The sequence below is a fragment of the Fusibacillus kribbianus genome (assembly GCF_030053595.1).
GTDB lineage: Bacteria > Bacillota > Clostridia > Lachnospirales > Lachnospiraceae > Lientehia > Lientehia kribbiana.
In genome coordinates, this window is sequence record NZ_JASGBQ010000004.1 from 113,974 (window position 1) to 162,791 (window position 48,818).

Annotated in this window: 48 protein-coding genes (1 of these 48 running past the window's edge); 6 read left to right on the forward strand and 42 right to left on the reverse strand. The window is 49.8% G+C overall.

Annotation, left to right across the window (positions count from 1 at the left end; all coding sequences use genetic code 11):
* From efp to coaBC, 7 genes are all read right to left on the reverse strand, one after another.
* Positions 1-73, reverse strand: the start of a protein-coding gene (efp, locus tag QJ036_RS04545) for an elongation factor P (RefSeq protein WP_283230261.1). 485 nt of this gene lie to the left of the window's left edge; 73 of the gene's 558 nt are visible here — the first part of the coding sequence; the start codon lies at positions 71-73; its stop codon lies beyond the left edge, outside the window.
* Positions 74-131: 58 nt separating this feature from the next.
* Positions 132-635: a YqeG family HAD IIIA-type phosphatase gene (locus QJ036_RS04550; protein WP_283230262.1), complete on the reverse strand. Its 504-nt coding sequence runs from the start codon at positions 633-635 to the stop codon at positions 132-134.
* A gap of 2 nt (positions 636-637) precedes the next feature.
* Positions 638-1,093: a transcriptional regulator NrdR gene (nrdR, locus tag QJ036_RS04555; protein ID WP_283230263.1), complete on the reverse strand. Its 456-nt coding sequence runs from the start codon at positions 1,091-1,093 to the stop codon at positions 638-640.
* A gap of 23 nt (positions 1,094-1,116) precedes the next feature.
* Positions 1,117-1,374, reverse strand: a complete 258-nt coding sequence (locus QJ036_RS04560) for a PRC-barrel domain-containing protein (protein ID WP_283230264.1) — start codon at positions 1,372-1,374, stop codon at positions 1,117-1,119.
* A gap of 98 nt (positions 1,375-1,472) precedes the next feature.
* A complete protein-coding gene (locus tag QJ036_RS04565; protein WP_283230308.1) occupies positions 1,473-3,056 on the reverse strand; it encodes a peptide chain release factor 3 in 1,584 nt (527 codons plus the stop codon).
* A 63-nt stretch (positions 3,057-3,119) separates the two neighbouring features.
* Positions 3,120-4,652 (reverse strand): cardiolipin synthase, encoded by a 1,533-nt coding sequence (gene cls, locus QJ036_RS04570; protein WP_283230265.1) that lies wholly within the window; start codon positions 4,650-4,652, stop codon positions 3,120-3,122.
* A 54-nt stretch (positions 4,653-4,706) separates the two neighbouring features.
* Positions 4,707-5,909: a bifunctional phosphopantothenoylcysteine decarboxylase/phosphopantothenate--cysteine ligase CoaBC gene (gene coaBC / locus QJ036_RS04575; RefSeq protein WP_283230266.1), complete on the reverse strand. Its 1,203-nt coding sequence runs from the start codon at positions 5,907-5,909 to the stop codon at positions 4,707-4,709.
* Between the two features lie 136 nt (positions 5,910-6,045).
* On the opposite strand from coaBC, the gene QJ036_RS04580 reads away from it, so the two are divergent.
* On the forward strand, positions 6,046-6,816 hold the full coding sequence (locus QJ036_RS04580; RefSeq protein WP_283230267.1) for a type III pantothenate kinase: 771 nt from the start codon (positions 6,046-6,048) through the stop codon (positions 6,814-6,816).
* A gap of 109 nt (positions 6,817-6,925) precedes the next feature.
* Here the strand turns inward: QJ036_RS04580 and QJ036_RS04585 are convergent, their stop codons facing one another.
* The 16 genes from QJ036_RS04585 to QJ036_RS04660 form a co-directional block, all read right to left on the reverse strand.
* Entirely contained in the window at positions 6,926-8,539 is a 1,614-nt protein-coding gene (locus tag QJ036_RS04585; protein WP_283230268.1) for a CHAP domain-containing protein, read from the reverse strand.
* An 87-nt stretch (positions 8,540-8,626) separates the two neighbouring features.
* Positions 8,627-9,250 carry an ECF transporter S component gene (locus QJ036_RS04590; RefSeq protein ID WP_283230269.1) on the reverse strand — a complete coding sequence of 208 codons (624 nt, stop codon included), beginning with the start codon at positions 9,248-9,250 and terminating at the stop codon, positions 8,627-8,629.
* A gap of 131 nt (positions 9,251-9,381) precedes the next feature.
* The gene (locus QJ036_RS04595; RefSeq protein ID WP_283230270.1) at positions 9,382-10,107 is read right to left on the reverse strand and encodes a peptidoglycan recognition protein family protein; all 726 of its coding nucleotides are present in this window, start codon (positions 10,105-10,107) and stop codon (positions 9,382-9,384) included.
* A gap of 40 nt (positions 10,108-10,147) precedes the next feature.
* Positions 10,148-10,990 carry a putative manganese transporter gene (locus QJ036_RS04600; RefSeq protein WP_283230271.1) on the reverse strand — a complete coding sequence of 281 codons (843 nt, stop codon included), beginning with the start codon at positions 10,988-10,990 and terminating at the stop codon, positions 10,148-10,150.
* A 12-nt stretch (positions 10,991-11,002) separates the two neighbouring features.
* On the reverse strand, positions 11,003-12,850 hold the full coding sequence (locus tag QJ036_RS04605; RefSeq protein WP_283230272.1) for an ATP-dependent helicase: 1,848 nt from the start codon (positions 12,848-12,850) through the stop codon (positions 11,003-11,005).
* Entirely contained in the window at positions 12,841-14,298 is a 1,458-nt protein-coding gene (gltX, locus tag QJ036_RS04610) for a glutamate--tRNA ligase (RefSeq protein ID WP_283230273.1), read from the reverse strand. The genes QJ036_RS04605 and gltX overlap by 10 nt, the downstream gene beginning before the upstream one ends.
* A 57-nt stretch (positions 14,299-14,355) precedes the next feature.
* Positions 14,356-15,099 carry a Sir2 family NAD-dependent protein deacetylase gene (locus QJ036_RS04615; RefSeq protein ID WP_283230274.1) on the reverse strand — a complete coding sequence of 248 codons (744 nt, stop codon included), beginning with the start codon at positions 15,097-15,099 and terminating at the stop codon, positions 14,356-14,358.
* A gap of 138 nt (positions 15,100-15,237) precedes the next feature.
* Entirely contained in the window at positions 15,238-16,668 is a 1,431-nt protein-coding gene (locus tag QJ036_RS04620) for a spore germination protein (protein WP_283230275.1), read from the reverse strand.
* A gap of 180 nt (positions 16,669-16,848) precedes the next feature.
* The gene (locus tag QJ036_RS04625; protein WP_283230276.1) at positions 16,849-17,751 is read right to left on the reverse strand and encodes a glycine betaine ABC transporter substrate-binding protein; all 903 of its coding nucleotides are present in this window, start codon (positions 17,749-17,751) and stop codon (positions 16,849-16,851) included.
* Positions 17,732-18,325 carry an ABC transporter permease gene (locus tag QJ036_RS04630; RefSeq protein ID WP_331487481.1) on the reverse strand — a complete coding sequence of 198 codons (594 nt, stop codon included), beginning with the start codon at positions 18,323-18,325 and terminating at the stop codon, positions 17,732-17,734. The genes QJ036_RS04625 and QJ036_RS04630 overlap by 20 nt, the downstream gene beginning before the upstream one ends.
* A 14-nt stretch (positions 18,326-18,339) precedes the next feature.
* Positions 18,340-18,972, reverse strand: coding sequence for an ABC transporter permease (locus QJ036_RS04635; RefSeq protein WP_283230278.1), 633 nt, complete (start codon positions 18,970-18,972; stop codon positions 18,340-18,342).
* Position 18,973: 1 nt separating this feature from the next.
* The gene (locus tag QJ036_RS04640; protein ID WP_283230279.1) at positions 18,974-19,924 is read right to left on the reverse strand and encodes an ABC transporter ATP-binding protein; all 951 of its coding nucleotides are present in this window, start codon (positions 19,922-19,924) and stop codon (positions 18,974-18,976) included.
* Positions 19,925-20,014: 90 nt separating this feature from the next.
* A complete protein-coding gene (locus tag QJ036_RS04645) occupies positions 20,015-21,415 on the reverse strand; it encodes a trimethylamine methyltransferase family protein (RefSeq protein WP_283230280.1) in 1,401 nt (466 codons plus the stop codon).
* A 27-nt stretch (positions 21,416-21,442) separates the two neighbouring features.
* A complete protein-coding gene (locus QJ036_RS04650; RefSeq protein WP_283230281.1) occupies positions 21,443-22,705 on the reverse strand; it encodes an MFS transporter in 1,263 nt (420 codons plus the stop codon).
* Between the two features lie 20 nt (positions 22,706-22,725).
* Positions 22,726-23,370 carry a cobalamin B12-binding domain-containing protein gene (locus tag QJ036_RS04655; protein ID WP_283230282.1) on the reverse strand — a complete coding sequence of 215 codons (645 nt, stop codon included), beginning with the start codon at positions 23,368-23,370 and terminating at the stop codon, positions 22,726-22,728.
* Positions 23,371-23,391: 21 nt separating this feature from the next.
* Complete coding sequence (locus QJ036_RS04660) at positions 23,392-24,204, reverse strand: dihydropteroate synthase (RefSeq protein WP_283230283.1); 813 nt, start codon at positions 24,202-24,204, stop codon at positions 23,392-23,394.
* Between the two features lie 263 nt (positions 24,205-24,467).
* Between QJ036_RS04660 and QJ036_RS04665 the strand changes: the two genes are divergently transcribed.
* Genes QJ036_RS04665 through QJ036_RS04680 form a run of 4 tightly spaced genes read left to right on the forward strand, consistent with a single transcriptional unit; the run spans position 24,468 to position 28,299 of the window.
* Positions 24,468-25,124, forward strand: coding sequence for a DUF1638 domain-containing protein (locus QJ036_RS04665; RefSeq protein ID WP_283230284.1), 657 nt, complete (start codon positions 24,468-24,470; stop codon positions 25,122-25,124).
* 21 nt (positions 25,125-25,145) lie between these two features.
* Entirely contained in the window at positions 25,146-25,799 is a 654-nt protein-coding gene (locus QJ036_RS04670; RefSeq protein ID WP_283230285.1) for a cobalamin B12-binding domain-containing protein, read from the forward strand.
* A complete protein-coding gene (locus tag QJ036_RS04675) occupies positions 25,796-26,515 on the forward strand; it encodes a GntR family transcriptional regulator (RefSeq protein WP_283230286.1) in 720 nt (239 codons plus the stop codon). Before QJ036_RS04670 ends, QJ036_RS04675 begins: the two co-directional genes overlap by 4 nt.
* Positions 26,516-26,529: 14 nt before the next feature.
* Positions 26,530-28,299 (forward strand): ASKHA domain-containing protein, encoded by a 1,770-nt coding sequence (locus QJ036_RS04680; protein ID WP_283230287.1) that lies wholly within the window; start codon positions 26,530-26,532, stop codon positions 28,297-28,299.
* 5 nt (positions 28,300-28,304) lie between these two features.
* On the opposite strand, the gene araD is transcribed toward QJ036_RS04680, so the two are convergent.
* From araD to guaB, 15 genes are all read right to left on the reverse strand, one after another.
* Positions 28,305-28,994 (reverse strand): L-ribulose-5-phosphate 4-epimerase, encoded by a 690-nt coding sequence (gene araD / locus QJ036_RS04685; RefSeq protein WP_283230288.1) that lies wholly within the window; start codon positions 28,992-28,994, stop codon positions 28,305-28,307.
* Positions 28,995-29,061: 67 nt separating this feature from the next.
* On the reverse strand, positions 29,062-29,364 hold the full coding sequence (locus QJ036_RS04690) for a Dabb family protein (protein WP_283230289.1): 303 nt from the start codon (positions 29,362-29,364) through the stop codon (positions 29,062-29,064).
* 31 nt (positions 29,365-29,395) lie between these two features.
* Positions 29,396-30,778: an NADPH-dependent glutamate synthase gene (gene gltA / locus QJ036_RS04695; protein ID WP_283230290.1), complete on the reverse strand. Its 1,383-nt coding sequence runs from the start codon at positions 30,776-30,778 to the stop codon at positions 29,396-29,398.
* Entirely contained in the window at positions 30,778-31,665 is an 888-nt protein-coding gene (locus tag QJ036_RS04700) for a sulfide/dihydroorotate dehydrogenase-like FAD/NAD-binding protein (protein ID WP_283230291.1), read from the reverse strand. The genes gltA and QJ036_RS04700 overlap by 1 nt, the downstream gene beginning before the upstream one ends.
* 153 nt (positions 31,666-31,818) lie before the next feature.
* The gene (locus QJ036_RS04705) at positions 31,819-32,973 is read right to left on the reverse strand and encodes a hypothetical protein (protein WP_283230292.1); all 1,155 of its coding nucleotides are present in this window, start codon (positions 32,971-32,973) and stop codon (positions 31,819-31,821) included.
* A gap of 199 nt (positions 32,974-33,172) precedes the next feature.
* Positions 33,173-34,621, reverse strand: a complete 1,449-nt coding sequence (locus tag QJ036_RS04710; protein WP_283230293.1) for a serine/threonine-protein kinase — start codon at positions 34,619-34,621, stop codon at positions 33,173-33,175.
* Positions 34,622-34,644: 23 nt separating this feature from the next.
* On the reverse strand, positions 34,645-35,640 hold the full coding sequence (locus QJ036_RS04715; protein ID WP_283230294.1) for a zinc ribbon domain-containing protein: 996 nt from the start codon (positions 35,638-35,640) through the stop codon (positions 34,645-34,647).
* 21 nt (positions 35,641-35,661) lie between these two features.
* Positions 35,662-36,672, reverse strand: coding sequence for an FHA domain-containing protein (locus tag QJ036_RS04720; RefSeq protein ID WP_283230295.1), 1,011 nt, complete (start codon positions 36,670-36,672; stop codon positions 35,662-35,664).
* A 24-nt stretch (positions 36,673-36,696) separates the two neighbouring features.
* Complete coding sequence (locus QJ036_RS04725; protein WP_283230296.1) at positions 36,697-37,707, reverse strand: P-loop NTPase family protein; 1,011 nt, start codon at positions 37,705-37,707, stop codon at positions 36,697-36,699.
* Between the two features lie 30 nt (positions 37,708-37,737).
* Positions 37,738-38,481, reverse strand: a complete 744-nt coding sequence (locus QJ036_RS04730; protein ID WP_283230297.1) for a YARHG domain-containing protein — start codon at positions 38,479-38,481, stop codon at positions 37,738-37,740.
* 88 nt (positions 38,482-38,569) lie between these two features.
* Positions 38,570-39,823: an AI-2E family transporter gene (locus tag QJ036_RS04735; RefSeq protein WP_283230298.1), complete on the reverse strand. Its 1,254-nt coding sequence runs from the start codon at positions 39,821-39,823 to the stop codon at positions 38,570-38,572.
* Positions 39,824-39,877: 54 nt separating this feature from the next.
* Entirely contained in the window at positions 39,878-40,615 is a 738-nt protein-coding gene (locus QJ036_RS04740) for an HAD family hydrolase (RefSeq protein ID WP_283230299.1), read from the reverse strand.
* The gene (locus tag QJ036_RS04745; RefSeq protein WP_283230300.1) at positions 40,603-41,877 is read right to left on the reverse strand and encodes a diaminopimelate decarboxylase; all 1,275 of its coding nucleotides are present in this window, start codon (positions 41,875-41,877) and stop codon (positions 40,603-40,605) included. The genes QJ036_RS04740 and QJ036_RS04745 overlap by 13 nt, the downstream gene beginning before the upstream one ends.
* Positions 41,878-41,980: 103 nt before the next feature.
* Positions 41,981-43,384: a DUF5050 domain-containing protein gene (locus QJ036_RS04750; RefSeq protein ID WP_283230301.1), complete on the reverse strand. Its 1,404-nt coding sequence runs from the start codon at positions 43,382-43,384 to the stop codon at positions 41,981-41,983.
* 69 nt (positions 43,385-43,453) lie between these two features.
* Positions 43,454-44,908, reverse strand: a complete 1,455-nt coding sequence (gene guaB, locus QJ036_RS04755) for an IMP dehydrogenase (protein WP_283230302.1) — start codon at positions 44,906-44,908, stop codon at positions 43,454-43,456.
* A 96-nt stretch (positions 44,909-45,004) separates the two neighbouring features.
* Here guaB and QJ036_RS04760 point away from each other — a divergent pair, with 96 nt between their 5' ends.
* A complete protein-coding gene (locus QJ036_RS04760) occupies positions 45,005-45,358 on the forward strand; it encodes a hypothetical protein (protein WP_283230303.1) in 354 nt (117 codons plus the stop codon).
* Positions 45,359-45,693: 335 nt separating this feature from the next.
* On the opposite strand, the gene QJ036_RS04765 is transcribed toward QJ036_RS04760, so the two are convergent.
* From QJ036_RS04765 to QJ036_RS04780, 4 genes are all read right to left on the reverse strand, one after another.
* The gene (locus QJ036_RS04765; protein ID WP_033120014.1) at positions 45,694-46,998 is read right to left on the reverse strand and encodes a tyrosine-type recombinase/integrase; all 1,305 of its coding nucleotides are present in this window, start codon (positions 46,996-46,998) and stop codon (positions 45,694-45,696) included.
* 3 nt (positions 46,999-47,001) lie between these two features.
* A complete protein-coding gene (locus QJ036_RS04770) occupies positions 47,002-47,238 on the reverse strand; it encodes a MerR family transcriptional regulator (protein WP_033120015.1) in 237 nt (78 codons plus the stop codon).
* A gap of 427 nt (positions 47,239-47,665) precedes the next feature.
* Complete coding sequence (locus QJ036_RS04775; RefSeq protein WP_033120016.1) at positions 47,666-47,923, reverse strand: helix-turn-helix domain-containing protein; 258 nt, start codon at positions 47,921-47,923, stop codon at positions 47,666-47,668.
* Positions 47,904-48,344: an RNA polymerase sigma factor gene (locus tag QJ036_RS04780; protein ID WP_033120017.1), complete on the reverse strand. Its 441-nt coding sequence runs from the start codon at positions 48,342-48,344 to the stop codon at positions 47,904-47,906. Before QJ036_RS04780 ends, QJ036_RS04775 begins: the two co-directional genes overlap by 20 nt.
* Positions 48,345-48,818: the final 474 nt, after the last annotated feature.

Consider the following 48,818-nt stretch of genomic DNA (forward strand, 5'->3'; position numbering starts at 1 on the left):
ATTCAATAATCTGAAATACGTTTCCTTCGATTTCCACAGTAATACCGTTTCTAAAATCGCCAGCTGATACCATCTCTGATACTCCTCCTTAAGTTCAACTTGTCCATCTGTTTAATTCTATACTATATCCGTTACTTTTTCAAGGATTTTTTGTAGAAATGCAGAACAATCCTTTCCAGATACCGTTTCAGTACGATCTGGATCTCCTCCTTTGGATGTATGGGCTTTACCAGTATGCTGTAAATCCCCGCCCGCCTGGCTCCCCACACATCGGTGAACAGCTGATCTCCGATAAATACGGTAGTCCCGGCATCTGTTCCCATAAGCTCCATAGCTTTTCCATAGTTTTTTCCGGAAGGCTTATGGGCGTTATAGATATATTTCGTCTTCATAGCATCGGCAAATGGCGTCACCCTGGGCTCCTGGTTGTTGGAGATGAGACAGGTCTCAAAGCCGATGGCATGGAGCCGTTCGAAAAGAAGGACCGCTTCCTCCGTTGCCGGCTTTCCGTGAGGCACCAGCGTATTGTCGATATCAAACAGAAGACCGCGGATCCCCATTTCCCAGAGAGCCGGAAAATCGATCCCATAGGTGGAATCCACATACTCGTCGGGATAAAACTGATCAAATAACATGATTATTTCCTGCCTTTGTAGAGCTTTTCCAGTTCCTTCAAAAAGGTATTCACATCCTTAAACTCCCGGTATACGGAAGAAAACCGGACATAGGCCACCTCATCCAGCTCCTTCAGCTTGTCCATGACGAGATTGCCGATCCTTGTGGTGCTCACCTCTTTCTCCGCATTGAACACTTCATTCTCCACCTCGTCCACCAGATGATTGATATCCTGGGTGGATACCGGCCGCTTATGGCAGGCCAGCAGCACTCCGGCCTCGATCTTGGAACGGTCGTAGGGTTCTCTGGTCTCATCCTTCTTTACCACCATGAGAGGAATGGTCTCGATCTTCTCATAGGTGGTGAATCTTCTGCCGCAGGCCTCGCACTGACGGCGCCTGCGGATGGCATTGTTGTCCTCCGCCGGTCTGGAATCAATGACTCTGATATTTTCATTATTGCAAAACGGACACTTCATAGTGAACCTCCTCTTCTGCATTTTCACTTATATTTCTTCAAACATTCCTCAGTCACTGCCTTTATGAGGACAAAATCCTCTCCGATCTGCTCCACACAGCCAAAGGGAATCACATATTCCGAATCCCGTCCCAAAAATCCGCAGATATGGGCAGGTCCCGGTATGATAAACTCCAGAATACAGCCTGTTTTACAGTCAAAGCACGCATCGGTGATAAAACCAAGCCTCTTGCCGTCACAGATATTGATAACCTCTTTCAGTCTCAGATCGCTCATTCTCATAGGCGTTTCCCGGCACGCTCTTCTTATTCTTATCCTATGCGCCGGGGCCCATCCCGGTTCCATTTTATCCTGTTACGGAAAAAACATCAAACGATCCATCAGTTCCTGGAAAATTCTTCCAGAACAAGGCCCGGATTCCTGTCAAGAACCATGCCGACACTCCAGCTGTTGACGAAGAGGAGCAGCGGATTTCCCTTGAGATCCTTGACTCTCTTCATGTCAGAGGTACCCTGGATCTTCTCCACATTGACCTCATCCTTGTTGGCGATCCAGCGGATATGCTCGTAGGGCAGCGGATCCAGCTTCACCTCCACGTTGTATTCATTATTCAGACGGAATAACAGCACATCAAACTGAAGGACACCCACCACGCCCACGATGATCTCCTCCATACCGGTATTGAATTCCTGAAAGATCTGAATGGCGCCCTCCTGGGCGATCTGATTGACCCCCTTTAAAAACTGCTTCCGCTTCATGGTATCCATCTGTCTGAGCCTTGCAAAGTGCTCCGGTGCAAAGGTGGGGATCCCCTCATAGGCAAACTTTTTGCCGGAGGCGGTAAAGGTATCACCGATCGAAAAGAGTCCGGGATCAAACACGCCGATGATATCGCCCGCATAGGCCTCGTCCACGATCTTTCTCTCCTGGGCCATCAGCTGCTGAGGCTGGGAAAGTTTTACCTTTCTTCCGCCCTGCACGTGATTGACCTCCATACCGGCCTCAAACTTTCCGGAACAGATTCGCATAAACGCGATCCTGTCCCGGTGGGCCTTATTCATATTGGCCTGGATCTTAAACACAAACGCCGAGAAATCCTCTGTCATGGGATCGACGATCCCCGTATCTGCCTTTCTGGGAAGAGGCGGCGTCGTCATCTTCAGGAAATGCTTTAAGAAGGTCTCCACACCGAAATTGGTAAGGGCGGAACCGAAAAACACCGGCGACAGCTTTCCCTGTCGTACCAGCTCCATATCCAGATCCTGTCCCGCACCGTCCAGAAGCTCGATATCCTCCAAAAGCTGACTGTGGAAACCTTCTCCGATGAGCCAGTTCACCTGAGGATCGTTTAAGGCTACCTCCCTGGCAGCAACCTCCTTCTGACCGTTCATGGCCGCCGTGAAGGTGGTGATGCACTGCCTGTCTCTTTCATATACGCCCTTGAACTCCTTACCGGAGCCGATGGGCCAGTTGACCGGGCAGGTGGCGATTCCCAGAACAGACTCGATCTCATCCATCAGTTCAAAGGGATCATTGGCCTCCCTGTCCATCTTATTGATGAAGGTAAAAATGGGGATCTGTCTCAACAGACAGACCTTGAACAGCTTGATGGTCTGGGCTTCCACACCCTTGCTGGCGTCGATGACCATAACGGCCGAGTCAGCCGCCATCAGCGTCCGATAGGTATCCTCCGAGAAATCCTGATGGCCGGGTGTGTCCAGAATATTGATGCAGAAGCCATCGTAATTGAACTGGAGTACCGATGAGGTTACGGAAATACCTCTCTGCTTCTCGATCTCCATCCAGTCGGAAACCGCATGTTTCGCTGTCTTCTTTCCCTTTACGGAGCCGGCCAGATTGATGGCACCCCCGTAGAGAAGGAACTTTTCCGTAAGGGTCGTCTTACCCGCATCCGGGTGGGAAATGATCGCAAAAGTCCTCCTCTTCTCTATCTCTTTTCTCATTTTTTCCAGCTCTGATAACGCCACGTATCCTTCCTCCTGAATCCTGTAATGTTTTTCTTTCCGTCAGAACAACGGGGTAAACAGCCGCATGGCCGACACAAGAAGCTGCTCGTAAACCGGCCGCTTCCGGCAGAACTCCATGGTGATCTCCATGGCCTCCTGCTCCACGGTTTTGATGAAATCAGCATGAAGCTCCTCCACCGCCGCCGTTTTATAAAGAAGAGCGCCGCACTCAAAATGAAGGTACAGGCTCCTGAAATCCAGATTAATGCTGCCGATGGCCGCCAGTGTGCCGTCCGCTACAAAGGCCTTTGTGTGAAGAAAGCCCGGCAGATATTCATAGATCCTCACACCGGCATCAAGCAGCTGGGCATAATAAGAACGGGTCAGCATAAAGATCAGACGCTTGTCCGGAATATGGGGAAGCATGATTTTCACATCGATACCGCTTTTGGCTGCCAGGGTGAGCGATGTCATCATCTCATTGTCTATGATCAGATAGGGAGTATAGATGTAAACATACTGTTTTGCATTATGAATCATGTTCAGATACACATTTTCCCCGGTACACTCATGATCCAGGGGCGAATCTCCGTAGGGAGCCACAAATCCGCCTTTCCAGGCCGCCTCCTTCCCGGTCTCCCGATAGGCTGCATAATCATAATCCGTATGGCTGATGGAATTCCACATGCCGAGAAACATGGACGTATAATTCCAGACGGCCTCTCCCTTTATGGCAACGCCGCCGTCCTTCCAGTGGCCAAACCGTTCCTTCCGGTTGATATACTCGTCAGCCAGATTGAGCCCTCCGCAAAAGGCCGTACGTCCGTCAATGACCGCGATCTTCCGATGATCCCGGTTGTTGAAAATGGCAGAAATGACCGGGCGAAACGGATTAAATCTTCGGCAGGCGATTCCCTTTTCCCGGAGAAGCGTCGGATAATTTCTGGGAAGCAGCCAGATACTGCCCACATCATCATACAGAAGGCGGACCTCCACGCCTGCTTTCACCCGCTCCTCGAGAATGGACAGGATGGTATCCCACATATATCCCCGCTCGATGATGAAATACTCCAGAAATATGAATCGCTCAGCCTTTTTAAGCTCCTCACACAGAGCAGAAAAATATTCCTCTCCATCGGAAAAATAATGACTGAAGCCATCCCTCTCAACGGGGAACCCGGCCGTCTCACTGAGGTAACGGAACTGTCTGAACACGGCAGGATCCTCCTGAAGAAGCTCTTCGAAAATTTCTCCCTTCTGGGTCATCAATGGCAGCAGCTCATGATCGATCCTCTCGTGGATCCTTCGGTGAGTCACAATGGCGTTGCCCCTGCCAAATAACAGATACAGAATCGTTCCCACAATGGGAACACTGAGAATCAGAATACTCCAAGCCAGCTTATAAGCTGGATTATTCCATTGACGGACAATATAAATCACCAGCACCAGGCCGACCAGAGACAGAAAGATCTGTGCAGTCCAGTAATACCTTCCAAGAAGCAGCACCGAGTCCACGATCCAGGCTACCTGGAGAACGATGACCATGGCGACCCACACCATACGGCTGGTCAGAAACTTGATGATCCGTCTCATGGTTCCTCCTTTCTCCCGGTTTTCTCATCCATTTCTTCTGCAACATACGATCGGTTAAGAGCTCTGTTCCATCCGCCTCATGATCTCGTCAAGAATCCTTCCTGCCACCTCATCCTTGCTCATGACTGGAAGGGAAAGCTCTCCATCCTTTGTCAGTATCGTGACCACGTTGGTATCGGTGCCAAAGCCGGCCCCCTCCACCTTCAGGTTATTGGCCACGATCATATCCAGATTTTTCTTTTCCAGCTTTGCCCGGGAATTTTCCACCATATGCTCTGTTTCCATGGAAAAGCCGCAGAGAAACTGTCCCTCTCTCTTTTCCATACCGAGTTTCTTCAGGGTATCCTCTGTCCGCTCCAGGGCGATGGACATGACACCGTCCGATTTTTTCACTTTTTCATCGGCCACCACTGCCGGCCGGTAATCGGCCACCGCAGCTGCCTTGATGATAATATCCTGTTCCGGGGCTCTTTCACATACTGCCCGATACAGCTCTGCCGCGGAGTTGATCTCCACCACCTTTACAAAATCCGGCTTTTTGATGGAGGTGGGACCTGTCACCAGCGTCACATCCGCTCCCCGGTACATGGCCGCCTTCGCCAGCGCATAACCCATCTTCCCCGTGGAGTGATTGGTAATGTAACGGACCGGATCAATGGCCTCCCTGGTGGGACCTGCCGTCACCAGCACCTTTTTCCCCTTCATATCTTTCTCGCAGGCCAGTTCCTTCAATACATAGGAAAGCAGTGTTTCCTCATCGGCCATTTTTCCGTTTCCGGTATCCCCGTTGGCAAGCATCCCCACCACCGGATCCACAAACTCATAGCCAAACCTTTTCAGCTTCGCAATATTGTCCTGAACAATGGGATTGTTGTACATATTGGTATTCATGGCCGGTGCAATCAGCTTCTTGCAGGGGCAGGCCATAATGGTAGTCGTCAGCATATCGTCGGCGATTCCGCCAGCGATCTTGCCGATCACATTGGCGCTGGCAGGAGCCAGCATCACGAGATCCGCCTGCTTTGCCAAAGCCACATGCTCCACGGAAAATTCAAAATTCCGGTCGAAGGTATCAATCAGACACTTCGTACCTGTCAGGGTCTCAAAGGTGGTTGCCGTGATAAAATTAGTCGCATTCTGTGTCATCAGCACATGAACCGTAGCATGCTGCTTTTTTAAAAGTCTTGCCAGATTGGCAATTTTGTAAGCAGCGATGCTTCCGGAAACGCCGAGGAGCACTGTTTTTCCCTTTAACATAGTTTCTCTCCCTTACTTGCGCCGCCCGGCGATCCATGCTATAATCGCACCGTAGCCGTTTTGGCACTGAATATGCGGGTTCTGCCGTCGGCAGAGCTCTATATGGCGGTTCTCCGCCGGAAAGGACTTATCCCTTATGATTCTCGCTATCGACATCGGCAATACCAATATTGTCATTGGCTGTATCGACGCCAAGCAAACGTATTTTGTTGAACGCATTTCCACCAATCTGAACCAGACTGCTCTGGAATATGCCATTACCTTCAAAAACATCCTGGAGCTTTACCATATCAATCCCAGGGGTCTGGAGGGAGCCATCGTTTCCTCCGTAGTGCCGCCCATTTCCAACACGGTCCGTCTTTCGGTGGAAAAGATCATAGGTAAGCCCTGCCTCTTAGTTGGCCCAGGCCTGAAAACAGGTCTCAACATCGTCATGGACAATCCTGCCACCGTCGGCAGCGACCTGGTAGTAACGGCAGTCGCCGGCATCAAAGAATATAAAGCACCTTTCCTCGTCATTGACATGGGCACCGCCACCACCATCACCTGTGTGGACAAAAATCACAATTACATCGGCGGAGCCATCATGCCCGGTGTGCGGGTCTCCCTGGAATCTCTGGCCCAGCGGGCCTCCCAGCTCCATAACATCAGCCTGGAATCTCCCAGACATGCCATCGGAAAAAATACCATCGAATGCATGCGCAGCGGCATTGTTCTGGGCAGCGCCTCCATGCTGGACGGCATGATCGACCGGTTTGCCGATGAGCTGGGCGAGGAACCCACTGTCATCGCCACCGGCGGCCTTTCCAAGATCATCATCCCTCACTGCCGCCATACGATCATCATCGATGACGGTCTTCTCCTCAAAGGGCTCTGGATCATCTACAGCAAAAACCAGCAATGCTGATAATTCCAGGGTATTTTACCATAAAGCAGAAAAAAATTCAATGGAACCAGGGCAAATATGGCCTGTAAAACCCTTAGAGAAAGGAGCTGCAGTTAACAGCTCCCTTTCTTTATGGCAGATATACATATCCCAGAAACGTTCCCACTCCATTTCTTCCATGGGTCACTCCGTATTCTGTGGTTTCCCGGATGATGGTGCAGCCATGGGCTGCCATTCCGCTTCCACTGTACCCGCCTTCACTTACATACACCTTATTACCTACTACCTTTTCTACAACAGCCACATGGTTGGTATAGCAGGCCAGTGCTCTTCCGCGAAGGGCAGTTCCCGTCGAAAAACCGTATCTTCCCTGTCCGCCGTTCCACCAGTTTCTTCCGCTCCAGATCGTCGTTCCCACACCGGTAAGCTCATGAACCCTGGATGCCGCGAACCAGGCGCAGCCTTCAGAAGAATAGGCGTACTGTCCGTAAGCATAAGACGCAAAGGTCGTATACGGCGCCGAATGGATGTCAATATAGATACCTCCTGTACCGTTGCCGTAAATGCCGTTGGGATCATTGATTCCATTCTGATTTCCGGAGGAAACCGTTTCCTTTTCGATAAACGCCGGTGTTCCGGAGGAAAAGCCTTCCGTCCCCTTAGGCACCACCTGTATTTCCATTGCCTCCATCCGGAGCGAACGGCCCTCAGTCCCGGCCTTTTCCCCGTTTTTCGCCCAGCCAAGCCAACCGTAGTTCTGAACATGGACACGGTAATACACGTCAAATGCATTGGAAAGACCGTCCGTCAGTCTGATCTGGACAGCCTCCATGCGCTTTGCCTCTCCCGTTGTTCCTGCCATGTCCCCGTCTGAAGCCCAGTCCATCCAGCCATAGCTCTGGACATGGGCACGGTACTGAATTGCTCCATCCAGGCCGGAATCGGAAAGAAGAAGCTTCAGAGCTTCCATCCGTTTGCTCTCCCCCGTCACTCCTGCTGCTTTTCCAGTCACCTGCTCCATCCAGCCATAGCTCTGCATATGAACCTGGCAGGTTACGGAAGGAAGGATCACACAGGGATTTGAAACTGCGCCGGGAGCCGGATCTCCTTTCTTCACAAGTCTGATCTCAATGGCCTCCAGGCGCTTGGAAAGTCCCGTTGTTCCGGCCGTCTCCCCGTCCTTTGCCCAGTCCAGCCAGCCAAAGCTCTGCACGTGGACCCGGTAATACACCTCATACGCATCAGCTATCTCCCCGGAAAGGCGGATCCGGATAGCCTCCAGACGCTTGCTCTCTCCCGTCGTGCCCGCCACAGCATTGTCTGACCTCCAGTCCATCCATCCATAGCTCTGTACATGGACCTGATACTGAATGCTTCCTTCATAATCCGAATCATTCAACGCAATCTTAACAGCTTCCAGCCGTTTCGACAGGCCGGTGGTTCCTGCCACGTTCCCTTCAGAAACAGGCTCCTGCCAGCCATAGCTCTGGACATGGGTCTGATAGGAGACAGCGGGCAGAACAGGCTCATCAGAAAGCGCTGCAGGTTCATCGGAAAGCGCTGCAGGTTCATCGGAAAGCGCTGCAGGTTCGTCACAAAACGATTCCGGTTCTGCAGCAAACGGTTCTATGTTCACCGCTTCCTCCTCAGGAATGCTCTCCTGCGCATAAACTGCCATGCCACAACCAAAAGCCAGAATGCAGCCGGTCAATACAGCCAAAACTCTCAATACGCGTCTTTTCATAGCCCTTATTCCTCCGGGTTTTTTGATTTGAAACAGAGCTGCTCTGCAGACATCACCGAATCTGCAGGGCAGCTCTGTCAGATTTTCTTATCTGTTATAGCTGAAATGCAGAAGCACCTTTCCCAACGCCAGGGTCAGCACCGCTGCCACAATAGCCTCCGGAACACCGTTCGCAACAATAATGCCCAGAATCACCTGATATACTGCACTGACCGCGATCTCTTTTGCCGCCGCAAACTGATCCACAAAACAGAAATAGATCAGATTCATGACGAGAAGGGTATTGGTAAACGCTCCTGCCACTCCTGCCACAGGCAGAGCCACATATTCCATCGTTTTCTTTCCTCTGCCCAGCTTCATGAAGCCTTTATAAACAAAATACGGAATCACGCCTACCAGGATCCGGGGTACGAAGCAGATCACAATACTCCATAAATTGCCGCCGGAATAAAAAGGCGAAAAGGCAAAGGACAAAAGACTGGGATTGAAGGTGTTGTTGATAAGACTAGTCAGTCCGAAGATAAATCCAAGGAACGCGCCCTTTTTCGGTCCGAGGATCACGGATCCGATAATGACGGGTACATGGATCAGGGTGGCCTTGATCACCACCAGATTGATATAGCCCACATAAGGAACGAAGGCCATCAGGATGATGATGGCTGCAATCACCGCAGTCAGCACCATATTGCGGGTTTTTGATGATGTATTCATTTTTCTCCTCCTGCTACTGTTCCGTGGCCGTGCTCCCGGTCCACCGGATACAATGCGTTTTCTTTCTTCCCGATTATAACAAACCGGGGAAAAAAGTCAAGAAATGTACATTTTTATATACAAACAGTCCCTTATCTTCCATTTTCAACGTCGACAAGAAATTCCTGCCATTTGTCTTTGTGCTCCACAAAATATTTGGGACAGTTCTTTCCCGTCACATCATAGTGACGGATAATCTCATCCGTCGTTATCAGATATGTATCGGAAAGCCATGCCGTCAGCTTCACCAGAGACTCATAAGTGGCTTTTGTAAATTTACCGCTCTCATCTTCGTGACAGCATTCGATGGAAATCGTATCGTGATTCCGGTCATTGGAGGCATAAGCCACTTCGCTCATGGGAACGCACTGGATGATCGAACCGTCGGTGTCAATAATGAAATGACTGCTGGCATAAGTTCCGGAAGCACCATCGGCCAGACCTGCAAAATAATCCCGGTTCTGCTTCGCGGTACTCCCCGGATTGGCCGTATAATGGATCACGATCCCCTTCACATCATCCACATAGGTCCCCGGCCTCGAATACTCATTGACCGGAAGAAGATCCCTGTCGATCCAGTCGGGAACCTGGATCTCCTTCCATCGGATCACTCGTTCCCCTGCCCCATCCAGATACACCGGCCGTGCGGCATCATACGCATCCGGCCAGATATCCGTCACTGCTTTTGCTGCATCCTGCGGCTCCTTCTGTCCGTTTCCTGTCCCGAAGCATGCTTTTATGAAAAAGACCAGAAGCACTAGTGCCAGAACAGCAGCGCTGCCGATCCAAATATTTTTTCTGCTTTGAATTTTTCTCAAGAATTTCGCTGCCTTTCTATGATCCTGTTTCTTTCGTCTGTCAGAATAGCTGTAGTATGATTCCCGGAACAATGGCACAGACCAGTAAAATCCCAACGATCTTCAGATTCTCACGGAAATTTTTATTGATCCTGAAAAGCACTGCAAGTCCCACCCCTGCACCGGAAAGAAGACCGGAGATCACTGCGCCGAAGCTTAATATGCCGCTCAGGTAAAGCTCCGTCAGAACCACCGACGCCGCACAATTGGGGATCAGACCCACAAAAGCCGCAAGCACCGGCTGAAGAAAGGAATCCTTTAGCAAAAGCTCCGACAGCCGTTCGATGCCGACTGCTTCCAGAAGCAGATTCAGCAGACAATTGAAAATAAGCAGGTAAAGAAACACCTGAACCGTATGGTGGAGGGCTGCTTTCCAGATCCCCTCCTCCTCCTCACAGCCGCAGTCATCGCAGATGGCACCCAGACGTTTTTTCTTCATGGGACTTTTCCGGAACAGGAAATCCACGCCATATCCGAACAGGGTTCCGATCAGAACCTTTACTCCGATCAGACGAAGCACATTCCCCGCCTGGCCCGGATTTCCAAGAAGCAAAAGCACCGCTTCATCGGAAGTCGATAAAAACACCGCAAGAAGGGTTCCCAGAGTGATCACACCACCCGCATAAAGATTGGCGGCAGCTACAGAAAATCCGCACTGGGGAACACAGCCGAAAACGGCTCCCACCACCGGCCCGGCTCCTCCCAGCCTGGTAAGGGCGCTGTCCCTGTGCGTTTCCGAATACCGTTCCAATGCCTCCAGAAGAAGAAATGCTACCAGAAGAAACGGAACCATCTTCAGGGTATCGATCACACCGTCAAGTACTGCATCCAAAACAAAATCCAAAATGAAATCCTCCTATTGCCTGTCTGAAAATGTCTGCTTCAGTTCCTCTACAAACCGGCTTCTAGCAGCCGGTTTCCCGTGGCGTTCCTTCACCGAGTAAATGTGAAGCTTCTCCTTTGCCCGCGTCATTGCCACATAAAACAAACGTCGTTCCTCTTCCACATCGGCAGCCATTCCGGCCTTTTCATGAGGAATCACCTGTTCGTTGACATCCGGCAGAAATACGGCACGATATTCCAGTCCCTTGGCTCCGTGCATGGTGGAGACCACGATCCCCTTCCGCTCCTTTGCATTCCTGTCCCGCTGCCGCTTCATTTCCTCCTGATACCGTTCCATATGACTGAACCATTCGCCAAAGGTTCTGTATTCCCCCGCATCTGTATGGAGCTCCTCCAGAATCTCGAAAAGCTCTGTCTCCGGAAGATTTTTTTCCTTCGCATAGGATCTCAGATAGTCGTCATAGCCGACGGAACGCCGAATATGGGTAATGGCCTCATAGGGTGCCCTCCGGCTTATGATATGCAGATCCTCTTTAAGTTCCCGGACTCTGGCTGCGATCCAGGGTTTTTCTTCATAAATTGCCTCCAGCTCCTCGAGGGATGTGCCGTTCCCGGAAAAGGCGGTCCTTGAAATATACCGGCACGGCTTATTGATAATGCGAAGGAGATGGTTACGTCCCGCGTCTCCCAGGGAAATCCGGATGTAAGCCAGGATATCCCCGCAGATCCAGTGGCTGTAAAGGCTTGGGACAGAATCCTTTGTCTGAAAGGGGATATTGTATTCCATAAGCTTTCCTAAAAGCCCTCTTGCTCCGGTGTTGGTCCTTACAAGAACCGCCATCTCCCCGTAATCCATCCCTTCCCGGTGATAATTCTGAATATGGGCAAGGATCCTCTCATTTTCCTCCCTCTGGGAAGGGAAGCTTCCCAGTACCACCGGAGTGCCCGTTTTTCCTGTTCCGGATATTTTCTTTTTAAAACGGATCCGGTTATGGGAGATCAGATTTTCCGCAGCTCCTATGATCTTATCCTGACAGCGGTAATTGACCGACAGCAGATATCGTTTTGCCGCCGGGTATTCCTTTTCAAAGCCCAACATCAGCTCCGGCCTTGCTCCCCGGAACCGGTAAATGGCCTGATCATCATCCCCCACCACAAACAGGTTGTTTTCCGGCAGAGCCAGAAGCTTTAAGATCTCATACTGGAGCCGATTGATATCCTGAAACTCATCACAGAGAATGTACCGGTATTTTTTCTGCCATGCTCCCAGAATATCCTTCCTGGCCGAAAAGAGTTCATAGCACAGGCTCAGCATATCGTCGAAGTCAATGACATTTTCACGTCTCAGCCGCTCCTCATAAGCTGCGAACAGCCGCCGGAAGGTCTTTTCCGGGCAGGATCTGGAATAATAATGGGAAAGGTCCAGCATGTCGCTTTTTACGCTGCTGATCTCGCTTAAAACCTCCTGGAGAAAATCCATTCCTTCCTCAGCCATGGATAGCTCCACCTCGGAAAGGGCCTCGGAAAGAAGCTTAAGCCGCCCCTCCTCCCCAATGATCTGGGAAGCATCATAATGATAGGCATGCTTTAACACACGGAAATACACGGAATGAAACGTACCGAAGGTGACCGGCAGAGTTCTGCCGCCCACAAGCGCTTCAAACCGTGTTTTCATCTCCAGCGCAGCCGCTCTCGTGAAGGTGATCACAAGGATCTCTTCCGGAGCTGCGCCGTATTCTTCTATCAGCTTTCGGATTCTTTGGGTAACTGTGAAGGTCTTTCCAGAACCAGGCCCCGCCAGCACAAGGGCGGGGCCGTCTTTATGGCTGACTGCCATTTTCTGAAATTCATTTAGCTGCATGCGCTTAATTTCTCAATGCCTTTCTCTATACGGGCAAGGGTCTCCTCTTTACCAAGAAGCTCCATGATCTCCGTTGCCCCTGCCGGTGTCATCTGCCTGCCGGACACAGCCGTCCGAACCGGCCAGAGCACATAACCGTTCTTGTATCCCTTCTCCTTTGCAAAGCCCTGCAAAAGTGCGTACAGAGAATCGTTGGTGTAATCCTCATGGGCGGAAAGCACCGGAAGAAGCTCCTTTAAAACAGCCAGAGAAGTCTCCTCGCTGGTTTTCATCTTTTTGTGGGCATACATGGATATATCATATTCGGGAAGCTCCTCAAAGAAATCCACCAGCCCGGCAATATCGGGAAACACCTCGATTCTTGTCTGAACCATGGCTGCAATCTTTCTGAGGTCAAGGTCCCTGTGAAGCACTTCTTTGAGGTAGGGCTCCGCCAGCTTATAAAAAGCATCCGGATCCATGGCCTTCATGTATTCCCCGTTCATCCAGCGAAGCTTCTGAATATCAAACACCGCCGGGGATTTGCTCATATGTCTGTAATCAAAGGCTTCCACCAGCTCCTTTAAGGAAAAGATCTCCCGGTTATCCTCCGGGCACCAGCCCAGAAGAGCCACATAATTGACCACTGCCTCTGTTACAAAGCCCTGGTCAATGAGATCCTCAAAGGAGGAATGACCGCTTCTCTTGCTGAGCTTCTTGTGAGTCTCATCGGTGATGAGAGGGCAATGGACGTATACCGGCTCCTCCCATCCAAAGGCCTGATAAAGCCTGGTATATTTCGGTGAGGAGGACAGATATTCATTTCCCCTCACCACATGGGTGATCCCCATCAGATGGTCGTCCACCACATTTGCAAAATTATAGGTGGGATAACCGTCAGACTTGATCAGGATCATATCATCCAGCTCTGCATTGTCAACGGTAATGTCTCCATAGATCTCATCGGAAAAGGTGGTCGTCCCCTCCGTGGGATTGTTTTGACGGATCACATAGGGAACCCCCGCCGCCAGCTTCTCCTCGATCTCCTCTTTGGAAAGATGGAGGCAATGCTTGTCGTAAACGACGATCTCCTTCCCGGCGACCTCCTGCTTCAGGGAGTCAAGACGCTCCTTGTCGCAGAAGCAGTAATAAGCTTCCCCTTTGTCTATAAGCTCTTTGGCATATTTCAGATAAAGACCTGCCGCCTGTCTCTCGCTCTGCACATAAGGTCCGCAGCCGCCGTCCTTATCCGGCCCCTCGTCATGGACAAGCCCTGTCTTTTCGAGAGTCCTGTAAATGATCTCCAGAGCTCCCTCCACAAACCGTTCCTGGTCCGTGTCCTCGATCCGGAGCAGAAAATCTCCGCCCTCATGCTTGGCGATGAGATACGCATACAGCGCCGTCCGCAGATTTCCCACGTGCATCCTGCCTGTGGGGCTGGGTGCAAATCTTGTTCTTACTTTTCCCATGATACTAAAGTCCTTCTTTCTGTATGTATTCAATTAATTGCTGCTGTTTTCTTTCCGTCACGCAATGACTCTCGGCAGCACTTCAGAAACCTTTTCATAGATCACCATATCCGCTTCCTTATCCGTCGGATGAGTCTCATCGGTAATTAGAATCATCCTGTTTCCGGTATAATACTGGCGGAACCTCTTTGTCATATAGGCGTCCAGATGCGTCCCCACCACAAGCAGAAGGTCCGCCTTCTCTGTTTCGTTTGCTACCCTGGTGATAATACCGTTGTCCAGCATCTCCCCAGCCAGCAGAATTCCCGGACGGATTGCACTCTGACACCGGTCACAATGGGGAATCCCATGGCTCTCCAGAATATAGTCCGGTGAAAACTGTTTTCCGCACCTCGTGCAGTAATTATTGAAAATGTTTCCGTGAAGCTCGATCACATTTTCCGAGCCTGCCTTCTGATGAAGACTGCAAAGGCTTCTGGTAGCGACCGTGACCCTTCCGCCCTCCGCTTTTTTCTGTTTTTCCAGTCTTGCCAGCGCATAATGGGCCTCATTTGGTTTAATATCGCTGCGCTTGGACAGGATCTCATCCTTATAGAATCTGTAAAAGGATCCCGGACGGCTGTTGTAAAAGGCTGCGCTTAAAAACTCTTCCGGTGAAAGGCCATACTTTGCTTCAATCTGGTAGGCGTAGGGCTCATCCCGAAAATACGCCGCACCCGACTCTCTGACAAGGCCCATGCCGCTGAACACCATAATCCGGCTGCTTTCCGTAATCATCTGCTTCAACATTTCATATGCCATACCTGTCACCACCCTTTTTATTACCAACGGAAGCTTAAAAAGTCATAAACCTATCCACATTATACACAATTTCACTATAATTAGGAAGTCCTTTTTTCCAAACATACCGGAAGGGGTTATTCCCCCTCCCGTCATTTCTTACTGCTTCTCCTCCGGTCTCAGTCTTGTCCGGAAAAATCTCCGTTTAAACTCCTTCAGGCTGAAAGGAAGGATCGGATATATATAACTTTTCCCTGCAATGGTCTTATTGGTGACAATGGCCAGCACAAATACAGTCATTCCGGCCACAAATCCCCACAAATTGAAAAGAGCCGTCAGGATCAGAAGCTGAAGCCTCATAAATTTAAGAGCGTAACCAAGCTCAAAGCTGGACTGAGTATAATTGGACAGGGCCACAAACGCCATATAGAGCATGGTCTCCGAATTGAACCAGCCCGAATTGGCCGCAAATTCTCCCACCACCAGCGCCGCAATGACACTCAGAGGCGTTGTCAGCATGCTGGGTGTATTGAGCGCCGCAAGCCTCAGACCGTCTATGGAAAATTCCAGAATAAGAAGCTGCCAGATCAGAGGAATATTCACTGCGTCCTGAATCACAATAAACTGTAAGCTTTCCGGTATCCACCGGGGATTTTGCATCAGCAAAAGCCAGATGGGGGTCACGATCACTCCTAACAGGGCAATGGTTACACGGGAAAGCCTGAGGTATGTGCCGGTGAGGGGCGGAAAGTAGAAATCATCGGCCTCCTCAATGATATCAAACACGGAGGAAGGCAGAATCATAGCTGCCGGAGAAGTATCCACCAGGATCACAAGATTCCCCTCCAGAAGCTGCGCCGCCGCCGTATCCGGCCGTTCCGAATATTTAAATTTCGGAAAAGGATTATACCATTTGTAAGGATAAATACATTCTGCAAGGCTTTCCTGATTCATGGTCAGTGCATCCACCTGAATGTTTTCGATCCGTGTTTTTATTTTGTTTAACAGCTCTTTATCCACACGGCTTTCCATATAACAGATGGCAATGTCGGTCCTCGAGCTTTTACCGGCCTGGGTAATTTCCACCGTCAGCTCCGGATTCCGGATCCTGCGCCGGATCATGGCCGTATTAAAGATCAGTGTCTCCACGAAACCGTCCCTGGAGCCGCGGAGCACCTTCTCCTTTCCCGGCTCCTCCACACTTCTGGCCGGATAATGACGGCAGTCAATGGTCAGTGCCGCATCATAACCGTCAATAAAAAAGCAGGTGATCCCCATGAGAATCTGGGTAACGATCTCACCCTCCTCTCTCAGGATCCCGATTTCTCCGTATGGCAGGCATTTTTTGGAGAATTCATGGGCTTCTTTTGGAAAATTCTCCTCTCCCAGATCACACAGAAACTGAATGATCCTCTGCAGTACCTCATCCTTTACAAAGCCGTCAATAAAATAAAAGCAGGCCTGACGCCCGCCGATTTTCATGCTCCGGTATACCACGTCAAAATTTTTATCCACCCTCAGAATCTTGTGAAACCGCTCCATGTTCTCTGCTGCGCTGGTGGATATAACCGCGCCCCTGCTGCCACCCATATTCATGTCAGTCTCCCTTCCGCACATTTCGTCCCTCTGCTTCTTACAGCATCGTTCTGCAACAGTATCTGCAGAAGAACCGGAAACTATGCGGCAATAGCGCTGATTTTCACGGCAAATGAAAAAAGATACGGTGTAACCATTTTTTAGTTACACCGTACCCTGCATAAAAATTCAAAATCACAGAAATCCCTTTTCCTTCAAAAACTCATGGGCCACATCATAGGGATCCTGATTCTCCACATCGATCTTATAATTGAGTTCCGTGCAGACTTCATCGGTAAAGACACCTGCCAGGGAAGCAAATACCTCCTCCAGCTCGGGATGATCCTTATAGAGATCTGCCCTCACCAGATAAGCTCCGTTGTATTCGGGGAAGAATTTTTTGTCATCCTCCAGAGTTACAAGATTGAATTTCTTGTTGAGCCCGTCTGTCGAATAAACGATGGTGACATCCATGTTTTTGGAATCCATCCCGGCATATTTAAGACCACGGTCGATGGTATTGCTTTCTTTAAAACTGATTCCGTAAAAATCCACAAAGGAATCAAAGTGCTTGGAGCCCTCGTCAAAGAATTCATGCTCCGCAGCAAAGGTTAAAGACGAAGCGCAGGCTGTCAGATCACTCACCTTTGAAAGCTGATACTTTGCTGCCGTCTCCTGGCTGACTGCGACCACATAGGTATTCTGTCCGCCCAGCTTCGGTGTCAGCATCACATTGGCCTCTGTCTTTCCCAGTTCATTGGCGTAATCGTAAAGAGACGTTCCCGCCGGAACCTCGGATGGATCCTTTCCAAGGTACGCCGTCAGAAGAGACCCGTCATAGGACATATAAATGTCCATTTTTCCGCTTTTGATCTGCTCGAACGCCAGACTGCTGGCCATGGAATCCTGAACCTTCACAGACAGCTCGGTTTTCTCTTCGATCATGATCCTGGCCACCTGGGTAAAAAGCTTCATTTCCGCGAAATCCCCGTCGATGACCGTAACCGTGTTTTCCTTTTTTGAACCGCATCCGCACAGGCCGGAAAGTGCCAGCACACAAATCATAAAAATAATTGTACTACTCTTCCATTTTTTCATAAGAACCTCCCTGTCTCTTTTCGATGAAGCCCAATAAATAATCAAAGAACACCGACATCAGCATCAAGGTGACTGTTCCCTTCATGATCAGCTCAAAATTCTGGATCCGGATTCCCCGATACAGAATGCTTCCCAGCCCTCCGCCTCCGACGAAGGTACCGAACACGGCAACCCCCACTGCCGTCACCACGGCGATGCGGATCCCCGTCAGAATAAAGGGAAAGGCAAGGGGAAATTCCACCTCAAAAAGCCGCTGAAACCGGTTCATACCCATGGCGTCTGCCGTTTCCTTCAGCACAGGGCTTACACTGTTTAACCCCGTATTGGTATTTCTCACAATGGGAAGCAGCAGATACAGTACCATGGCAATAATCGTTGTCACGGAATTGGCCCCGAAGGCAGCCATAAGAAGGCCCATGATGGCGAGAACCGGTATGGTCTGTATGAGATCCACAGCCGTCAGAAGAACCTTCCCCCACCTGGGATGAAAATAAGTAAAAATTCCCATCGGAACTCCGATGACAACGACCAAAACACATGAAACAATCACCAGATATAAATGCTCAAAAACCATTCCCAAAGTCATATTTAATCCTTTTGCAACCCTTTCGAAACAACCATCTTTTCCAGTTTGTCGATCAGCAGCCGAAACAGAATTGCCAGAATGGCAATCGGTATGGAGCCGATGACAATATATTCTTTCACATTTGCGTCAATTCCTCTATAAATGAACTCTCCCAGTCCTCCCTGACCGATCATGGCGGCAAGAATCGCCCAGCTCACCGTATAGATCAGAGACATCCGGATGCCGGAAAAGATGGCAGGCATTGCCATCGGCACCTCGACCCGGAAAAAGATCTGTTTCTTATTCATCCCACAGCCCCGTGCGACCTCAAGATAGCTCCTGTCAATGTCCACGAACCCCTGATAGGCATTTTTCAAGATTGGGAATACCGCATAAATACTGAGAGCAAGAATCACCGTTATGGCAGTCATTCCCAGCTTCAGCATCAGAAGTCCGATAAACACGATGCCCGGAACCGTCTGAAATACACTGATGAGCGGCATCACAAACCGCGCTGCCCTGCGAAATCTGGAAAGCACTGCCGCCAGAAAAAGGGCGAGGACCACTGCGATTCCCACAGACACCAGCACATAGAAAATATGCTCTCCTATGGCAATTAAAAGCTTGTGTCCATATTTATCAATAAATTCCTGCATACTACACCTGCTTTGTAAAATGACGAATCATACTTTCGACTGTAATGATTCCGACGATCTGCCCCTCTTCATCCTTCACATAAAGCTTATTCTGGCTGGACAGATCATACTGTCTTCCCATATTCTCCAGCGTTTCCTCTGCGGGGACAACGACCGCTCCCTCTGCACAGACAGGAGACGAAAGACTCTGCATCAGATCTGCCGCAGTGATCTCATTTTCCTTAAGGCTGACCTCCTGAAGACTCATAAACCGGGAGATCTCCTCATTGGCCGGATGGAGAAACATTTCCTTGGGAGAAGCCTGCTGCAGAATTTCTCCGCCGCTCATGAAAATGATCCGGTCAGCCAGCTTCATGGCTTCATGCATGTCATGAGTAATGAACAGAACCGTAATGTTCAGTTCCTTCTGGATCTTTTTCACTTCCGACTGCAGAATCTCCCTGGTAATGGGATCCAGCGCGCCAAAAGGCTCATCCATGATGATAATGGGCGGATTCACTGCCAGCGCTCTGAGTACACCGATACGCTGCTGCTGACCGCCGGAAAGCTGCTTCGGATATTTCTTTCCATATTCATTATACGGCATATTGACCATATCCAAAAGCTCTTTTACACGATTTAATGTTTTTTCTTTATCCCATTTCATGATCTTTGGTACCACGGAAATATTTTCTTCCACGGTCATGTTGGGAAAAAGGCCGATCTGCTGGATCACATATCCAATGGAGGTACGAAGCTTGATCAGATCGATATCTTTGTTATTGACACCGTCAATGAGAATTTCTCCCTCTGAGGCGTCGATCAGCCGGTTCAGCATTTTGACCGTTGTGGTTTTGCCGCAGCCGGAGGGGCCGATGATCACGACAAACTCTCCCTTTGAAACGGTAAAGCTCACATCCCGGATAATCTCCTTATCACCATAATACTTCTTTACATTTCTGTATTCAATCATTTTTTAAGTAAAAACCTCCACCTTTTTAAAAGGTGAAAGCAATCCCTGCGGATTGCCTTCACCCTTTATGAATCACAGGTCATTCACAAATTACAGATAAGCCTCGATGATCTTCATCTGCTCTGCTGAAATGCTGGGATCTTTATAGCTCTCAAGACGCTGCTTCACAACCTCGGATGCCTTATCCTTGATGCTTACGCTGCCCTCAGACTCCCATGCCTTGTAATCCTGCTTAACAAAAATATCAGGCACGAAATGCTCTTTCCGGTATTCCTTGGGAGTTCTTCCATAGAGGAAGGTTCCTTTGGGGCCTACCTTCTTGATCTCCGCGGTATAGTCCTTGGTCTTATCAATGGCAACACCCGTATACAGACGCTTCACCATCTTGATCAGCTGCTCGTCCACAACGTACTTCTCCAGAGATGTTACGTTGAAGCCGCTTAACATACCGGCTGCAAAGTAAACGAGATCCACATCGCTGAGTGCGCCGCACATCAGATTCAGCGTGGACTCCACGCCTGCCTGATAATCAATATCAATGGCATCGTTGAGTGCGCCGGAGGTACGGAACGGCATATGATAGAATTTTGCCATCTTAGCCGTTGCCAGAGAGATCAGAGCGGTCTCACTGGAGCCTAAGGACATGGAAACCTTTCTCAGGTTCGTGGAAGTAGAGGTATTTCCATAGAACACCGGCAGACCGGGTTTGATCAGCTGGATAAGCACGATGGCTGCAAGAAGCTCTGCATTGTTCTGGATGATCGTTCCCAGAACAGAAGCCTGGCTGGTCAGTGCAGGCAGTGAGCAGGCTGCCAGCTGGATCGGCTGATTGCGCTCACAGTAAACATACAGGGCATCCAGCGCTTCCTTGATGTATGCCAGAGGAGAGATCGGGCTGACACAGCCGATGAGCACATGCTCGTCCTTCTTTCCCACAAAGTTGGCTACCATGTCGATCAGTCTGCCCGCTACCATTCCGGTATCTTCCTTCGCAGTCATCAGAGCTGTGACAGAAATGGGAAGGGTCGTGTAACGCAGCAGTGCAGCCATCATATGATAAGCACGCTCATTGCGGTCGATATCATAAGTATCGCACAGATTCAGGTGGGTCATGTCCAGGCAGTCGCTGGTCTGAACCAGCTTGCAGATGCGGACATAATCAGCCATGGTGGAGAAACGGAACTTGCCATCCTCCAGAATGTAGGGCGGGCTGCCTGCCGTACACATGGTCTTGCTTCCCTTTCCCATTTTGTAAAGGGTGCCGTCAGGACGGTAAAGCTCAAAGGAATCCACCACTGTGGAAAGTCCCTTGTCCACCAGCTCTTTGGTGAAATAAACGACATTTCCGTCAACCCTTGCACCGTGTTTCTTAAAGATCTCCAGAGCCTTGTCATCATCGAATACACAGCCCGTCTCGGCCAACACCTTCAGGGACTGCTCATGAATAAATTCCGCGTCACTCTGGTCAAAGAAAAATTTTTCCAATTCCATTTTTAAATCCTCTTTATTATTGATAGATTAGTTTGCCTTCTGCATGGATTTCTTTTTGTAAACACGAACCAGTAAAGCACACAGTACTGCCAGAGCTGCACTTACAGCAAGAACTGCGAAGATTCTGGTGTAGGCACCTGCAGCATCATAGGTATCCAGCCACTTGCCGGCGATGGGAGATACAAACATATCCGGAATGAATCCGATTACGGAAAGGATACCGGATGCGGAGCCGAAAATGGCAACCGGAACGTTGGTCTCTGTCAGCATGGAAGAGGTTACACCGTATGCACCGTTTAAGAAGAAGGACAGCACGATGATCAGTACCACAGAAGGAATGATAAAGCCTGCGGACTTGGGAGCTACTGCCATGACCGCCAGGGAAACTGCTGTAATGATACCGCAGACGATGATGGTCTTGGAAGGAGTCTTCTTCTGAGCAATACCACCGATGATCGGAGAAGAGAACAAGCTGGTTCCGTATGTACGGATAGTTCCTACGATGGAAGCGATTGCTGCAGTTGCACCGATGGCTGTCAGGAAAGAAACCGTGTAAGCCAGGGAGGTATAAACTGTGTAAACAAAGAACATGCAAAGGGTGGTAAGCCATACACCGGGATGCTTGAAGGCCTGAACCACTTCGCTGAAGTTGAATTTCTTGCGCTCTATTGCAAACTCATCTGCAAACTTGGGGATGCAGATAAAGGACAGAACTGCAAATACGGCGTTGATGATCGCGAAGAACATTAAAACGATCTTGAAGCCCTGGGTAGGATCTGCAAATGCTTCAAAAATAGCGATGGAGATAAAGCTCACAACGAGGCCTACCACGCCCACGATACCATAAGAGATACCGATGTTGGTGGAATAATTTTCCTCTGTGCTGACCAGACGGATCGCCTTATAACGGATACCCCAGAAAATAAAGGTCGTACAAAGACCGAACAGCAGGAAGATGATCTTCAGCTGTCCATAGCTGGGAGCTGTGGAATACCAGAAGGTCAGGATCGCACTCATGGCAAAGCCTAACGTTGCCAGATATTTCACACGAACCTTATCTGCCAGTACACCGCCGGGGAAATATGCGATGGTAGCCGTTGTGCCGTACAGTCCGTACAGAACACCCAGCTGGCTGTTGGTGATCTTTAATCCATCAATTACCTGATCATAGAAGGAATATCTTGCCAGGTAAGTAAGATATACTACGTAAGCGCCGCTGCTGATGATGGCCACTACGGCCCATTTTGTAAATGCGCTGATTGTTGCAGCTGTTTTTAACTCTTTGTTCATCTCGTCCCTCCGCGTTTCTCTTAAGCGTTTGCTGCCCATGACTTGCAGTAGTCAATGGTAGTCTGCGGGCTGCTGGCCCATGCGTCTGCACCTGTCTGTACACAAACATCTGCGTTGACCGGAGCGCCGCCGATGATAACCTTCACCTGATCACGAAGTCCTGCTTCCTTGATGGCATCAATGGTATTCTTCATGGAATCGATAGCCAGTGTCAGTACGCCGGACAGACCGATGATATGGATATCCTCGTTCTTTGCTGTCTCAATGATTTTCTCTGCAGGTACATCGATACCGAGATCCAGCACATCAAAGCCTGCTGCCTCCAGCATGGATCTTACAATATTCTTACCGATGTCATGAAGGTCATCCTTTACGGTACAGAGAATCATCTTTGTCTTGGCAGATTCCGTTCCATCACCGGAGATAAGACCGTCCTTCAAAATCTCAACAGCCTTTGTCATAAGCTCGCCGGCATAAATGAGATCGCCTACGAAATACTCTCCGTCCTCAAAAAGAGAGCCTACGGTATCCATACCTTTCTGGCAGGCATCCAGAGCCTCCTGGGCCTGTGAGCCTCCCTCGCTCATTACCTCTTCAAGGATCTCTGTCATAACGTCCTCATCCAAATCACCCATGGCTTCTGCCAATGCTTCAAAATCAATCACCTTTTGTTCCTCCTTCTCCTGTTATTTCTTTTTTGCGCCAATCAGGCCCTTTCTGTAAGCCCGATTATATTTTCTTCCGCCCTTGTCCATCATGCAGAGTGCTTCACATGCATAGATCGTGCTCATGATGTCCACATTGCAGGGATCCATAATGGCGGAATTGAGTCCTGCACGGATGGCGTATGCCATACAGTTGGAATTCACATATTTTCTGGCCGGCATCTCAAAGCTGATATTGGAAATCGCTCCTGTTACCTTAACCTCCGGTGCATATGCATGGATTCCCTCGATGCACGCTTCAAAATCCTTCATGGCTGACGGCATTGTGGAAAGAGCCATCACACAGGGATCGATATGCAGATGATCGAGAGCCACACCGTATTTCACAGCCTTGTCAATAATCCTCTTGGCAATATCCAGCTTTTTGTCCACCTGGGAAGGAATTCCCTCGCGGTCACAGGTCAGACCAACAACATTCCAGTCCGTTCCGGCAATCAGCGGGAAAATCGTCTCGCACTTGTCGCCTTCTTCGTTCACGGAATTCACCATACCTGGCTTTTTTACATGACCTTCCTCGATGATTCTGGCCAAAAGCTTCGCATTGGGGCTGTCGATGCAGATCGGAGTATCCGTAACCTCCTGAATCAGGCCGATCAGCCAGATCATCGCATCGTACTCAAGCTCAGGTGCTGTGCTGGCGGCACAGTCGATAAAATGAGCTCCTGCCTCTGCCTGCATAACGGCCCTCTGGCGGATCAGATCCGCATCTCTTTCGGCAATCGCCTGCTTCACAGAAGGAATGGCACCATTAATCTTTTCACCAATGATAATCACTTTTCCCTCATCCTCCTCATTGCTTATTTCTCATGGGACGACGAATCCGCCGTCCACCCTTTTCCACTATCTAGTATAGACAAGATGAGCTTCATTGTCAATATTATTATATATTTGCAACAAAAAAATGCTGTATTATATATTTTTTTGTGCAATATTACAATCATATATTTCTTTTCCTGCTTTCCTTCTCTTGACTTCTCCACAAAATCCCGATATGATTAATCTGACGAATTTTACGCTGTTTTAAAGGAGAACTGCCTGTGAATACCCTGGTAATCGGCTGTCGGACCATGGAAAATGAACTGACCGCCGCCATGAAAAAATGCAGAAGCACATACGACACGGTCTGGATCGAAGCGCGCCTCCATAACATTAAGAAAAAACTCAATACAACCCTTCAGGACATCATAGATACTGCAAAAGGCTATGACCGGCTTCTTTTTGCCACCGGCTTCTGTGGCAATTCTATCTCCGGTCTGAAGGCCGGACAGGCAGCTCTTGTGTTTCCCAGAGTTGATGACTGTACCTCCCTGCTGTTCGGGAGCTGCCAAAAAAAGCTGACCTGGATCAATTCCTATTTTCTTACAGAGGGATGGCTGACCGGAGAGGCCAATATCTGGAATGAGTATCTCCATGCCGTCCAGAAATACGGGGAAAAACGGGCGCTTCGCATCTTTCACACCATGTTTGCCCATTACACCCAGGTCGCCCTTCTGGATACAGGCTGCTACGATCTGTCAAAAAGCATGGAAAAGGCAAAAACGATTGCCGATGCCTTTGCCCTGGACTGCCGGATTCTTCCTGCCACCACTGCCTATCTGGAAGCACTGCTTGCGGGTCCATGGGATCCGGAGCGTTTCCTTATCATACCGCCCGGCGGTGTCATCACTGACGCTTTGCTGGCAAAAACCTATTAATTTACAGAGAGGATTCCCAATATGCCGAACACGGAAATGCTGAAAGAAGGACTGACCGATGCCATCGCCAGGCTTGACGATGAAAAGGTTCAGTATTTTGCTGATGAAATGATCAAAGAGGGGTGCTCCTCCCAGGACATTCAGCTCTGTCTGAATCAGGGTCTGAAAAAGGTCAAGGAGCAGTTTCAGCGCGGAGAATATTTTATCGCCGATCTGATCTATTCCGGAATGCTTTGCCATCTGGCTTTAAGCCTTTTGACAGACAGAAGGAAGCTTCCACCCGGTCAGAAAAAAGGAAGGGTCCTCATCGGTGTTGTGGAAAAGGACATTCACAATATCGGCAAGGATATCGTAGCCGGCCTGCTGTCTGCGGACGGCTTTGATGTCATTGATCTTGGGAGTAACGTAACTCCCCAGCAGTTTGTTGATGCTATCAGGACCCACCGACCTGAGCTGGTTCTCCTGAGCGGAATGATGCACTTTGCCCGCGAATCCATGAAGGAAACTGTCGATGCTATTACGGATGCAGGACTCCGTGACCAGATCTATATTCTTTTGGGCGGAGGCTGCATCGACACAGGTATTCTTTCTCATGTAACCGCCGATGCTGCCGCCATCGAACCGATCGACACCTTAAATCTCTGCAACGCGTTCATTAACCGGAGGCGCCAATGAAAGCCAACAACCACGTTCCTGTTTATGTCACCATATTTTCTGAGCTCCGCGACAGGATCGTAAACGGTTCTCTTGGTCCCGGTGAAATGCTTCCCTCAGAAAATGAGCTTTGTGCAAAATACCGGGCTTCCCGTGAGACCATTCGAAAAGGGCTCAAGCAGCTGGAGCAGGCAGGATTGATCTACTCCTCCCCCAGGCGGGGCTATTTTGTCAACACTCCGCAGCACAATAAATTTACCCTCTCCTTCTCTCAGGATATCGGGAATGGTGAGGTCCGTTTCAAGGATATCCGGATCATCCGTCCGACAGCCGAGATCCAGGAGGCACTTAATATTCCTTCCAACCGAAAGGTCATCGCCTTTTATCGGGGAAACTATAAAGGAGAGCGCCAGATCGGTCTCGAAATCAAATATGTTCCCTATGACAGGGGACTTCCGACCATTGAGGACGAAATTAATTTTGCCGTTTTTCCGGAGGCCGCCGATGCAAAAGCAACCTCCTTCAGTTACTATACGGAGTTGAATATCCAGGCTGTCACTGCATCAGGAGAAATCCTCTCCATGCTTGACTGCAGTCCGGAGGATCCGCTCCTTCTCCTGAAGCGAACTTATATCACTCAGTCGGGAGAACACATTGGTTACAGCAAGCAATATCTGATTCCCCCCTATGGGGAACTCCACGGAGTATCCGGATACGTTCAGAAAAATACCCATTGAGAACAGGTGATCATATGCTAAAGGTAACATTTGATAATCATAAAACGGTAACAGTTCCGGAGGGAACCATGCTGATTCATGCGGTCCGGATGGCCGGGCTTTCCATCGACGCCCCATGCGGAGGCCATGGAAAATGCGGAAAATGCAGCGTTTCTGTGTTAAACGGGAAAAACCCCGGGCTTCATCCCTCCTGCCGTTTCCCCGTCACCGAAGATCTTCTTGTATCAGTTCCCGACACGGCTTCCAAAAACCGAATTCTGGAATCAGGAGACAGCACCGCCGTTCATTCCGGAGAACACGTACCTGTAATAGCCAAACACGATTCTCTTGTAAAAAGCATTGATGCCCGGATCCCCTCCTGTGCCATCGGTGAAGCCTTTTCGGACAGCCAATGCGTAAAACAGGTACTGGGAAGCCAGGTAAAAATTCCGCTTCCTGTTGCCTCCAACCTTCACAGAACTCTGACAGACCTTGACAGACAGGGAAATTTTGTTGTCTGTCTTGACCGTCTTTTGTCTGTCAGAAGCTACCGGACACCCTGCTATGTCCTGGCTTTCGACATTGGAACCACCACCATCGTATCCTATCTTCTGGATGCAGAGACCGGTCGTCAGGTAAGCGTCAGCAGTATGCTGAATCCTCAGACTGCCTACGGTGCCGACGTCATCAGCCGCTGCGAATACGATACTTCCCATGATGGAAAGGAACTGACAGCTCTGGTTCGGTCTGCCGTCCAGTCTCTGGCAGTCCAAAATGCGAAAAAAGCCGGAATCACCACGGAAGATATTTATTTTGCATCCATCGTCGGAAACACCTGCATGCAGCATCTTTATCTGGGCGTCTCTCCGGAATCCCTGATCTGTGCCCCTTATACGGCTGCCGTGGACGAACTGCAGCTTCTTCCCGCCAGTGAGCTTGGTCTTTCCCTTCACCCGCTGGCTCAGGCGGCAGTCTTTCCTTCCATCGCCGGTTTTGTGGGCGGTGATACCGTCGCAGTCCTGTTATCCCTTCCGGCTGATACCTTCCGGGAACTGACTCTTATTCTGGATATCGGGACAAACGGGGAACTTGTTCTGGCCAAAGGGGACCTTCGCTATACCTGCTCCACTGCAGCTGGTCCCGCTTTTGAAGGAGCCCGCATCTCCTGCGGTATGCGGGGGGCAGAAGGAGCCATCGACCACGCAAAGGTGGAAAACGGCAGACTTGTTCTCTCCACCATCGGAAATGTCCCGCCCGTTGGGATCTGCGGTTCCGGTCTCATTGATCTCATCTGCTGTCTCCTGGAAATGGGGATCCTGTCCTCCCGCGGTCGAATCGAAAAGACAGCAAAATGGCCTGCCGCCGTCTCCGCTCTCTACGGACACCGAGTGACCCAGAGAGACGGTGTTACTGCCTTTTTACTGACCGATGAGGAGACAGGCATTTATCTGACCCAAAAGGATATCCGCGAAGTTCAGCTGGCCAAATCTGCAATTGCTGCCGGGATTGTTTCTCTTTGTGAGACCATGGGCGTCTCTCCCCTGGATATCCGGTCGGTTCTTCTGGCAGGAGCCTTCGGAAGTTATCTCTCCCCCGAAAGTGCCTGCCGCATCGGCCTCATTCCAAAAGAACTCCTTGGAAAAATCCGTGGAATAGGAAACGCCGCAGGGGAAGGAGCCAAACTGGCCGCCCTCTCCCGCAGCGTTTTAGAGTCCAGCATAACGCTGGCAGAAAATACAAGATTCGTTGAACTGGCAACTCTGCCGAGCTTCCAGAATACTTATCTTTCCCATCTCAATTTCTGACGATTTTACTTCTGTCCATAGTAAGCGCCGGGGCCATGCTTTCTGAAATAATGCTTGTCCTGTACATACTGGACAGCAGGCTTCACCTGGGGATTCAGCATTTCAGTGCGGGTTGCCATCTTGGCAACCTCCTCCAGGACTACCGCATTGTGTACAGCCTCAGCTGCATCCTTTCCCCAGGAGAAAGGTCCATGGCTGGTGCAGAGCACGCCGGGTACAGACATGGGATCCCGATCTTCAAATGCTTCGATGATCACCTTTCCTGTATTTTTCTCATAAGCCTCTTCCACTTCTTCCGGAGTCAGCACTCTGGCGCAGGGAATCTCACCGTAGAAATAATCTGCATGGGTAGTGCCGTAGCAGGGGATTCCTCTCCCCGCCTGAGCCCAGGAAGTTGCCCAGGGCGAATGGGTATGAACAATGCCTCCCACATTGGGAAAGGCCTTATAAAGCTCCACATGGGTAGGAGTATCTGACGAAGGACGAAGGCTTCCCTCCACCACATTTCCCTCCAGATCCACAACCACCATATCTTCCGGCTTCATCGTCTCATAATTGACTCCGCTGGGTTTGATGACGACCAGACCGCTCTCTCTGTCAATGGCGCTGACATTCCCCCAGGTAAACACCACCAGGCCGTATTTGGGCAAATCCATATTGGCCTCGTATACCTTCTGCTTCAATGCTTCCAACATAGGTTCTTCTCCTTTTCCAAAAGCGCCGGCGGTACAGGATGACCGGCGGCGCTTTTTTCACATCATTTTATAATTCGTAATCACAGCAGGTTCTGTCAGTCATATAAGGCTTCACACAGGCACCTGCAGCAGCCACATGATCCGGATGTACCTGATAGGCAGCCAATGCCTCCGCAGATTCAAAGGTGCTGTCAAGGACAATATCCACATTGCTGGTGGATAAGGGCGGAGCAATGACCTTTACGTCAATGACTCCCTCTGCTACAGCCTTCACCGCCTGCAGACGCTCCTCAAACTCCTTCGCGATCCGGGCTCTTTCCTCTTCGGTTACCTCCGGTTTAAACTTCCAGCTTACTAAATGCTTAACCATCGCATTACTCCTCCCGGCAAACCGTCAAAGCTTATTTGGACAGGAACTCATGGATGCCCTTGGCGCCTGCGCGTCCGGCCTCCATAGCCAGAATTACAGTTGCAGCACCGGTAACGGCATCACCGCCGGCATATACGCCTTCCTTGCTGGTCTTTCCGGTCTCTGCCTCTGCAACGATACATTTTCTTCTGTTGATCTCAAGACCTTCTGTTGTGGAAGAGATCAGAGGATTGGGAGAGGTTCCGAGGGACATGATAACAGCATCTGCCTCGAGCTCAAATTCAGAGCCCTCTACGGGAACAGGACGTCTTCTGCCGGAAGCATCAGGCTCACCCAGCTCCATTTTTACACAGCGAACTGCTCTTACCCAGCCATTGTCATCGGTAAGAATCTCAACCGGGTTGGTAAGGAGGTCAAAAATAACGCCCTCTTCTTTTGCATGATGAACCTCTTCTGCTCTTGCAGGAAGCTCTGCTTCACTTCTTCTGTATACGATATGGGTCTCAGCACCGAGACGAAGTGCGGTTCTGGCCGCATCCATAGCCACGTTTCCGCCGCCTACGATAACAGCCTTCTTGCTCTCAGGCATGGGAGTTGCATAATCCTCCAGTCTGGCCTTCATCAGGTTGCTTCTGGTCAGGTACTCATTGGCAGAAAATACACCGTTGGCATTCTCTCCGGGAATACCCATGAACATGGGAAGTCCGGCACCGGAGCCGATGAATACGGCATCAAAGCCCTCTTCATTCAGAAGCTCGTCCACAGTCACAGACTTGCCGATGATCACATCTGTCTCGATCTTTACGCCCAGAGACTTCACATTCTCAACCTCGGGCTTTACAACTGCGTCCTTGGGAAGACGGAATTCCGGAATTCCGTATGTAAGCACGCCGCCGGCCTCATGAAGAGCTTCAAAGATGGTCACATCATAGCCCCACTTAGCCAGGTCGCCGGCACAGGAAAGTCCTGCAGGACCGGATCCGATCACAGCAACCTTCTTGCCGTTTAAGCTCTCTGCCTTCTTGGGCTTGATTCCGTTCTCTCTTGCCCAGTCTGCCACAAAACGCTCAAGCTTTCCGATGGCAACAGCATCACCCTTCTTGCCGCGTACACATTTTCCTTCACACTGGCTCTCCTGGGGACATACACGTCCGCATACAGCAGGCAGTGAGGAGGACTGGGTCAGGATCTCATATGCACCTGCAAAATCCTCTTCCACGATCTTTCCAATAAAACCGGGAATGTTGATGGATACAGGGCAGCCCTGGGAACACATGGGTTTCTTGCACTGCAGGCAGCGCTTTGCCTCTGCTACAGCCTCTTCTTTATTATAACCTAAGCATACTTCTTCAAAGTTGGCTGCCCTTACCTTGGGAGCCTGCTCTCTAACGGGTACTCTTGTTAATCCTTCCATTACTTGTCACCTCCGCAGTGTCCACATCCGCCATGATGGGTAGCCCCCTCTTTAAATTTCAGAAGAGCTCTTCCTTCGGCTGTCTTATACATAGCCTGACGCTTCATGGCCTCGTCAAAATTGATCTTGTGACCGTCAAACTCAGGTCCGTCCACACATGCAAACTTCACTTCGTCACCTACAGTCAGACGGCAGGCACCGCACATACCGGTTCCGTCAACCATAATGGGATTCATGCTGACAACAGTAGGAATATTGTATTTCTTTGTTGCCATGCAGGTAAATTTCATCATGATCATCGGTCCGATTACAACACAGTGATCATAAGACTTGCCCTCCTCATACAGGGCGTCAAGACGCTGGGAACCATTTCCCTTGAAGCCATAGCTGCCGTCATCGGTACACATATACAGATTCTCGGCAACCTCTCTCATGGCATCCTCATAGATCAGCAGATTCTTTGTTCTTGCACCGATGATAACATCAGCGCCTACTCCATGCTCATGGAGCCATTTCACCTGGGGATATACAGGTGCAGTTCCAACACCGCCGCAGATGAACAGGATCTTCTTCTTTTTCAGCTCTTCAATATCCTCATATACCAAATCAGAAGGTCTTCCCAGGGGACCTACGAAATCCAGAATGGTGTCTCCTGCCTTCAGCTCAGCAAGCTGATGGGTTGAAGCACCGATGGGCTGGAATACGATGGTGATAATTCCCTTTTCTCTGTCGTAATCAGCGATGGTCAGGGGCACTCTCTCTCCCTTTTCATCTACTCTGATGATGACAAACTGCCCGGGCAGACAAGATTTTGCCACACGCTTTGCTTCTACATCCATCAGAATGATATTTTCTGCAAGATGTTCCGCTTTCAGAATCTTGAACATTTTATTTCCTCCTTACCTTTCCTGCCGCGAGACGACATTATTCGCTCACGCTATCTTCTATATTTTATCACTGTATTCTTTCCTTTTCAATAAGAAATTCAATAAAAAAGCCGCCGAATCCACGAATGGATCCGACGGCTTTTGATCTGTTCTTTAATAGAGACCACCTGCTATAAGAGAAAGGATGTTGCTTCCAATGATCTTGGTAAAGATCCAGGCGATCACATAGGTTGCAACCATATTTACCAGGAAGGTAAGGAACAGCTGCCATATTCTCTTATTCTTGTCTTCAGCAAGAAATGCATCCATGCCGGCCGGAACAAAGAAATAGGTCAGCAGGCTCCCTACTGTGTAGGAAAGCATGATCATCACATAAGTGAAGCTGCTGGTAAGCGGGAGAATCAGCATGAAAAGAGCAGTCAGAAGAGTAAAGGGCATCTGAGCCAGCGCCTTCGCCGACGCCACACCAAGTCCCTGCATATAAGTCATCGGCTTCTTTGCCATACTCTTTGCAAAAACCATGACAACTGCACCCCAGATTGCAAGGATTCCCGCACCTGCAAGAATCGCCATAAAGAATGTCAGCGGTGTATTAATAATCTTTATATACCCTCCGGCAAGACTGTTTACCTTGAATCCGGCAAACAGGAAAATCAGTGAGAAAAACAGAGTCTGGATTCCCAGGATTCCGAAAACTACGGGAGCCTTGGCAGAAACCGCAAGATTGGCAAGGGTACCTGCCGGTTTCTTATAGCTGCCGATGATGGTTCCCCAAAGCCCCTTCATATAAACACCTGCCGCTCCGGGCTGCTTCGGTGCCTGAGGAGCCCCGTACTGAGGACCGCCGTATTGAGGCTGGCCGTAAGGCTGACCGCCGTACTGAGGCTGACCCTGAGGCGCCTGACCATACTGAGGCTGGCCCTGGGGCGCCTGGCCGTACTGAGGCTGACCCTGAGGTGCCTGACCGTACTGAGGCTGACCCTGAGGTGCCTGACCGTACTGAGGCTGACCCTGAGGCACCTGACCGTACTGAGCCGGCTGACCCTGAGGCGCCTGACCGTACTGAGCCGGCTGACCCTGAGGTGCCTGACCGTACTGTACCGGCTGACCCTGAGGCGCCTGACCGTACTGAGCCGGCTGACCCTGAGGCGCCTGACCGTACTGTGCCGGCTGACCCTGAGGCGCCTGACCGTACTGTGCCGGCTGACCCTGAGGTGCTGCATTTACCTTATCCTGCTTCGGTGCCTGACAGGTACAAACTTCGCCTTCTTGTAAAGGCCTTCCACACTGATTACAAAACTTTGCCATATTTATCTCCTCCTTAAATCCCGTTCCTGTCTGCTGAAACGGTTATAATTTCTCAACATGTTCTGTTACAGATTTACAGCTTTCTTTTCTTAAGGGAAAGTGCCAGATTGAAGACCAGCATCAGGATCACCGTCACACCGGCTCCGAAAAGACCGCCGTAAAACATCCACTCTCCTGCAGTCACAGGCTCATCCCCTTTCTATGGCTGCCGTGAAAGCCAGCCCCCATCATAAAGCTGTGTCATAATATCCTCAAGTACAGCCATCAGCTGGCTGTCTTTTTCACCGGAAGCTTTAAACTGAGCGGCCGCCTGATTATACCAGGTCTGAACCTCCTCGTAGCTTCTGTTTTCCACCGGAAGCTGTTCCTGCTCCTCGCAGACAGCAATTGCCATCGTCCCTGCGATCCGATAATCAGAAAATCCCTTTTCCAAAGCCAGATACAGGATCTGTCTTGCCGCCGAATACTGGTTCATGGCACGGTAAACATCAGCCACTTCCAGATAAACAGAAAGCTGTCCCGCCGCCTTCTCCTGCAAAAGCTCCTGGCAGCATGCTTCCGCCTCCGCAAATTTTCCCTGGGACACATAATCCCTGGCGTCGTCAAGCAGACTCTCCACCCTTTTGACCTCTGCCTCATCAAAAGCCGTCTCTTCATCGGCATCTGTGTCTGCCAAAGCCGCCGAACTCTCCTGTACAGCCGCTTTGGACATCTGTTCCAGCTGCTCTTCCTTCATTTTCTTCCAGCCCAGGACTGTAACAGAAAGAAAGACTGCTGTCAGGATCAGGCCCACCGAAATGCTCACACAGCGCATGGTACGGATGTACCGGAGCTTTCCTTCCCGCCCTTCCATCCGTTTCAGATCGGCAAGCATCTCCTCTGCATTTCGGTAACGATCCGACGGTTTAGGTGCCATGGCTTTTCCGATGATTCTGAGCAGTGCCTCCGGGACTCTGTCTCTGTATGCCGAAACAGGCGGAGTCTTCCTCCAATCCTTATCGGGCTTCACACCGGTTGCCATATGATAAATGGTAGCGCCAAGACTGTAGATATCCGACTGCTCGTCAACGACTGCATCCTCCTGTGCCGGTGCTGCATAGCCCTGGGAAAAGCTTAAGACCTGCTCCGGCGGTGAATAGCCGTTGCTCACAGCGAGAACTTCGTTTTCCACAGCTCCGCCAAATGAAATATTAAAATCAATCAGGCAGACGTTGCCTTCCGGCGTGATCATCACATTGGCCGGTTTAATATCCCGATGGATAATAGGAGGCCTCTGTCTGTGAAGATAGGACAGAGCCTCACACAGCTGCCTGGACCAGGTGACGACCTGATGAACCGTGAATGCCGTACCTCTTTTCAGATAATAATCCAGAGAATGACCGGGAATATAATCCATGACCGTAAAGATCTGCCCGTCAACCTCCAGAAAATCATACACCTGAGGCAGATAGGTATGACGCAGATTCTTAAGAATATCTGCCTCTCCCCGGACATTCAGCTTTCCCAGTGCATTGTCTGCCACCTTTTTTACTGCCACAAGCTTATTTAACCGCAGATGCCTTGCCTTATAGACAATTCCTCCGCCGCCGCGGCCGATCATCTCAAGAATTTCATATGTATGATCCAGAATAACACCTGTTTCAAGCATGGGCTGCTCCCCTCGAACATATGTTAAAAGAGACTCTCCATAGACTGGTTATCAATTTTCCAGGTAGAGAAAAAGAAGAATTTCTTTCCTGTCCTGACAACTACCATATCCATATCTTCTTCCTCACTCATGCCCATGAAGCTGATACTCATTCTGACTTTCAGATTCTTTCTGGTCATTCCGTCATTTCCAACGTAGGATTCTCCTTCGGAAAGCTTGGTTATTTTCATATCAGCCAGGCTGCTTCCGAGAGCTGTAATGCTCCCCAGACCGCCCGCCTCTGAGAGAAATTCCTCTTTAGTCACATAATACCCGCTGCCCTTTTCTCCCCAATATACGCTGTCATAGACCTTTCCCATGTCTCCGCTCTTGATTCCCTTCATCATCTGATTTACAGGAGCCATGGGATCCGCCGATCTCACTCCGACAAAAACGCCTCCGCCGATCACCGCTGCCAGAAGGATCAGCACAATGGCAATAACAAGACCCTTTTTTCCTTTTTTCCCGTTCTTTCCTGCCGGCTTTTGAGGCTGTCCATAGACCGCCTGCGGGTTTCCATAGGACTGCTGACCACCGTAGGCCTGCTGGCCTCCATAAGCCTGCTGACCACCGTAAGGCTGCTGTCCGCCATAGGTCTGCTGGCTTCCATAAGCCTGCTGATCCCCATAAGGCTGCTGTCCGCCATAGGTCTGCTGACTTCCATAAGCCTGCTGGCCTCCGTAAGGCTGCTGATCCCCATAAGGCTGCTGACTGCCGTAGGGTTGCTGACTATCACAGGCCTGCTGGCTTCCATAAACCTGCTCTCCATTCATGTCCCGTGAAGCCTCCCGGGCCGCCTCCTGTTTTTCCGCACTCAAAAGAACCGTCGCATCCCCGTCTTCCTCACTGAAATCGGAAACATTCACAGGGGGCACCGGAATCGGATCTGTTTTAGGCTCCGGTCTTTTCAACGGGCTTCCGCAGCTTCTGCAAAATTTAGCCGTATCGTTGTTATTAGCTCCGCAGTTTGTGCAATACATACTCTCTCCTCCCTTTTTCCTCTATCTGATCATGAACTGGAAAGGCTCATCTGCAAGAACAAACCCATCACCATGACAAAGGCGATACTCATCACCCGGATCCAGCCGCATTCCATTGAGATAGGTAGAGTTGGTGGAATCGTGATCTACCAGATAATATTCCCCCTCATCCATCAAAATGCTTGCGTGATGGCGGCTCACCGCCCGATTGTCCGGAATACAGAAATCCGCATCGGGACTTTTCCCTATAAGAGTCTCATCCAGAACGATCGCCATCTCGTCTCCGGTACGGATCCGGATAATATATGCTACCTCTCCGGTCTTGGAAAATGCATCCGGAATCATGATGTCAAGACTGTCATCCCCATTCTCCCATTCCGGCGCAGTCTCGTCACCGCCTGCTGCTTCCTGTTCATATTCTCCGGGCACCGGTTCATATCCGGCTGCGCCCTGCTCATATCCGTAAACCTCCGGCTCATCCGAAGCCGCCGCCTCTGCCGACGCCGCCGCAATATCCTGCAGAATCAGAGTATCGGCCATCGCCTTGCACTGATCAAGGTTCTCTCTCCGGACTCCCTTCACGTAATTCAGAAGCGTCCGCATATTCTCCTGGTTCTGCTCCGGATTTCCTTCCATGATGGTCTGCAGCTCTGCCATCAAAAGCCGCAGCTTTTCCACCGGACTTCTGGAATCCCTCTGCAGACCGCAGAGCCAGCGGATCTCCCCTGTCTCATTATGAACATAGACATCCGAAAGGCTCATCAAAAGCTCATTTCTCGGAATCATATAATCATCCAGATTAACCCATACATTCAGAAGACTCTTAAGGACCTGAACTGCTGCCTTTTTGGGTATTCCTGCAGAGAATATTCTGCTTAAGGGAGTAAACCCATTTGTATTATAATTGGCCTCACCGGCAGCCTCATCGATTTCCAGTCTGAACACACCATCAATGTCATTACAGAGAAGCATATGATAGGTAATACTGTCAAATAAATTTTCAGCCGGCGCCTGTCTTTCTATTCTATCCATTTTTCTGTCCCGCTCCCTTCTGCCTTACCGCAAACACTCCCGAAGCGCCTCATGTCCCATCATCTGCTCTGCCATCTGGACAGGGCCTGCAGGAGGAAGGACCTCAATACAGCCGGCAACCGGCAGTCCGGAGTTTTCATAAAAGCGGCCGTACTGCTTATGAAACTTATTGTAAAGAAGCACGGTCTTCTGACACAGTCCCTCGCCCAGAGTCCCCAAAAGCTGCCAGATCCGGTCAAGCCGCCCATTGGCATTGTAGGTTCCATCACTTACAAGAACCACCCGATCAGCCACACGGCAGGCAGCAATCAGGCCATGATTGACAGAAAAACTGCTGTCCACAATAATATAACGGAACTCTCCCGAATCTACCAGCCGGCGAAGAAATGCCTCCATCCGCTCCTCAGAAATATCCATCAGCGAAAGAGGTGCTGACGCATTATCGAAAAAATAGATTCCGCTGGTATCGCGGTTGAGCACTGCCCCCATCGCCGCATCCATATCTCCGCCTTCTCCAAGCTCACGGAGTAAAAATCCAAGATCTCTCGGGTTTCCGCCCCGGAAAATGCTTCCCGGATCTCCAAGACTGTTCATATTGATATAAAGTACCTTCCGTTCTTCCGATACCAGACTTTCCGCACAGGCAGCTGCAGCGGCGGAGCATCCGCAGCCCTCGCCGGCACCTGCAAACACATAGAGCTTCACCGATGTATCCTCATATTTCAGAAGCTCATCGATTTTTCCAAGGAGCTCTCTCCGGCTCTGATAACGAAAGATCTCACCCTGCTCCTCCATGGGCTCTCCGGTCAGGTAACCCACATGAATATCACCGATAAAGGAGGGATACTCATTTTTCAGCTCATCCGAAACGAGCACCGCCTCCACTTCACGGGAAGCAATCAGCTCATCGAGTACTGTCCTCTCGTAAACAGGAGAAAAGACATACGTCTCACCGGCCATCTCGCCCACATACTGACAGAACCGTCCGGTATATGTAGCATCCTGGTCATATACTGCAATTCTTATCTGTCCCATATCTGCAACCGTCCTTCTTTCCCCTCGGAATCAATAGCCCATTTTCTTTTCATAATCGGCGATCAGCTTCCGATTGGCAATCTCGTAATCGTTAAATACATTTTCATTAAAATTATCCGGCTCTATGGTCGGCATATACCAGGATTTGCTTCGGAAATACTCATCGAGAGCGGCATCCTTGAACTTCCTGCCATGGCGTGCATAGATCTCATTTCTCGCCAGTCTGAGCTGTTCCCTGGTAAGCCCCACAAGGTCTGCTTCTGTCAGATATGCCGAATTGCTGTCAGGCAGAATATAATCCTGAACGGCAGCCGTTGTTTCCGTGCTGGAAGCCTGTGTAGTAGGAATCTTCACTGACACGGAAGGCGCAATAGACATACCCGCTTCCTTACTCTCCTTCGTCTCAGCAGCTGTTTCTGCGGCTGTCTCCGCAGCAGTACTCTCCTCTCCCGATTTCGTTTCTTCAATAACCTTACCGATTCCATTGCCATTATCCGGATCCTTCTTTCCTCCGAAAACCCGAATACCCACAAAAATCAGTACGCCGACAAGAGCAACTGCCACAACAGAGAGCACAGCAATCAATACCCCTGTTCCTTTTCCTTTTTTCTCCTCCGGAAGAATTCCTCCGGGAACCGGTGCTCCGTATGGATTGGAATAAGGTGTCTGATAATTTTCCCTGAATGGCTCCTGCGGAGCCTTCACCGGTGCTCCGCACCCGTCACAGAATTTTGATCCGTCAGGAATTTTCTTTCCACATTCCTCGCAAAACATAATTGTCCTCCCACCGCTGTGAAACAGCCAAAATTTATTTTTATTTTAACATAAACACCCGAAAAGTGCATCAGCTTTTTAGGTCAATTTACTGTTCTTTTTTTTCTGTTTTCTGTTCTTCCTTCCCTGCTGCTGCCAGCTCAAAAAGTCCCTTTTTTTTCAGACGATAATCCACAGCCCGGCTGATGATCCGATAGATTACAGCAAACACCGGAACTCCCATGAGCATTCCTACCAGGCCAAAGAGTCCGCCGAAAAACAGGATGGAAAAAACGACCCAAAAGGCAGAGAGGCCGGTCGATCCTCCAAGAATCTTAGGACCTATGATATTTCCGTCCACCTGCTGCAGAATGATAATAAAGATAATAAAAATCAGGCCTTTTGCCGGACTCACGAGAAGAATCAGGATTGCACTGGGAATTGCACCGAGATAAGGACCAAAGAACGGAATGATATTGGTCACACCCACGATCACACTGACCAGAACCGTATAGGGCATCCGCAGAAAATACAGCACCACCAGGCAGATCGCACCGATAATGGCCGAATCAAGCAGCTTTCCCGCAATAAAGCCGCCGAACACCTGATTGCTCTCTTTTAAGGTATCAATCAGAATCACCGCATGTTTCTCAGAAAAAACAGCATATATCACCTGCTTTGCCTGGCGCACAAAGGTTTTTCTTCCATTCAGCACATAAATGGCGACGATCACTCCGATGAATATGTTCAAGGTTGTGCTGAAAAAGCTCATGATCCCCGTCGTCAGATGGCCGAACAGAACATTCATATCCTTGAGGAAATCCGTTTTTACCCAGTTGTTGACAAACTGCAGCACTTTATCGGTCAGATTCCGGACGATCTCCGCATCCATTCCTTCCTGCTGCATAAACTCCGTCAACTTTACCGAGGCATCCCGGATCTGACCGGGCAGAGCGGTTATGATATCGCTCAGAGTCGTGTAGAGCTGAGGGAACACCATGACGGCCAGAATTGCCACCACTGCGACGCAGAAAACCAGAGCCAGAAAAATACTGAGGCCGCCGATGAGTCCCGACGCCTGTTTTTCTTTTTTAACGATCATTCTGATGGGCTTTGACAGACACTTTTCAAAGAAAGTCACCACCGGATACATGATATAGGCAATGATAAACCCAAATACGATGGGTTCCAGAATATAGAGGATCGTTTTAACGGTTTTGATGACCTTCTCATATTTGTAAAGCAAAAGAAAAAACAGGATGCTGGCAGCAATGACAAGAAAAGCTGTCAGTCCCATGGATTTATATTTTTTCATTCCTTCCCTGGCGGACTTAGGATTCTCCTCTTCCGGTTTACTCATCATTCATTCCCTCCATCAGACAGGCCGCCGGTTCCCCGGCGGCCCGCTGCAAACGGCTCACCTGAAAGCCGCCATATTTCTGATAAACTCATAAAACTCTGCAAAGGTTCCCGCTAAAAAGCCTTTAAACGGCTGACTGCGCCGGTTAATGATACAGTCTGTGAGCAGATAGGCGGACATGCCGAGAGAAACCGTACACATATCCTCATCCACATCATTTCCCACCATCAGACACTGCTCCGGCTTCTTTCCGAACCGTTCCAGTATAGAAGTATAATACTTTAAATTGGGTTTGCAGAACCGCTCCTCCTCATAGGTAGTGACCAGAGAAAAAGCCTCCGGCGAAAGGCCTGCCCATGCCATCCTCCTGAAAGTTGCAACCTTCGGAAACAGCGGATTAGTAGCCAGGATCACCGTATATCCCTTTTCCTTCAGAAGCTCCACCGTCTTTGCTGCCAGCGGCTGCAATGAGGTGGACGCCTTTGCTTCACCGAACTGATTCTCATAGAAGCTCACGAAATCCGGCTCACGGTCTTCCATATCCCGGCCCATTTCCTCCGAAAACACCTGAAAGAACCGTTCCCGGTTGGTCATGCTCCCATCATTCCTCATCATGGCCTCCACGCCCTTCCAGACGGCTGAGGTCATTTTTTTCGGATCAAAGCCTTCAGGGGCAAAGGTTTTCCCCAGAGCACCCATGTACAGCTTCACAAACAGCTCCTGATCCATAGGAAGCAGGCTGCCGTCCAGGTCAAAAAGTACGGTATCGATCCTGTCCATTGTTATTCCCGCCATTTTATATCCTTTAAAATATCACAGAAATCAAAGGTTGCAAAATAATCCCGGTCCGTCTCGGCCCGGCGGATCATCTGCACCGTTCCGTCTTCCTTTAAAAGGAGCTCGGCAGAACGGAGCTTGCCGTTATAATTGTAGCCCATAGAATAGCCGTGAGCTCCGGTATCATGGATCACCAGGAAATCGCCCACATCTACCTTGGGAAGCATTCTGTCAATGGCAAACTTGTCGCTGTTCTCACACAGGGAACCGGTCACATCATACTTGTGATCGCAGACACTGTTGTCCTTTCCCATAACCGTGATATGATGATATGCTCCGTAAATAGCCGGACGCATCAGGTTTGCAGCACAGGCATCACAGCCGATGTATTCCTTGTAAATATGCTTCTGATGGATAGCTTTCGTCACCAGGCAGCCGTAAGGGCCCATCATGAAGCGTCCCATCTCCGTATAAAGAGCAACATCTCCCATGCCGGCAGGCATCAGGACCTCTTCATAAACCTTTCTCACGCCTTCGCCGATCACCATGATATCGTTTTTCTCCTGCTCCGGACGGTAATCAATGCCGACGCCGCCGGACAGATTGATAAACTTCACAGCCACACCGGTCTTTTCCTTCAGCTCCACAGCCAGTTCAAAAAGTACCTTGGCAAGCAGGGGATAATACTCGTTTGTTACCGTATTGCTGGCAAGGAAGGCATGAAGCCCGAAGGTCTTCACTCCTTTTTCCTTCAGGATCTTAAAGCCCTCGATGATCTGCTCATGGGTAAACCCGTATTTGGAATCACCGGGGTTATCCATGATGCCATTGCTCATTTTGAAAACTCCGCCTGGATTATAGCGGCAGCTGATCTTCTCCGGAATTCCTGCACATTTTTCCAGAAACTCGATATGGGTAAAATCATCCAGATTGATGGTCGCATTGATCTGTCTTGCAAACTGATACTCCTCAGCTGGGGTAGCATTGGAGGAGAACATGATCTCATCTCCGCCAAAGCCAAGGGCATCCGCCATCTGAAGCTCCGTCATGGAAGAACAGTCACAGCCGCAGCCGTACTCCCTCAGAATATTGATCAAAAACGGATTGGGCGTAGCCTTTACCGCAAAATATTCACGAAAGCCCTTATTCCAGGCGAAGGCCTCCTTCACCCGTTTTGCGTTTTCCCGGATTCCTTTCTCGTCATACAGATGATAAGGGGTCGGATATGTCTTATCAATCTCCTTAAGCTGCTCCAGTGTTACAAAAGGTTCCTTTTTCATGATGTGTGCTGCTCCTTTCCGTTTCTCATAAGTCAAATCCAGCATACCATAGCCGCTCTGAAACGTCAATGCTCCCTGCCGTGGAAATTCTGCGCGAATGCTCTCACAGTCCCGTAAAAAATTCCTGTCTGCTTCCGTCCAGAGAGATCCGTCCCAGTTCTTCTTTTTCTCCGTTTTCTTCCCAGCCGCTGCACCTATAATAGGCCCATCCGCCGGACACATTGATCTCGTAATGAAGGTTGTTGAACCATTCATCTCCCCCATAGGTTTCCTCGTCAAATACCTTTAACAGCTTTTCCTGCCGTCCGGATGTATCAAATACCGTCAGCGCCCTGTTTGTAAGCGCCGCTCCGTCTTCTGTATACTCCCGTCCTCCTCCGCTGCCGTAAAGCTTTCCGCCAAAGGCCACTGTCCCATTCCAGCTTCGTTCCTCAAAAAGAGGCTCTCCGAAGCTTCTGTTTGTTTCATCATAAACATGAAATCTCGAATCCGGGAATTCCCCTTCACTGTCTCCGAAGGAAGCATAGAGCTTCCCGTCCATTACCTGGATTGAAAGTACATAATCTGTATTTGCTCCAAAATCCGAATTGAAGACATCCCGTACCGAAGACTCGACCGGAAGCTCTGTCGTGGACCAGGTTTTCATATCTGCCCGGCAGTATCTGGTAAAATCGTAAGGAGAAAAATAATAATTAAAATAACTGATGGTATAGTAAAGCTGTCCATGATCAATACACATCTGCGGCGAAGCGTTGCCGATATTTCCAATGAGCTCCGTCACATTGCTTCCATCCGGATCCATCCGGTAAACAGAGGTATTATCCACAAAAACAACCGATTGTTTCTGACTGGTTCTGTCCCCGTAATCAGCTGAACAGAAATAGCTTCCCGCTCTTCCGTTGCTCCCGATGTAGTAAATATATCCGTCACAGACCGTAAAGCCGCGGTAGGCTGCCGTCCTTCCGTATTTCACCGGTTCCGAATAACTTACCCTCACCTTATCCTCCGGAAGGGTCGGACCGATGGTCTCAAAATCTTCTCCATTCAAACCGATCCTGCAGGGAGTCCGATTCGTATAGAAGCCGTAGTCTCCTCCCTCCTTTTTCTCCTCAAGGAGAAAATAGATCCGGTCGTTCCAGAGATTCAAGGAAGAGCACTCTCCCTCATAAAGGGCACGTTTTCCGGTTCCATCCTGCCCAATTCTCCAAAGCACTCCCTGATAGCTGTAAAAGACATATTCCTCATTTTCCACCACGTACCCACCGTTGTTGATATTTCCCGACAGATTCCCGACAGCGTTTTCTTCTGTCCGGTTTCCGCCCTCCACATCGTCCGTCTCCGTGGTTTCTTCTGTCTTTTTAGTCTCGCTGGCAACAGTCCCCCTCTGGGAACTGCTCCCCTCTGCCTGATTTTCCCGGCTTTTCCCGTAAAAAACCACAGCTCCGATCGCAGCCAGCAGTACTACGATCAAACAGCTTAATCCGATAACGATCCCCTTCTTCTTCACAGAACTCCTCCTCCTTTCCAACACCTATACCTAAAAGCCGCTGCCGGCAGAACCGGCAGCGGCCCACATTTACTCATCTACACTGTAATTGGGTGCTTCCTTTGTGATATGGATATCATGAGGATGGCTTTCCTTCAGGGATGCTGCAGAAATCTTCACAAACTCTGCTTTCTCCTGAAGAGTAGGAATATCCTTTGCTCCGCAATATCCCATACCGGAACGGATACCGCCCACCAGCTGGAATACCGTGTCCTCAACACTTCCCTTGTATGCCACACGACCTTCCACACCTTCGGGAACAAGCTTCTTTGCCCCACTCTGGAAATAGCGGTCCTTGCTTCCGTTTTCCATGGCAGCGATGGATCCCATGCCGCGGTATACTTTGTACTTTCTGCCCTGGAATAACTCGAAGGTTCCCGGGCTCTCATCGCAGCCTGCAAAAATACTTCCCATCATGCAGACGCTTCCGCCTGCAGCAATAGCCTTCGTCATATCACCGGAATACTTGATGCCGCCGTCAGCGATGATCGGAATGCCATATTCCTTTGCTACTGCATAGCAATCCATGATGGCAGTGATCTGAGGAACACCGATTCCCGCAACGACACGGGTAGTACAAATGGATCCGGGTCCGATACCCACCTTCACTGCATCCACACCAGCCTCAATCAGTGCCTTTGTAGCAGCTCCGGTAGCCACGTTTCCGGCGATCACATCCAGATCCGGATATTTTTCCTTAATACTTCTCACGGCATTTAAAATATTGGCAGAATGTCCATGAGCGGAATCCACGACTACGCAGTCAACCTTTGCCTTTACTAATGCATCCACACGCTCCAGAATATTGGCTGTGATACCAACGGCTGCACCGCACAGCAGACGTCCCTGTGCATCCTTGGCGGACAGAGGGTATTTGATCTGCTTCTCAATATCTTTAATTGTAATAAGTCCCTTGAGATTGAAATCCTTGTCCACAATGGGGAGCTTTTCCTTTCTTGCCTTGGCAAGAATCTTCTTTGCCTCCTCCAGAGTAATGCCCTCGGGAGCAGTCACCAGTCCCTCAGAGGTCATGGAGTCCTTGATCTTCTTTGTAAAATCGGTTTCAAACTTCAGATCACGATTGGTAATAATACCAACCAGCTTCCGTCCTTCCGTAATGGGAACACCGGAAATGCGGAATTTCCCCATCAGTTCATTGGCATCCGCCAGCGTATGCTCAGGAGATAAATAAAAAGGGTCGGTGATGACACCATTCTCAGAGCGCTTAACCTTATCTACTTCTTCTGCCTGAGCCTCGATCGACATATTCTTATGAATAACGCCGATTCCGCCCTGCCTTGCCATTGCAATGGCCATCCTGTGCTCTGTAACTGTGTCCATCCCGGCACTCATCATCGGAATGTTTAACTTGATTTTTTTCGTCAGGTTCGTTGACAAATCCACCATATTCGGTGTTACCTCGGAATATGCCGGTACTAACAGCACATCGTCAAAGGTAATTCCCTCACCGATTATTTTGCCCATGTCTTTTCTCCTTTCTTCCTCTACAAGTCCAAAAATTCGTCTTATTTAATATAATATCCTACTCAAAATGTCCGTCTGTGTCAAGCACATTCCGGAATGAATTTGAAGGATTTTTTGTCTTTCCTATGGCTGTTTCATCTCCATACCCACCTAAATAAAACATACGCCGAGCTTTCGCTCGATTCCGCTTCGCTTCATCTCGGCTCGGCTCTTCTTCCGCCGAGCTTTCGCTCGATTCCGCTTCGCTTCATCTCGGCTCGGCTCTTCTTCCGCCGAGCTTTCGCTCGATTCCGCTTCGCTTCATCTTGGCTCGGCTCTTCTTCCGCCGAGCTTTCGCTCGATTCCGCTTCGCTTCATCTTGGCTCGGCTCTTCTTCCGCCGAGCTTTCGCTCGATTCCGCTTCGCTTCATCTCGCTATTTGGCTGTCGCCAAATAAAACAGGAATGCTAAAGGGGCTGTAAAATAAGTCCCTGATTAAGAAGCGCCAACTCCGGCAAATGTCGGTTTTGGCGTTTCTTTGTATGAATTTTTCTATTTCTGAGCAAGTCTGCATCTTTTGGTATAAAAAATAGTAGAATTTTTCTCTCTGCCGCAAGATGATTTTAGGTCGGTTGAGGGATTAGAAAACGCCGGAAACCCGCATAAACTCTATGTTTTTGCGCGTTCTCGGCGTTTCTTTTATCGCCTGTGTTAGTGGTGCTTTTTCGGTAAATGGTGCCCAAATGGTGCCCAAATCCCACGCGGGGCTATAAAACGGTATAAGAAGCGGTAAAGAGATACAGCGGTTAAAGCTCTAAATCGCTGCTCTTTTTCTTTGCCGCGCTCTTTGCTTTCTTCGGCTCGGCTTTCTCTGCCTTTGCCGGGTCTGCCTGTTTGACCGCCCCATGATAAGCGTCTAAGACTTCTTTTTTGCGTTCAAGCCGCACGTCCACATAACGGGCGGTAACAGCTTCAAAGTTCATAGACAGCCCAAGCGATACGCCGATACCCGCAAGTGTATGTCCTAACACTTCGCCTACGGTGTAGAAGTCGCCTGTCAGTTGGTGCATATTTGTAGCTGCTGTATGGCGCAAATCGTGAAAGCGGATATGCGGCATATCCAAATCTTCAAGCAGCTTTCCAAACTGGGAAGATACCCACGACGCGGAGATAGGGGAACCGTCCGGCTTCGCTACAACAAGGTCATTGTCATAGTAAGGCTTTCCGTCCTTTTCTGCCTGTTCGCGCTGCGCTTCCTGCATAGCAAACTGTTTGAGAAAGAACGGGCGGGCAAGCTCTGTGATAGGCAGCTTTCGCCCGTTGGATTTCGGCGGTGCCATTTCCTCAATGACTTTTGTTTTTGGCGGTACCTTAAAGGGTAGCTGCTCGGAAACGTCAAAGGTGTTGTTTTCCAAATCCACATTGCGCCAACGCAAGCCCAGGATTTCAGAACGGCGCATACCGTAAAGCCCGCCTAAGATAACGGGCATTTCCCAAACGGTACCCTCGACGCGCTGCATAAGGGCTTTTACCTGTTCCGGCGTGTACGGGTCGGGGGTCTTGTCGCTCTTTCCAAACTTCGTAAGCGTGTCCTTTGCTGCGTTTGTTTCGATATAGCGGTATTTCCGGGCATGGCTCAACGCCACGCTCAAAACACGCTTTGCCCCGGCTGCGGTGGACGGTTTCAAGCCTTTGTCAATAATCTGCTGAAACATTTTGTCTACCATAGCGGGGGTAAGCTGATTAAGGGCAACGCCGCCGATATATGGCGTGATGTAGTTTGCAATCGTTCTTTTGTACCCGTCGTAAGTAGAGGGGCGCAAGTTCACTCTTGCATAGCTTTCTACCCATTCATTCAGATAGCTTGCAACGGTCTGTTTCCGCTGTGAAGCGATAGACGCAATCTGTCCCGGATTATGGAGCTTTGCTTTCATCTCTGCTTCATGCTGCGTTGCTTCCTTTTTTGTTGGAAAGCCCTTTTTTGAATAGGTTTTCTTTTCCCCATTCGGGGCGGTGTACTTTATATTCACGTCGTAAACTGTACCCGGCCGCCCGGTCAGTACGCCGTTGCTGTCGCGTTTATTCTTAACCTGCCTTGTTGATATAGCCATAGCTTAACCTCCCTGTCGTGCCGGGGGCTTCGCTGTCGTCTTTGCCCTGTGGTACCAGTCCCAGATTGCAGCGTCAGCTATCAAACGACGGTTTCCATTTTGTATATATTCAAGCTCGCCACTATCCATAAGCTCGCGCAGTTTATTTTCCCCGATACCGCTAATCTTGCTCATTTGCTCAACGGTCTTTAACATAGGGAATACAGGGATAGCGGGGCTTGCTGTTTCCTTTTTTGCCATAGGAAAATACCCCCTTTCATAAATGGCTAAAAAGTCAAGTTACAAAAAGTGGGCTTTAACCGGGCGGCTGTTAGCACAACCTCGCGGGAATTGCACCCCTGCTCATTTAAGGCAGCTTTACCCATTGCCTGCGACGCTCTGAACGCTCGGACTGTGGCTGTAAAGGCTTATCTCCCCTCAATGCGTGTTGTCGCCCGCAAGCTGCTAACTTGCTTCCCGTCGCGGTGTTTCTCGCTCGGCTTTTCCCGATAGAGGAATAGCGTCATGGCGCACCCTCCGTATGGCTCGGCGCAAAAAGGACGTACCCGGTTTGCCCTATACTGCGTCGCCGTTATCTTGCGTCGCTTTCTTTGTCAAGGAACATACGGGGCTGCTGCGGATTGATACGAAACGGAAAAGGGGTTAAGACGTTTCGGTATCGGTGCAGTTATTCAACCCTAAATGTGAGGATTGCCCTCATTAGTCTTGCTTGCAGCCGTTGGCGAATATCCTCGTCAACGCCAAAATAGACGTTTCCGCGCTCGTCGCAGAGCTTCCGCATGGAAAGGCTCGCTATGTAACCACTAAAATGCTGCAAGACAATTTTCATAGCGTCCGGGTCGCCCTTTGTCGCTGCCACAATGACAGGATAGGGAACAAGGGCAACGTCCGGGAAGTCAGATTGTTTACCATTCGTCCCATTCATCAGCGTGTTCCTCCAAATATTTCTTCAAGATTTCAAAAGAGCTTGTCCGTCTGTACTGTATCGTGCTGCGCGACGTATTGAATAACTTTCCAATCTCCACGTCGGTCATGCCCTCGAAATAGTACAGCATGATAGCTTTCCTTTTTTCTTCCGGCAAAGTGCGGATTGCTTCAAGCAGCAGCTTCGGCGTGATTTTCTTTCCTGCCTGCTGATAGCTCGGCTCGGCTTCTTCGTCTTGAAAATACTTATCAAGCGTATAAAGCTGTCGTTCCTCATGCAAGGCAAGGTCGGAAAACGACACTTCCTTTGCTCTGCGACGCCGGATTTCCTCGTGGGCGTTGCAGGCTTCGTTGTGCAGCACCCGTTTACAGAAACTTTGAAAGATACATTGCTTCTGAAATTCCACGCGATTAGGTTCCATGTTCTCACCTCCTTTCGTGTTGAAAGGTGGCGGTACCTCCCCTTTTCGCGGGATAATACAGGCGATTTTTTCAAACGCCGAATGAAAGCGAAACTTTTTTGAAAAAACCTCCCGAAAATGCAAAATGCGCCTGTCTGCAAGATGCAGACAAGCGCAAAGGAATTGTAAGCGGTATTTAGATGATTTGACAGTTCATATATGAGGGTAGAAGTGTTCCCGGCGGCGGTCGGGCTTTTTTTGATAAGCTAAAAGATATGGCGATATAGAAAAAGGACATGGCGATACCTCCTTGATACCGCCGTATCCTCAAAAAAGGGCGACTTTAATACACCCCCCGTTATCTTATTTTTCAGTCAAGACCACCGGCTTAGCCGGTGGCTTGTTCTGCCCCTATAAGGGGCTGTTGCCTGCTTGCGCCCGGAAGGCGCACTGAAAGTCTGCCAACTGCACCACATTCTCAGCTGCCCTTAAAAG

What these genes read in the sequence shown, in the direction of transcription:
- QJ036_RS04645 (WP_283230280.1), bottom strand. Translation starts at nt 21,415, where the DNA reads ATGGAATTGGAAAAATTTTTCTTTGACCAGAGTGACGCGGAATTTATT.
- QJ036_RS04675 (WP_283230286.1), top strand. Translation starts at nt 25,796, where the DNA reads ATGAAAGCCAACAACCACGTTCCTGTTTATGTCACCATATTTTCTGAG.
- QJ036_RS04710 (WP_283230293.1), bottom strand. Translation starts at nt 34,621, where the DNA reads ATGCTTGAAACAGGTGTTATTCTGGATCATACATATGAAATTCTTGAG.
- cls (WP_283230265.1), bottom strand. Translation starts at nt 4,652, where the DNA reads ATGAGACGGATCATCAAGTTTCTGACCAGCCGTATGGTGTGGGTCGCC.
- QJ036_RS04560 (WP_283230264.1), bottom strand. Translation starts at nt 1,374, where the DNA reads ATGAGAATGAGCGATCTGAGACTGAAAGAGGTTATCAATATCTGTGAC.
- QJ036_RS04680 (WP_283230287.1), top strand. Translation starts at nt 26,530, where the DNA reads ATGCTAAAGGTAACATTTGATAATCATAAAACGGTAACAGTTCCGGAG.
- QJ036_RS04765 (WP_033120014.1), bottom strand. Translation starts at nt 46,998, where the DNA reads ATGGCTATATCAACAAGGCAGGTTAAGAATAAACGCGACAGCAACGGC.
- QJ036_RS04580 (WP_283230267.1), top strand. Translation starts at nt 6,046, where the DNA reads ATGATTCTCGCTATCGACATCGGCAATACCAATATTGTCATTGGCTGT.
- QJ036_RS04705 (WP_283230292.1), bottom strand. Translation starts at nt 32,973, where the DNA reads ATGGCAAAGTTTTGTAATCAGTGTGGAAGGCCTTTACAAGAAGGCGAA.
- QJ036_RS04690 (WP_283230289.1), bottom strand. Translation starts at nt 29,364, where the DNA reads ATGGTTAAGCATTTAGTAAGCTGGAAGTTTAAACCGGAGGTAACCGAA.
- QJ036_RS04740 (WP_283230299.1), bottom strand. Translation starts at nt 40,615, where the DNA reads ATGGCGGGAATAACAATGGACAGGATCGATACCGTACTTTTTGACCTG.
- QJ036_RS04720 (WP_283230295.1), bottom strand. Translation starts at nt 36,672, where the DNA reads ATGGATAGAATAGAAAGACAGGCGCCGGCTGAAAATTTATTTGACAGT.
- gltA (WP_283230290.1), bottom strand. Translation starts at nt 30,778, where the DNA reads ATGGAAGGATTAACAAGAGTACCCGTTAGAGAGCAGGCTCCCAAGGTA.
- gltX (WP_283230273.1), bottom strand. Translation starts at nt 14,298, where the DNA reads ATGGGAAAAGTAAGAACAAGATTTGCACCCAGCCCCACAGGCAGGATG.
- QJ036_RS04635 (WP_283230278.1), bottom strand. Translation starts at nt 18,972, where the DNA reads ATGCAGGAATTTATTGATAAATATGGACACAAGCTTTTAATTGCCATA.
- QJ036_RS04770 (WP_033120015.1), bottom strand. Translation starts at nt 47,238, where the DNA reads ATGGCAAAAAAGGAAACAGCAAGCCCCGCTATCCCTGTATTCCCTATG.
- QJ036_RS04565 (WP_283230308.1), bottom strand. Translation starts at nt 3,056, where the DNA reads ATGAGAAAAGAGATAGAGAAGAGGAGGACTTTTGCGATCATTTCCCAC.
- QJ036_RS04670 (WP_283230285.1), top strand. Translation starts at nt 25,146, where the DNA reads ATGCCGAACACGGAAATGCTGAAAGAAGGACTGACCGATGCCATCGCC.
- QJ036_RS04630 (WP_331487481.1), bottom strand. Translation starts at nt 18,325, where the DNA reads ATGGTTTTTGAGCATTTATATCTGGTGATTGTTTCATGTGTTTTGGTC.
- QJ036_RS04585 (WP_283230268.1), bottom strand. Translation starts at nt 8,539, where the DNA reads ATGAAAAGACGCGTATTGAGAGTTTTGGCTGTATTGACCGGCTGCATT.
- nrdR (WP_283230263.1), bottom strand. Translation starts at nt 1,093, where the DNA reads ATGAAGTGTCCGTTTTGCAATAATGAAAATATCAGAGTCATTGATTCC.
- QJ036_RS04715 (WP_283230294.1), bottom strand. Translation starts at nt 35,640, where the DNA reads ATGTATTGCACAAACTGCGGAGCTAATAACAACGATACGGCTAAATTT.
- QJ036_RS04735 (WP_283230298.1), bottom strand. Translation starts at nt 39,823, where the DNA reads ATGATGAGTAAACCGGAAGAGGAGAATCCTAAGTCCGCCAGGGAAGGA.
- QJ036_RS04700 (WP_283230291.1), bottom strand. Translation starts at nt 31,665, where the DNA reads ATGTTCAAGATTCTGAAAGCGGAACATCTTGCAGAAAATATCATTCTG.
- QJ036_RS04780 (WP_033120017.1), bottom strand. Translation starts at nt 48,344, where the DNA reads ATGGAACCTAATCGCGTGGAATTTCAGAAGCAATGTATCTTTCAAAGT.
- QJ036_RS04775 (WP_033120016.1), bottom strand. Translation starts at nt 47,923, where the DNA reads ATGAATGGGACGAATGGTAAACAATCTGACTTCCCGGACGTTGCCCTT.
- QJ036_RS04730 (WP_283230297.1), bottom strand. Translation starts at nt 38,481, where the DNA reads ATGTTTTGCGAGGAATGTGGAAAGAAAATTCCTGACGGATCAAAATTC.
- QJ036_RS04650 (WP_283230281.1), bottom strand. Translation starts at nt 22,705, where the DNA reads ATGAACAAAGAGTTAAAAACAGCTGCAACAATCAGCGCATTTACAAAA.
- QJ036_RS04760 (WP_283230303.1), top strand. Translation starts at nt 45,005, where the DNA reads ATGAATTTGAAGGATTTTTTGTCTTTCCTATGGCTGTTTCATCTCCAT.
- QJ036_RS04590 (WP_283230269.1), bottom strand. Translation starts at nt 9,250, where the DNA reads ATGAATACATCATCAAAAACCCGCAATATGGTGCTGACTGCGGTGATT.
- QJ036_RS04605 (WP_283230272.1), bottom strand. Translation starts at nt 12,850, where the DNA reads ATGCAGCTAAATGAATTTCAGAAAATGGCAGTCAGCCATAAAGACGGC.
- coaBC (WP_283230266.1), bottom strand. Translation starts at nt 5,909, where the DNA reads ATGTTAAAGGGAAAAACAGTGCTCCTCGGCGTTTCCGGAAGCATCGCT.
- QJ036_RS04620 (WP_283230275.1), bottom strand. Translation starts at nt 16,668, where the DNA reads ATGGGTGGCAGCAGGGGCGCGGTTATATCCACCAGCGCAGCAGAGAAC.
- QJ036_RS04625 (WP_283230276.1), bottom strand. Translation starts at nt 17,751, where the DNA reads ATGAAAAAATGGAAGAGTAGTACAATTATTTTTATGATTTGTGTGCTG.
- guaB (WP_283230302.1), bottom strand. Translation starts at nt 44,908, where the DNA reads ATGGGCAAAATAATCGGTGAGGGAATTACCTTTGACGATGTGCTGTTA.
- QJ036_RS04725 (WP_283230296.1), bottom strand. Translation starts at nt 37,707, where the DNA reads ATGGGACAGATAAGAATTGCAGTATATGACCAGGATGCTACATATACC.
- QJ036_RS04550 (WP_283230262.1), bottom strand. Translation starts at nt 635, where the DNA reads ATGTTATTTGATCAGTTTTATCCCGACGAGTATGTGGATTCCACCTAT.
- QJ036_RS04615 (WP_283230274.1), bottom strand. Translation starts at nt 15,099, where the DNA reads ATGGCATATGAAATGTTGAAGCAGATGATTACGGAAAGCAGCCGGATT.
- araD (WP_283230288.1), bottom strand. Translation starts at nt 28,994, where the DNA reads ATGTTGGAAGCATTGAAGCAGAAGGTATACGAGGCCAATATGGATTTG.
- QJ036_RS04640 (WP_283230279.1), bottom strand. Translation starts at nt 19,924, where the DNA reads ATGATTGAATACAGAAATGTAAAGAAGTATTATGGTGATAAGGAGATT.
- QJ036_RS04745 (WP_283230300.1), bottom strand. Translation starts at nt 41,877, where the DNA reads ATGAAAAAGGAACCTTTTGTAACACTGGAGCAGCTTAAGGAGATTGAT.